The sequence below is a fragment of the Sphingomonas sp. C3-2 genome (genome assembly GCF_033025475.1).
GTDB lineage: Bacteria > Pseudomonadota > Alphaproteobacteria > Sphingomonadales > Sphingomonadaceae > Sphingobium_A.
In genome coordinates, this window is the sequence record NZ_CP130322.1 from 1,470,288 (window position 1) to 1,526,358 (window position 56,071).

Sequence of the window (56,071 nt, forward strand, 5' to 3'; positions counted from 1 at the left end):
GTTTCGATGCCACGCATGTCGTTCCACTGGACACTGCTTGCCGGGCTGGCGCTGGCCACCACGCTTAGCGCCCAATCGTTACCGCAAGGCGCCGCTGCGCCCGCCCCTGCAGCTGACAGCGCCGATACGGGCCACAGCCTCCAATATGGCGAGGATAATTACGAACGGATGACCGTGCCCGTCGAGATCGGCGGCCAGGGCCCCTATCCCTTCGTCGTCGATACCGGGGCCGAACGTACCGTCATCTCACGCGAACTCGCGCGCGAATTACGTCTGGCACCGAGCGGCCAGGCGCAACTCCACAGCATGACGGGCACCAGCGCGGTTGATACCGTGATGATCCCGGTGTTGGGGATCAGCGCAGGTTCGGTCCACAACATCCGCGCACCCGCGCTCGCCCGCAGCGACCTGGGGGCCACCGGGCTCCTCGGGATAGACAGCCTGCGCAACAACCAGCTCCTGCTCGATTTCCGGCAGCAGACGATGACGATCCGCCCGGCCTCGGCGAAAAGAGAGCGGCTCGATCCCGACGAGATCGTGGTGACTGCCAAGAGCAAGTTCGGCCAGCTGATCCTTGCAGATGCCGAGGCAAACGGCCACCGGATCGCGGTGATCATCGATACCGGATCGCAGATCAGCATCGGCAACAGCGCACTGCGCCGCAAGATCCTTGGCAAGAAACCCCGCACCCCGCCCCCACAGGTAGAGGTGATCAGCGTGACAGGTGGCCGCCTGATCGCGGACTATACCAGGATCGACAAGATCAAGATCGGCGGCGTGACGATGACCGACATGCCCATCGCCTTTGTCGATGCGCACCCCTTCGCCAAGTTCGGGCTCACCAACAAGCCCGCGCTGATGCTCGGGATGAACGGGCTCAAGGCGTTCGACCGGGTGGCGGTGGATTTCGCCAACCGTAAGGTACGCTTCCTGTTGCCAACGGGCGCCGACCGCGATCACGACATGATGCTGGCGGCGCTGCGCAAGTCCGGGCACTAAGCCCCCGCGTCAGTCCTTGGGCCAGAAACGCCGCACCGTCATCGCCTGTGCCGCCGCCCGGACAGCCGCGTCGAGCAGCTTCTTCTCCGACTTGCGCTGCCCGGCGAGCAGTTGCTGCAAGAGATCGTGCATCGGCGGGGAATCGAGCCCCGGCAGATGCGCGCCATAATCGACATTCATGTCGTTGAGCGCGCCGAGTTTGTCCTGCAGGGTCGACAGGGCATCCGAAAACGCCGTGCGGCGTAGCGCCTTGCCATCCGAACGCGCGATGTCGACCAGAAAATCGGTGGCATAGCGCAGCTTTTTCACCTGGATCCGCAGCCGGTGCCGTTCGGCGACCTCCATGTCCGCCAGATGCCGCGCGGCCTTGCGCAATTTGCGGCGACGGCGGCGGAGAATGTCGGCACCGAAGCGTTCGACCGGCATGGTCCGCAGCTCTGCCGGCGCGGCTTCACGCCACGCCCCCGCCTCGATCCAATGCGCGGTTGCAAAGAGCAATTGCTGGAAATCGGCGCCGGAAAGCAGCTGCGCGGCCTTGTCATAGGCGCGGACACGCGCCTTTTCGATCGCCTCCGCCAAAGCCTGAAGCCGATCCACCGGCAGGTCGTCCTCCCCATGCCGCTCCACTGCGGCCGCCAGCACATCAAGCTCGCGCGCGGGGCCCAGAACCGACGCCGTGTCGCGCAACGCGCGACGCAGCGCCTCGAACCGGTCATCGGCCACCAGCAGGCGAAAAAGCGATAGCGCCGCACGCAGGCGCCGTAGCGCCACGCGGCATTGATGCAGCGCCTCGGCATCACCCGCATCGGCAACCAGCCGGTAATTGGCGATCAGATGCGCAAGGCAGCTCCACGCGATCCTTTGGAAACCCTGCTCGGCGGTCGTCCCCGGCGGCAACGAAACGGGCGGCGCCTTGAGCGCCTTGGTCCGCAGCCCCGATGCCAGCGACACCGCGCGCTGCGCCTTGGTAACGAGCGACCATTGCAGTTCAGGGCCCAACGGCAGCACCTGCACCAGCGCGATCAGATCGGCGAGCGTGCCGCGCTTCAGTTCCAGTTCCATCTCGGCAAAGGCGCCGCTCCGGCTCCCCGCCTCGATCAGTACATTGTCGAACGCCAATTCGATCTCGGCATCCTGCCAACTGACTTGGCGCACGGTGCGGTCGGTTTTGACGGTCGCGAACTGGACCAACGCGCCGTCTTCCAGAAGTGCCGCCAGCCGCGCCTGCGCATCTTTCGGAAAGGCACCGGGCGTGGGTGCCTCGCCTGCCGCTGTCACATTCCATTCGCTGCGCACCACCGCGCCCGGGGCATCCGCGGCCTTCAGCGTCTGCTCGAATCGGCCACCCGTCGCGCGGATGCGCAGCGAGGCGCCCGAACCGCTCAGCCGCCAGTCCGCCGTATCGAAATAGCGCGCCTCAAGCCGCCGACATGTGTCCTTTCCGGCCAGCAGCGGATGGCGCAGCAAAGGCTCGATCGCGCCCACGAGCTTGATCTCGATTTCCTGCGCCAGATCGCTTGTCGAATCGTTCGCCTCAACCGCGAGCGAATCGCTCATCGCACTCTCCGATTTCCGTACCGATGCGCAACAATGCGGCAAAAGCGGCGATCGGGAAACCGGGCTATCCTGCCGGACGCTTTGCCCTCTGCCAACGCAGCACCGCCCGCTGCCCCGCCCTACCGGTGTCGGCCGAGAGGATCAGCACATCATCGCCCTCAAACGCATATTGGCGGACGACTGTGGTTCCTGCCCAACCCGGCATCAGCGCGCCTACGAGGTGATGGCTCACCGTATGCGCTTCGGTATCGACGTCATAAGGGCCGAAATAGCTGGTGTACCGGTCGTAGGAGATGCGCGCCTCATAGCTCGCGCCGTCGCCCACCTCGGGCCGTGCGGGTGGATCGGGGTTGAGCAGATGCGCCGACATGTTGCCGACGCCGTCATAGATGATCTGCCCCACCGGCCTTTCGCTCAGTGGATGGAGCAGCGTTCCATCACCATCCTCCAGCGCATAGGACAGGAGGTGCCAGGTACCTACCAGACGCGTTTCGTCCGCTGCCGTCATCACGCTGTCCTTTCGCATCATTCGGCCGGAACAGGCTGCTGCGCCGCCGCAGCGGTTTGGCCATTGGCGTTCGCCATTTCGGGGGTGCGCATGTCATAGGCGTCGAACCGCGGGGTCGCCATTTCCGAGGCGAAATGGCGGTAGCTCCACGGCCAAGCCGAGGGCACGCCCTCGCTGTCGAGATACCAGCTCTGGCAGCCCGATCCCCAGATGGTGTTGCGCGCGGCGGCGATGCGATCGGCCTCGTAGCGATCGAACGCCCCGGGCTTGGCGCTCACCTCGGTCACCCGACCGCTCGCGATCAGGTCGATGAAATGCGCGATATAGGCCCATTGCCGCTCGGCCACGTCGATGAGCGCGAAATTGCCCACCGGCGCGGTCGGGCCGTTCAGCATGAAAAGATTGGGGAATTCGGGGATCGAGATCGCCATATAGGCGCTTGGCCGCTTCGCCCAGGCATCGTCCAGCGCAACCCCGTCCCGGCCCGTCACGTTCATCGGGCGCAGGAACTGATCGGTGCGAAACCCCGTCGCCAGAACCAGCAGATCGAGTTCGTGGAGCACGCCGTCCGCCGTCCGCACGCCGGTCGGCTCAACCCGTTCGATCGGCGCGTCGACCAGCGCGGCATTGGGATGCTGGATCGCCTGATAATATTCGCCCGACTGAACAAGCCGCTTGCATCCCGCGCGCCCCGCGGGGCGCAGCTTTTCGCGCAGCACCGGATCCTGCACCGTCTCTTCCAGATAGGCGCGGCCCGCCGCCTCGAACTGGTCGATCATAGCGGAATTCTGGTCGACCACCGCTTCGGTCCAGTTCCACGCAATCTCGAGATAACCGGGATCATTCTGCACCGCACGCAGCAGCATCGGCTGTTCGCGAAACGCCGCCTTCTGCTCGTCGGTAAAGGCCATGTTGACCGTGGGCATCACCCATTGCGGCGTGCGCTGGAAATGGCTGAGCTTGCCCGCGCGCCCCGCCAGCGCGGATACGATCTGCACCCCGGTCGATCCAGTGCCGATCACGCCGATCCGCTGCCCATCCAGCGGCACCGCATGATCCCAGCGCGCGCTGTGGAAGCAATCGCCCGCAAAGCTGTCGAGCCCGGGAATGGAGGGGTAATTGGGATGGTGCAGCACCCCCGTCGCCGCGATAACGATATCGGCGGCGTCACGCGTGCCGCTGGCGGTCTCGATATGCCAGCGTCCGCCCTCAAAGGCGCAGCGCACGATCTCTTCGTTGAACGCGAAAAAGGGCTCGACGCCGTATTTCTGCGCCACGCCCTCGAAATAGGCCTGGATTTCCGGCCCCGGCGGCAACAGGTGGCTCCAGTTCGGATTGGGTTCGAACGAATAAGTGTAGGAATGTGAAGGGACGTCGCAGGTCAGCCCGGGATAGCTATTCTCGCGCCAGGTGCCGCCAACTCGATCGGCCTTTTCATAGACGATGAAGTTGCGAAATCCGCTCTGATTCAACTTGATGGCGGCGAGTATGCCCGCCATCCCCGCACCGATCACAACAACGCGAATGTCCCGTCCCATTCCGATCCCCTGCCTGCCCGGGCAATTTGCGCCCGGTCAAATGAACTGACTGAGCATTCAGTTATGTCGGAATTATGTATGTGCGCAAGAGGATGCTATGGGCGCTCACGATTTCCTTCCGGTCCGGATGCCTGAGTTGAAAATGCCGAAAAAGCGCCTGTCCCATAGCGAGCGCAACCGCGTGATCGTGGCTGCGGCGGCGGATGTTTTCGCCGAACACGGCTTCGAACGTGCCACGACCAAGCAGATCGCCGACGCCGCCCGCGTCTCCCCCGCGCTGCTCTACGAACATTTTCCGTCGAAGGAGGCGCTGTTCCGCGCGGTGCTGCGCAAGCTGATCCGCGATCAGGACCGGATGACCGAGGCGCTTGCGGTGCGGAGCCCCGAGCTCAGCGCGGATATCGACGGTGCAACCGCGCTCGTCCTGCTGTTCCACAGCTATTTCAGCGGCTGCGTCCTCGCGCGCCATCACGGGCAGGATGTGAACGCGCACCGAATCCTGTTTTCAAGCATCGCGGGTGACGGCAGCTATGCCCGGCTGATGTATCGGCGCGGCCTGCGGGTGAATGGCCGCGCGCTCGAACAGGCGCTTGAAGAAGCGCGGGCAAGCGGCGCGCTGCGCGGTGAGCCGATTTCGGTGCAGGAGGTATATTGCTTCACCGAGCATATGGGCTCGATGATGCTGTCCTCGCACCTCGCCGACCCGCCGCTCTCCCCCTATTCCGAAACCGGCCAGACGCTGGTGCGCAAGGCGGTGTTCTTTTGCGGCCGGGGCATCGGCCTGTCCGACGATCTGATCCGGCAGGTGCTCGACCGGATCGAGGGGTGATAGGCCGATCGGCGCGCGTCAGCATTAATTCGGCAGGAAATTCTTCATTCTCGCTGCGGGCGCGTTTTCGATCAGGAAATGGTCCACCGCTTCAAAGATCGCGCGCCCCTCTTTCTCCGCCGCATTGCGGTGCCGTGTCACCTGCCATTCCCGAGTGGTTAGACGGAGAACGATTGCCGTTCCATCAACAGGGGACTCCCATGGACCTCGTGGTTCTCGCAATGGGAGGGAACCCAAGGGCGGGCGAACGAACGGCTCGATGATCGCGGCGAACCGGGCGAATTGTTCCGGGCTCAATATTCCGGTGATGCGCCCATCGTCATCATAGATATTGCAGTCCATGCGCACCGTGAGGCGCACTGCCTCCACCATGGCCGCCCCTTTGGGTGTTTCCTGCGTAATCCGCACAACCCATGCTGAAAGCCCAAGGCTTGGCTTTGCCGAAAATTCGATCATGTTGAAGGCATGGTTGACGGGCGGTGGCCCGATGGAATCGACAGCATGCGGCAAGGGCTGACGGGGGCATGGAGCAGCAGCTTTCCCTTCAGGTGCTGCCGCTAACAGCAGAAGCCCTAATAGGAGACCACCCATATTTCACATCCCTACTACGGAAACGCCTACGCAACCGTGACGTCGTACCCATTGCATACACGCAAACACCATCGCCCCCTTGCGGGAGGCGATTGATTATCCAATGATTTCCGCATGATAAATTAAAGTGGTCGGGGAGAGAGGATTCGAACCTCCGGCCCCTGCCTCCCGAAGACAGTGCTCTACCAGGCTGAGCTACTCCCCGACCGATCCGTTCACGCCTGCGACGTGAGCGGTAAGGCAGGCGCGGCTTATAACAGCGAAAATCGAGTGCACAACCCCAGTCTTCATCTATTTAATGCGGCGATCATTTCATCGATGTGCGTGAACTTCTTTCTGGGGCTTTCGCCCTGCGCACGGGCGATTTCAGCGGCCTCGATCTTCTGCCAGTCGCGGAAGGTGACGATCTCCACCCCGCGTTCGGCGAGCAGCGAATCGAGCGCGGGACGCCCCTGTTTGCCCGAATCACCGGCGATGTCGGCGGCGATCGTTTCAGCGATCATGTAACCATCGGGGCGGTTGGTACCGATCGTGCCCGTCGGCCCGCGCCGCGCCCAGCCGACCGCGTAGAGGCCGGGTGCGATGCGTCCGTCGACATTGGCAAAGCGACCAAGCGCATCGTCATAGGGCACGCCCTCGATCGGCGGCGTCGTATAGCCGATGCAACTGACGATCAGCCCGCAATCGATCGCATAGGTTTCGCCGGTGCCATGCGCGACCTGATTCGAATCGAGCACGGTGCGCTCGACGATCAGCCGTTCGACCTTGTCCTTCCCCTCGATCGCCACGGGCTTGGAGAAAAAGTCGAATTCCACGGTCACGGGCCGCTTGGTGGTCATCGCGGCGAACTGGCGCAGATGGCCGACCGACTTGCGCAAGCCGGCCTCCAGCGCGGCGTCGCCCGCCACGGGCGGCAGATCGTCGGGATCGACATAGGGCGCGGCATGTTCGAGATGGCCGAGCTCGCCCAGTTCCTTGGGCGTCATCGCGATCTGATAGGGGCCGCGACGCCCGACCAGCGCGATGCGGCGCACCTGCGATGCCGACAGCACACGCAACGCATGATCGGCAATGTCCGATCCCTCGAATTCGTGCGGTGTCTTGGACAGGATGCGCGCGACGTCGAGCGCGACGTTGCCATGCCCGATCACCACCGCCCCCGTATGCGAGAGCGGCGGCGCAAGATCGGCGAATTCGGGATGGCCGTTATACCACCCGACAAAGGCCGCCGAGCCAATCACGCCCGGAAGCGCGGCGCCGGGAATATCGAGCGCGCGGTCGCGCGGGGCGCCAGTGGCGATCACCACCGCGTCGTAAAGCGATTGAAGTTCGGCGATGGAGATATCGCGCCCCACCGCGACATTGCCGACAAAGCGGACATTATCCGACAGCGCGACCATTTCGTAGCGCTTGGATACCGCCTTGATCGATTGATGGTCGGGCGCAACGCCGAACCGGATGAGACCATAGGGAACGGGCAGGCGATCGATGATGTCGACACGGACGTCGTCGTGAAATGCCTTTTGGCACGCCTCGGCGGTGTAATATCCCGCCGGCCCGGAACCGATAACCGCGATATGCCGCATACGGTATCCTCTCCATCGTTATACCGCGATGGTAGCGCGCCCATTTGCCCATGCAAGGGGGCGTGGTGAGGGAAGTGCCTGACGCAAAAGGGGCGGACACCTCTCGGTGCCCACCCCTTCGTTTTTATGCCGTGGGGCGCTGCCCCCGGCGCGTTACTTCGCCTTGGGTGCCGCTGCCGCCGCATTGGCGGGCAGACCGCCCATCTGCGTCACCAGCTTGGTATAGGCGTCGAGATAGGCAAGCACGATCACCTGACCGATTTCGGTGTTCTGATAGCCGCCACCGCCGGCCGCGCCGAAGCCGCTCCACCAGCCGCCGCCGGCACCGCCGCCAAAGCTGAGGTCGGACTTGCGCGAATAACCTTCGACCAGCGCCTCTTCCTCGGTGGTGCGGGCGTTGACGACGGAAAGCGTGACGTTCGCTTCCTTCTTCTTGATGCTGATACCGCCGGCAACCGCACCCAGGAACGAACGGCCGAGCAGTCCGCCCGCGATGCCGCCAAGCGAATTGCCGCCCGAATTGCGGTTCGACGAAACGATGTCGGGCTCAAGGAAATAATCCGCAGCCTTCACCTGGCCCTTGCCGAGGTTCGAACCGGCCTGAAGCTCGCCCGAATCCGCCATGGCGCGTTCCATGTTGCGGCTCATCATCGAACGACCGCGATTGACGATCGTGAAGCAGCCCGATTGCTGGACGAACACCTTGAGGATCGCTTCGGGGCTGCCGAGGTTGAACTCGCGCCACCACTGATTGTCGGGTTCGACGATCGCGACGGTGCCGAGCTTACGCGTGCAGCGGGGAATTTCGGTCGTGCCCTTGGTCTGTGCCTGGCGCGCGGACGAATCCTTCTTGCTCTGTGCCATCGCGGGCGTCGCCATGGTCAGGCAGACGGACGCGGCAAGCGCGGCTGAAGTGAGTTTCCGGAACACGTATTTACTCCTCCCAATGAGCTGGGAAGACGCAATGCGGGCGTTCCCAGCGATAACAACCAGAATACGACCTTATTTCGTTCCGACTTGCACTGTACGCCGGAATATGCAAGCCCCGTTAAGCACTTTCGAACTAATCAAAATTAGTTAAAAGCCCCATAAACTATGGTCATGCGCTCTTGATGCTGACATCGGGCGACGGCGATGCTATCGGGCGCTGAAATTCCAGAAAGCCCGAAAACGTGACCGACCTGTCCCATATCCGTAATTTCTCGATCATCGCGCATATCGATCACGGCAAGTCGACGCTTGCCGATCGGCTGATCCAGCGCACCGGGGGCCTCACCGACCGCGAAATGAGCGCGCAGGTGCTCGACAATATGGATATCGAGAAGGAACGCGGCATCACGATCAAGGCGCAGACCGTGCGCCTCGATTACACCGCGCGCAACGGCGAAACCTATGAGCTTAACCTCATGGACACGCCGGGGCATGTCGACTTCGCCTATGAAGTGTCACGCAGCCTCGCCGCCTGCGAGGGCGCCCTGCTCGTCGTCGACGCCGCACAGGGCGTTGAAGCGCAGACGCTGGCGAACGTCTACCAGTCGATCGAGCATGATCACGAGATCGTGCCCGTGCTCAACAAGATCGATCTGCCCGCCGCCGAGCCGGAAAAGGTCCGTGCCGAGATCGAGGAGGTGATCGGCCTCGACGCCTCCGAAGCGGTGCTCGCCAGCGCCAAATCGGGCATCGGCATCGACGACATTCTCGAAGCCATCGTCGCCAAGATCCCGCCGCCCAAGGGCGATCGCAATGCCCCGCTGGAAGCGATGCTGGTCGACAGCTGGTACGACCCCTATCTGGGCGTCGTCATCCTGGTGCGCGTCGTCAACGGCGTGATCAAGAAGGGCCAGGCGATCAAGTTCATGATCGGCGGCACCGAGCATCTGATCGACCGCGTCGGCTGCATGCGCCCCAAGATCGAAGCGCTGCCCGAACTCGCCGCCGGCGAGATCGGCTTCATCACCGCGCAGATCAAGGAAATCGCGCAGACCCGTGTCGGCGACACGATCACCACGGTCAAGAACGGCGCCACCAAGCCGCTGCCGGGCTTCAAGGAAGTCCAGCCCGTGGTGTTCTGCGGCCTCTTCCCGGTCGATGCGAACGACTTTGAAAAGCTGCGCGAATCGATCAGCAAGCTGCGCCTCAACGACGCCAGCTTCTCGTTCGAGATGGAAACCTCGGCGGCGCTCGGCTTCGGCTTCCGCTGCGGCTTTCTCGGCCTGCTCCACCTGGAGATCATCCAGGAACGGCTGACGCGCGAATATGATCTCGATCTCATCACCACCGCGCCGTCGGTGGTTTACGAGATGCACATGAAGGACGGGACCGTGAGGCATCTTCACAACCCGGCCGACATGCCCGACCCCAACCATATCGAACTGATCGAGGAACCCTGGATCGAGGCGGTGATCTACTGCCCCGACGAATATCTCGGCTCGATCCTCAAGCTCTGCCAGGATCGCCGCGGTATCCAGAAGAACCTGACTTATGTCGGTGGCCGCGCGCAGGTGACCTACGAACTGCCGCTCAACGAAGTGGTGTTCGACTTTTACGATCGCCTGAAATCGATTTCGCGCGGTTATGCGAGCTTCGACTATCACCAGATCGGCACGCGCGAGGGCGACCTCGTCAAGATGAGCATCCTGGTGAACAGCGAGCCGGTCGATGCGCTGAGCATGATCGTCCACCGTTCGGCCGCCGAAGCGCGCGGCCGCCATATGTGCGAGCGGCTGAAGGACCTGATCCCCCGCCACCTGTTCAAGATTCCGATCCAGGCCGCGATCGGCGGCAAGGTGATCGCGCGCGAAACGATCGCCGCGATGCGCAAGGACGTGACCGCGAAATGCTATGGCGGCGACATCAGCCGCAAGAAGAAGCTTCTCGAAAAGCAGAAGGAAGGCAAGAAGCGCATGCGCGAATATGGCTCGGTCCAGATTCCGCAGGAAGCCTTCATCGCCGCGCTGCGCATGGGCGACGAAGGCTGATTTCAGCCTTATCGCAAGGATAAAAAAGGGCGGCCATTGGCCGCCCTTTTCTTATGCCGCACCAATCGCTCGCGCAGTTCCCGGCTCAGAGCCGCTCAATTTTGCGGGCGGCTTCGTCGATCAGTTCGACGGCTGCGTGCAGACGCTCCCGGTCCAGTCCCTCGCCCAAACGGTGCTGCAACACCGAACGCAGGTTCTGCATCGCGCGGCGGACGGGCACTGAATCGGTGCGCTCACGCATCTCGCCCAATGCGCGCAGTCGCGCGAACAGATGCACCACCGCATCGGCGTGCTCGGCCAGATGGGCACTGCCCTCAGCCGTAATCGAAAAGCGTTTGCGAGCCCCATCGGCCTGTTCGCAAATCAGGTCCATTTCCCCGAGCAAGGTGAGCGTCGGATAAACAACCCCGGGGCTTGGCGCATAGGCCCCGCCCGTCAGTTCCTCGATTGCACGGATCAGATCATAGCCATGGCGAGGATTCTCCTCGATCAGCTTGAGGAGCACCAAGCGTAGTTCCCCGCCATCGAACACACGCTGACGACGGCCACCGCCGCGCCCCCGGCCCGGGCTGGTCCCGAACTCCTCGCCAAAGCCCCCAAAGCCTCGGGGACCGAAACGGTGCGCATGGCGGCCATGATGCCCACCACCCGAACCGCGCTTCATATATGCACGATCAAACATTCTCATCTCTTCCGACTCATTCATGATGCAACTAAGATATATCTTAATTACATCAGCGCAAGATCGATTGAGATATATCTTAGTACCGTCGAAAATAGACGTCTCCGAAAGCTCAGCCCGTCAGGTGCTGCACGGCGCGGTAGGCGAACACCATGCTCGACCCGATGGGATTGCCGCCACCGGGATAGGTTTTACCGCTCACCGCCGCCATCGTGTTGCCGGCCGCGTAGAGCCCCAGGATCGGATCGCCGGTGCGGTTCAGCACCTGCCCCCAGACATTGGTGACGAGCCCCCCCTTGGTCCCCAGATCAGACAGGCCAAGCGCAACCGCGTGATAGGGCGCTTTTTCGACCGGAGGCAGAACCGATGCCGGATCGGCGCTCTGCGCGAAGAACCGGTCATAGGGCTCCTCGCCGCGCGCAAAATCGGCGTCATGCCCTTGCGCTGCAAACTGGTTGAACCGCGCAACCGAGGCCTCAAGCGCGTCTGCAGGCACGTCGATGGTCGCGGCCAGCGTCGCCAGATCGGGCGCGCTGTGCCAGAGGCCCGCCGCACGATATGCCTCCGGGTCGGCGAGCGGAATGGTGACGGCGGCGATCGGAAGCGTACCGCCCTGACGATCGTCAAAGACTAACCAGAAACGCGGCAGGCCGGTCTCGCCCTCCACATTCGCCAGCATCTCGCGACCGAGCCGGTCATAGGGCAGCACCTCGTTGGTGAAACGGTTGCCCAGTCGATCGACGATCAGCCCTTCCATGATCCCTACGAAAAAGGACGAACTGCCATCGGGGTTGAGCAGCCCGGGGGACCACCAGCATTCGCCCATCAGCGCGCTATCCGCGCCGATCGCCATCGCGGCGCGGTGCGCCTGGCCCTGGCTGCCGGGCGCGCCCATGCTCCACCGCGCGGGTGTGCGGATTCCGGCATCCGCGCGCATCGCGTCATTGCGTTCGAACCCACCCGCCGCAAGCAACACCCCCTGCCGTGCCATGACCGTGCGCTGCACGCCGCCGCTTTCGACCACCGCGCCGAGCACGCGGCCATCCTCCTCGATCAGCGAGACGAGCGCGGTATCCGCCAGCAGCCGAACATTGTCCTTCTTGTCGAGCGCGATCAGCAGGCGCCCGATCAGCGCCTGTCCGCCGTTCAGTTCGGCATCCTCGGCAACCACCGCCTCCGCGTCTTCATATTCGAGCGGAAACGGCGCGCGCAGCCGGTGACGCAGATCATCGCCCAGCGCCGCCGCACCGATTTCGAGCGGAATGATATGCCGCCCCTCGGCAGACGCGCCGGGAATCGTGCCGTAATAATCGGGCCAGGGGAAAACCTGGAACTTCAGGTCGGGATCGGTCTCCAAATAGTCGATCAGGTCGCGCCCGGTTTCGACATAGGCATTCTGGAGCGCGCGCGGCGTCTCGTCGCCCACCACCGCGTGATAATAGCCGCGCGCGGTTTCCAGATCATCGGGACAGCCGGCGCGGCGCAGCACCGCATTGCCCGGAAACCACATCCCGCCGCCCGAATAGGCGGTGGTGCCGCCGAACCGGCCGGTCGATTCAATCACGAGAACGTCGAGCCCTTCGCGCGCAGCGGCATAGGCGCCGGTCAGCGCCCCGCCGCCCGATCCCACCACCAGCAGATCGCACTTGTCCCCGCCCAGCCCGTTCGTCATCGTTCAAATCCCCTTCGCTTCATCCCCCGTTGAAGCGGGAAAGCACCACAGGGCCAAGACGGGGATTGTTGCGAACTTCGCCCATTTTTGAGCGGATATGCGTGTGTTGGGGAAAGCCCTATTCGGCCGGGGCGAAATGATCCGGATGCGCCGCGTTGAACGCATCGAGCGCGCAGCAATTGGCGTCGATCCGCGCTAGATTGGGAAAATCGTCGAGCCGCAGTTCGAACCGGCGGGCATTGTACATTTGGGGGACAAGGAAGATATCCGCCGCATTGGGCGCGTCCCCGCCCAGAAAGCGCCCCGCGCCCTGCGCCATGCGTTCCAGCGCGGCAAAACCCTCGGCAATCCAGTGCTGGATCCAGCCGATCCGCTTTTCCTGGTCGATCGCGAGATTGTCACGCAGCCAGTTGAGCACGCGCAGATTGCCGAGCGGATGGATATCGGCGCCGATCACCAGCGCCTGCGCCATCACCGCGGCACGCTCAGCAGGGTCCTTCGGGAAGAACGGGGGCTCGGGATGACGCGCGTCGAGATAGTCGATGATGGCGAGCGACTGGGTGAGCTTATGGCCATCGATCTCAAGCGTCGGCACAAAGCCCTGCGGATTGCGGGCAAGATTGTCGATGCTCTTCTGCTCGCCCTTCAAAAGCGAGATATCGTGCCGCTCAAAGGCCAATCCCTTGAGGTTGAGCGCAATGCGCACGCGGTAGCTGGCGGAGGAGCGGTAATAATCGTGCAGTCGGATCATGTGCCGTCTCCATGCCCGGTGAGTGCGAGCAGCGCGAAGCTCGCCAGCCAATGCTCGCCCATATAATCGCCCGCGACATGCGGCAGGCTCGCCGCAAGATGCGCCTCGGCGGTGCGTTCGCCAAGCGCGGCAAAGGAGGGATCGCCATCCGCCGCGATCGCGCGCCAGCACCAGGCGCGGCTGAGGTTGAACCCGTCGAGATGCGCGATCTTGCCATCGCTGCGATCGGAAACCATGGCGGGGGTGAACAGGCTTTGCGGCTGGCCTTCGTCAAGCCCCGGCAAAAAGCCTGCAAACCATTCGGCAAACGCGGCACCGTCCAGCACGCGCTTCATGCACAACGCCTCGATCATCGCAGAAGACAGGAATTCATCACCCCCCGGTTCCCAGCCGGGGCAGCCGCGATCGCCGCCATAATAGCTTTGCGCGCGTTCACGGATCAGCGCGGCCAGTGGTGCATCGTGCGCCTCTGCCCATTCCAGCGCGAGGACAAGCGCAAAGGCCGTGCTGTAATGCGTGCCGGTACGGATCGGATAGGTCTGGCGTGGCAGGAAATGGCGGAAGCGATCGGCAAAGGCGCGCGCCAGCGGCTCCAGCGCCTCGGCCCATTCGCCGTCCGCGTGACGCGCCGCTTCGCCGTGGAGCGCGAGCAGCCATGCCCAGCCATAGGGGCGCTCGAACCCGCCGGTATAGGCGCGGTCGAGATAGGCGAGCTCGCCCGCCACCTTGTACGGGACGAGCATCTCGTCGGCGAGTGCGCGGATCTGCGCGGCCTCGGCAATCTCGGGGAAAAGCCGGCGCAGCCGCAGCAGCATCCAGTACCCATGGACGCAACTATGCCAGTCAAAGCTGCCGTAAAATATCGGGTGCAGCGCCTTGGGGCCGAGCACATCCTCCGGCCCGTCCATGACATGATCCAGCTTGTGCGGATATTCGCGGCGCACATGGCCAAGCGCGATTGACGCGAAGCGGGAAGCGATTTCGGGGGTAAGGCTGTAGGTCATCAGAACGCCAGAAAATAGATGATGAGAAGATTGCACAGGAGCAACGGCAACGCCGTGCCCAGTTGCGCGCGGATCACGCCGTTGCGGTCCTTCAGCTCAAGGAGCGCGGCGGGAACGATGTTGAAATTGGCCGCCATCGGGGTCATCAGCGTCCCGCAGAAGCCGGCAAGCATGCCGACCGCGCCGATCACGGCCGGGTTGCCGCCAAAACCCTGGATCAACACGGGCACCCCGATCGCCGCCGCCATCACCGGAAAGGCGGCAAAGGCATTGCCCATCACCATGGTAAACAGCGCCATGCCAAGCGCATACACACTAACGGCGGCGAACAAATTGCCCGCAGGCAGGGTCTGTTCGGCCAGTTCGCCGATGATCTGCCCCACCCCACCCAGCGCGAAGACGACGCCGAGCGATGCCAGCATCTGCGGCAGGATTGCCGCCCAGCCGACCGAATCGATGAGGCGGCGCCCTTCCTCAAGCGGGGCAAGCGCGGGCGGCCGCAACCACGCTATGGCAAAGATCAGCGCGCCGAGCGCGCCGAGGCCCAGAAGTATCAGCGTCACCCATTTGGCCTCGAATATCCCCGAATTGCCGAAGGGCGTGTAATTGTAGAGGAGCGTCCCGACCAGCGCCACGACCGGGATGATGAGCGCGGGCACGAACAGCCCGTTGCCGAGATGACGGGCCATCGCGTTGCGCTCCGCGAGCGAGGTCGTTTCCGGTGCCCCCCGCCCGATCAGCCCGAAACCGGCAAGGCCGACAAGGCAAAGCACCAGCACGCCATTGCCGAAATCGCCCAGCCGGTCACCGGCGAAAAAGCTGATCGCAAGCAGCCCCCAGAACGCGGCATTGCCCAGCCGTTTCGCATTGCCGCGATCCCGCGCGCTGAGCACAGCAAAGGCCGCAAACATCGCGCCGGCCAGCGCATAGAGCCAGGTGAGCGTGATCATCGACGCACCAGCCTTTTGGACGCCGCCCCCTTTTTCGACAGCCGCCGATCGAGCCAGAACAGCCGCGCACCGTGGATCAGGAAGGCGAGGATCGCGGTCGGGATCGCCCAAACCGAAAGCTGGAGCGGCGCCAGTTCGATCCCATAGGTTTCCAGCGTGCCCTTGATCAGCAGGATCGAGGCGATGGCGATGAAGATATCCTCGCCAAAGAACAGCCCGATATTGTCGGCGGCGGCGGCATGCGCCTTCACCTTTTCGCGGGTCTCATCGTCCAGTGCCCCAGTCTGCGCCTCGGCCGCAGCCTCCGCCATCGGGGCAACGAACGGCCGCACCGTCTGCGCATGCCCGGCGACCGAGGTGAGCCCCAGCGCGGCGAGCCCCTGCCGGATCGCGAAATAGAAGAAGAGCAGCCGCCCGGTCGTCGCCCCCTTCAGCCCGGCGATGAGCGCACGCGCACGCTGCTGCAGGCCGTAACGCTCGAGCAACCCGATCACCGGCAACACGATCCAGATGATCGAGACATAGCGATTGTCGTTGAACGCGCGCCCCAGCGCCTCGATCACGCTGGGCAGGTCGAGCCCGGCGGCAAGCCCGGTGGCCAGCGCCGCCACGGTCACAACAAGCAGCGGATTGAACCGCAGCACAAAGCCGATGACGACGATCAATATCCCGATAAGCGGCAGATAATGCATCATGCGCCGTAGCCCCCGCCGCCCGGTGTTTCGATGATGAAGCTATCGCCCGGCGCCATCTCGGCCGAGGCGGTTGCCGGCAGGAATTCCTCGCGCCCATCGGCCCGCACCACGCGGTTGATGCCGGGGTGGCCATCGCCGCCGCCGTTCAGCCCTTTTGGGGCGGTGCTGCGCCGGTTGGAGAGGATGCCCGCGCGCATCGCGTCGCGGAAACGGATCGCCCGTACCACGCCGTCGCCGCCCTTCGCGGCCCCCGCCCCACCCGAACCGCGCCGGATCGCAAACCGATCGACCAGCACCGGAAAGCGCGTTTCGAGGATTTCGGCGTCGGTCAGCCGGCTATTGGTCATGTGCGTCTGCACCGCGCTGGCGCCATCAAAACCGGGGCCGGCGCCAGCGCCCCCCGCGATGGTCTCATAATATTGATATGCCTCGTTGCCGAAGGTGAAGTTGTTCATCGTCCCCTGCGATCCGGCGAGCGCGCCCGTCGCGGCAAAGAGCGCGTCGGTGATCGCCTGGCTCGTCTCGACATTGCCCGCGACCACCGCTGCCGGGTAGCGCGGGTTGAGCATCGATCCTTCGGGCACGACCAGTTCGATGGGGCGCAGGCAGCCGTCGTTCATCGGGATCGGATCGTCGATCAGCGTGCGGAACACATACAGCGTCGCCGCGCGGCAGATCGAATAGGGCGCATTGAAATTGTCGGGGAGCTGCGCGCTCGTCCCCGTGAAGTCGATCCGGGCGGAGCGCGCTTCGCGGTCGACCGTGATCTGCGTCGCGATCACCGCGCCATTATCCATCTCGATCCGCGCCGCGCCGTCGGACAGCCCCGCGATCAGACGGCGCACCGCTTCCTCTGCACTGGCGATGACATGGCGCATATAGGCGTGGATCACCCCCGCCCCATAGTCACCCGCGATCCGCGCCAGTTCGGCGCTGCCGCGTGCGCAGGCGGCCACCTGCGCCTTCAGATCCTCGATATTGCGATCCGGGTTGCGCGCTGGCCACGCCCCCGTCGCCAGCAACGCGCGCATCTCGGTTTCCAGAAAGGCGCCGCGATCGACGAGCAGCATATTGTCGATCAGCACACCTTCCTCGTCGACGCTGCGACTGTTCGGCGGCATCGATCCGGGCGCGATCCCGCCGATATCGGCATGATGGCCGCGCGCAGCAACAAAGGCATCGGGCTCGCCCGCCCCGGTCAGGAACACCGGCATGATGACGGTGATATCGGGCAGGTGCGTGCCGCCGCGATAGGGCGCGTTCAGCACATAAGCGTCGCCGGGATGCATCCCGCGCCCGTCGCGCGCATCGCCCCGCGCCGCGATAATTGTGCGGATGCTGTCCCCCATCGATCCCAGATGCACCGGGATATGCGGCGCATTGGCGATGAGCGCGCCGTCCCGATCGAACAGTGCGCACGAGAAATCGAGCCGCTCCTTGATGTTGACCGAACTTGCCGTGTTCTGAAGCGCGATCCCCATTTCCTCGGCGATCGCCATGAACAGGTTATTGAAGATCTCGAGCATCACCGGATCGACGCTGGTGCCGATAGCGGGCGCGCTTTCGCGCGGCACCGCGCGGGTGAGGATGAGGTTGCCGATCGGATCGACCATCGCCTGCCAGCCAGGCTCGACCATCGTCGTCGCCGACGGATCGATGATGAGCGCGGGGCCCGTGATCACCTGTCCCTTCGCCAGCGCGGCGCGGTCGTACACGCCCGGTTCGATCTCGGCCTTTGCCCCCTGCTCGGGCGCCCGCAGCGCAGCCCCGGCATCGGCAGGGCGCCCCACGGCCTCGGCGATCAGCTTGTCGACGACGATCCCGGTTTCGGGCAACGCAAAGCCGAAACGCTGGCGGTGCCGAGCCTCGAAATCGGCGCGCATCAAGGGTGCCGTATCCAGCGCCACTTCGATCACCGTGTCGCTCCCCGCATAGCGCAGGCCCGCGCGCGCGATCATCTCGACCTCGGCAAAGGGCAGTTGCTGCGCGTCGAGCGCGGCGCGGGCATCATCCGCCAGCGCCTCGATGCGCGACAGATCGCCCGCCAGCGCCACCCCGGCGCTTTCCTCGCGCAGCACGCGCACATCGGCCAGCCCCATGCCATAGGCGGAAAGCACCCCCGCCAGCGGATGGATCATCACCCGCTCCATGCCCAGCGCATCGGCGACGAGACAGGCATGCTGCCCGCCCGCCCCACCGAAACAGGCAAGCGTGTAACGCGACACATCATGTCCGCGCGCCACCGATATCTGCTTGATCGCATTGGCCATACTCTCGACCGCAATGCGCAGGAAGCCGCGCGCCACTTCCTCGGGCGTCATCGGCATGCCCGTCGCGGCGGAGATCTCGCCCGCCAGCGCTTCGAACTGGACGCGCACGCGCTCCACATCGATCGGCTGATCACCATCGGGTCCGAACACCGCTGGGAAATGCGCGGCGCGGATCTTGCCGAGCAGCACATTGCAATCGGTTACCGTCAGCGGCCCGCCGCGCCGGTAACAGGCCGGTCCCGGCACCGCGCCCGCCGATTCCGGGCCTACGCGCAGGCGCTGGCCATCGAACGCGCAGATCGATCCGCCGCCCGCCGCAACCGTATGGATCTCTAGCATCGGCGCACGCACGCGCACCCCGGCCACCATGGTTTCGCCGGTCCGCTCATATTCGCCCGCATAATGCGACACATCGGTGGAGGTGCCGCCCATGTCGAACCCGATGATCCGGTCGCACCCCGCCTCGGCCGCCGTCTTCACCATGCCGACAATCCCACCCGCCGGGCCCGACAGGATCGCATCCTTGCCCTGGAAGCGCGCGGCGTCGATCAGCCCGCCGTTCGACTGCATGAAGAGCAGCCTTGTGTCCTGCCCCAGCGCGGCCACCACCTTGTCGACATAACGGCGCAGCACCGGGGAAAGATAGGCGTCGACCACGCTGGTATCGCCGCGTCCGACCAGCTTGATCAGCGGGCCGACCTCATGGCTCACCGAAATCTGGGTGAACCCCACTGCGCGCGCGATTTCCGCCAGCCGCGCCTCATGCGCACTCCAGCGCCAGCCATGGATCAGCACGATCGCGATCGCGCGAAACCCGTCGGCAAAGGCTTCGACAAAAGCGGCGCGGGCACCCTCCGCGTCGAGCGGGGCCAGCGTCTTGCCCTCGGCGGTCACGCGCTCGTCAATCTCGACCACGCGTTCATACAGCGGTTCAGGCAGGATGATGTTGCGCGCAAAGATATTGGGCCGCGCCTGATGGCCGATGCGCAGCGCATCGCCAAAGCCGCGCGTGATCGCCAGCAGCACGCGTTCGCCCTTGCGCTCGAGCAGCGCGTTGGTGGCTACGGTGGTGCCCATCTTGACGCTTTCAATGGCTCCGTCGCCATGCGTCGCCATCAGCCGGCGGATGCCCGCCACCGCCGCATCGTCATAGCTTTCGGGATTGTCCGAAAGCAGCTTGGCGGTGACGAGCGCGCCGTCGGAGCGACGCGCGACAATATCGGTGAACGTACCGCCGCGATCGATCGAGAAGGCCCAGTTGCTCACGGACGCGCCAGCACGCGCGCGGTGATCGCGTCCAGCTTGGCAAGCAGCGCCGGATCGCGCTTTTCGGGCGCGGTCATCAGCGCAACGTCGAGCACGGTATCGATCGGCGAGGCCGCACGCGTGGCGGGCAGGCTCTGCGCGAATTCGCGCACAAGGCGCTTGGCGGCATCGCCGTTTGCGCGCAGCTGCGCGATCACCGCGTCCACCTCGACATGATCCTCCCCGTCACGCCAGCAATCATAATCGGTGACCATGCCAACGAGCGCGAACGGCATTTCGGCCTCGCGGGCGAGCTTTGCCTCGGGCATCGCGGTCATGCCGATCACGTCGCAGCCCCAGCTGCGGTACATCAGGCTTTCGGCGCGGGTCGAAAATTGCGGCCCTTCCATCGCCAGATAGGTGCCGCCGTCATGGATATCAGCCCCCGCCTTGCGTCCGGCGTCGGACAGCATCGTCGACAGGCGCGGGCAGACCGGATCGGCCACCGAGACATGCGCGACCAGCCCGGTGCCGAAAAAGCTCTTGCGCCGTGCAAAGGTGCGGTCGATGAACTGGTCGACGACGACGAACTTGCCCGGCGGCAGATGTTCCTGAAGCGATCCGATGGCAGACAGCGAGATGATGTCGGTGCAGCCCGCGCGTTTCAGCGCATCGATATTGGCGCGCGCGTTGAGGTCGCTCGGCGCCAGCCTGTGGCCGCGTCCGTGGCGCGGCAGGAAAACGAATTTCACACCCGCGATCCGGCCGATGCGCAGCGCGTCCGAGGGCTGACCCCATGGGCTGTCGACGTTCACCCATTCGGCGTCCTCGAACCCGTCGATATCGTAAAGTCCCGACCCGCCGATTACGCCGATCACCCACTCGCTCATACTGACGCTACCCCCTGAAAAGTTCGGCAGCACATCAACACCTCAGGCGCGGTCTCGGCAAGGGCCTTCGTTCAGGGGCAGGTGCTCAGGAAGCGGGCATCGTGGCGATCCACTCACGCATCAGCGCAACCGCCTCGTCATGCACCGTCGCACGCCCCACTTCGGGCATGGCGATCCCCGGTTCGGCCGTGTTCATCCGGTAAAGAAGGATCGACTGGTCGGGATGCCCCGGCGCAATGTCGAGATCGAGCCCGCCCGATCCGCGTCCGGCCGCCACCGGCCGCTTGCCCACGCCAATAGCCACGCGGTCCTGTTCGTCATAGCCGAGGAACAGCCCCGAATTGCTTGCCGCGCCTGCGCGGCTATGGCAATGCGCGCAATTGACGTCGAGATAGGCGCGCGCGCGCTTGTCCACGCTGCCCGATGCCGGGTCGTCCCAACGCGGCAGGCGGGGGGCATCGGCAGGCACGGCATCGAGCAGGCCGCGTGCATAGAGCCGCTCGAGCCGCCGCCCGTCATTCAGGTTGCGCGCCCGGGGGCCGATGGGAATGATCGCCCCCGCCGCGCCGTGGCATTCCTTGCACTGGTTCTGGTTGGGCACCGCATAGCTGATCGCGCGCCGTGCGCCCTTCAGATCGGTCCACTGCACATCGATGCGCGTGCCGCCCCGGCGCAGCACCGCCTCAGTCCGCTCGGCATTCCAGACATAGGGGAGCGCAATCCATCCGTTCGCCCGGCGCAGCAGCACGCGCGTCTCCAATATCCGCACATCACGGTCGGGCGCGCGCATATCGGCGGGGTAGCCAAAGCTCTTGATCAGCGCGCTGCCCACGGGGAAATCGAGCACGCCGTCCGCCCGGTAGCCGATCTTCTGCCCCGGTGGGACATAGATGAACCGGAACTTCTCCGCATAATCCGAAAACAACGGGGTATTGAGCGTATAGGGCTCAACCCGCGCATTGGGCTGCGTCGCCGCCGCGTCGAGAAAGAACCGATATTCGGACAGGCGCTGCGGCAGCGCATCGCCCGTGATCACCGCATCGGCCACGCCCAGCGACGGGCTGGCGCTCACCAGTGCCAGCCACAGAAAGAGCGGCGCAAGCGGGCGGATCACCGGATCGCGGCCTCCATCGCCGCCGGCAGCACGACCGCGATCGGTTCGGCCAACGGAGCGCCGGCGGACAGGTCGACCCGCGCGGGCTGTGCCTCGGTCATCGGGGAATCGGGGCGCTTCAGGTTGAGCGAGAGCACGGGCACGTCCTCACGCACCTGGAGCACCGCCTTGCCCGCGCCCGTGCCATCCCACAGGATTGGCGGCAGGCTGCCGCCGAATGCCGCTGCCAGTTGCGCCCCGCCATCGAACCCCGGTGCCCACCCGGCCCGGCCATGATGGTTGTTGCGCACCACGATATCGCGGGCGAGCGGATCGTAATTCTTGTCGTCGAACGCCTGCTTGTACGCAATTACCATCACATTGGCGGTGGCATTGCCGCGAAAGCGGTTCTCGAACACATGGACGTTGCGATTGGCCATCACCATCACGCCCGTGCCCATCGGAACGCTCGCCACGATATTGCCCTTGGGGGCGAAATTGGGCGTGTCGTTTTCCGCCACGTCATTGTTGAACACGCGCACGCTGTGCCCGCCCATCTGCGGCAGGTTGGGCAGGTCGAAAACAAGGATCCCGCCGGTATTGCGCGTCGCCCGGTTGTTGTGGACGTCGGCGTTGTAGCTGTTCTCGATCTCGATCCCGGCGACGTTGAACATCGCGTTCGAATTGCGCACGACGATGTTCTTCGACTGGCCGACATAGATGCCCGCATCCGACGCGCCCTTCACGGTCACCGCGTCAACAAGCACATCGGTCGATTCCACCGGATAGACGCCGTAGGCGCCATTGGTGGCCTTGGGCCCGCCGGTCCACTCGACACGGACATTGTGATAGACGATCCGGTCGGCGCCCTTGGACTTGATCCCGTCGCCCTTCGAATCCTCGACCGCGAAATCGCGCAGCACGACATCGTCCGAGGTGACGAGCAGCCCCTCGCCCGCAGCCTTTTGTCCCTTGAAACTGAGCACCGTGGCATCCGGCCCCGCGCCGCGCACGGTGACCTTGCCCACATCGAGCGAGAGCCCATCGGTCAGGTCGAAGCGCCCCGCACCGATCTGGACGACATCGCCCGGTTCCGCCTCGATAAGGGCGGTCTGCAGGCGCTCCTGCGCATCCGCGCCCGCCTCCACCGAGATGATCTTTGCCTGAGCCGGGCCCGCGATCGTCGCGCAGCCAAGCGCCATCAGCGCCACCGTGCCGTTCAGCTTCATCCTCAGCACCCCTTGTTTCTGCCAGGGCTTGTCCTCGCCTAGGGATGAAGCGCGCTTACATGAATGTCAACGACGAGCACGCGCTTACAATTCGCGACAATTTTCCGGGGGTTCTGACAAAGTTGTGCGACAGTTGGCGCGCACTTTCTCCTCAACGCCACGTGGCGGAGTAAAGGAGTAAGTCACCATGAAAAAGTTCATCATCGCCAGCCTCGCCGCCACGCTACTCGCAACCCCGGTACTGGCAGCCCCCTATCAGAGCGGTGACCGCCACGATCGCACCGAACAGCGCCACGACCGCGTCGAACAGCGCCACGATCACCGCGCGCCCAACAAGAAGGTCGATTTCCGCAACTGGAAGAAAGGCGACCGGTTCGATCAGCGGCATGCGCACAACTACCGCGTGATCAAGAACCCCCGCGCCTACCGGCTGAATGCAGCACCGCGCGGCCATCAATGGGTCCGCTCGGGCAATGATGCGGTACTGGTCGCCTATAAGGGCAACCATGTCGCCAATGTGAAATACGGCGTGTTCCGCTGATCTCTTGACGAAGGGCCCCGGATCGCTCCGGGGCCCTCGGTTTTACGGGGTCAGGCCTGTTTGCCGACCAGGCTGCGCTTCATGCCATAAAGCAGATAGACGGCCAGTCCGGCCAGGTTCCAATAAACGAACCAGAGCTGCGTCTTCGTCGGCAGGCTGAAGAACAGATAGAGGCAGCCGAGAATGGCAACGCCGCCGACGAACCATGCCGCTGGCGTGCGGAACGGGCGATGCGCCCCCGGATCGCGCCGACGCAGCACCAGCATGCACACCGATACCGCGATGAACGCGACCAGCGTTCCCGAGTTGGCAAGCGCCGCGATCTCGTCGAGCGGCACCAGCCCGGCGATGATCGACACGAAAAGCGCGGTAATCAGCGTGATCCGCACCGGCGTGCCGCGCTTGGCCGAAATCCGCGCGAGCGCGGGCGGCAGGAAACCATCGCGCGCCATGACAAGGAAGATGCGGCTCTGCCCGTACAGGAACGCAAGCAGCACTGTCGGCAAGGCGATCACCGCCGCCGCCGCGACAACGGTCGCAACCCCCGCCTGATCGATCTGGCGCAGGATCAGCGCCAGCGGTTCGGGGCTGTTGGCGAACTGCAGGAAGGGCAGCGCCCCCACCGCTGCTGCCGCCACCACCATGTAGATGATCGTGCAAAGGAACATCGACCCGACGATGCCGATCGGCAGATCGCGTTCGGGCTTCTTGGTCTCCTCCGCCGCGGTCGAGATCGCGTCGAAACCGTAAAAGGCGAAGAAGATGATCGCCGCCGCCGCCATCACGCCGCGTTCGACGCCATCGGGGTTCATATGCTTGGCAAAGCCAAAGGGCATGAAGGGTTCAAGATTGGCCGCGTTGAAATGCGGCAGCGCCACCGCGACGAACAGCGCGAGCGTCGCGATCTTCACGATGACGAGCACCGCGTTCAGCGTCGCGCTTTCCTTGGTGCCCAGCATCAGGAGGCCAGCCACCACCGCGATGATGAAGATCGCGGGCAGGTTGACGATACCGCCCAGTTCGGGCCCCTGCGCCAGCGCCATCGGAAAACCGATCCACGCCTCCAGAAGCGGCGCGGCATAGCCCGACCAGCCCACCGCCACGGTCGACACCACCAGCGAATATTCGAGAATGAGGCTCCAGCCGACCACCCAGGCGAATACTTCGCCCAACACGCCGTAACTATAGGTATAGGCGCTGCCCGCCGCGGGCATCATCGTCGACATTTCGGCATAAGCGAGCGCGGCGCAGGCGCAGATGACGCCTGCGATCGCAAAGGAAACAAGCACGGCGGGCCCGGCGCGGTCCGCTCCCACACCGATCAGCGTGAGGATACCGGTACCGACGATCGCGCCCACGCCCAGTGCCACGAGATGCGGCCAAGAGAGCGAGCGCGTCATGCGGTGCTCGTGCGGCTGATCCTCCCCCGTCAAGATCGCCTTGCGGCGTAATAATTTGTTCATGCGACCCCTCTGATTCAAACGACGAGGATAAACGCGCGCTCCCACACACGTCGAGAGGGGGCATCAATAGTCCGGATCGTCCATCCAGGGCGCGAAATGCGGCATGTCCGCCGAGACGCGATCGGGATAAGCGGACGCACGTTTTTCCAGAAAGGCGGTTATTCCCTCCTTCGCGTCATTGCTGCGACCACGCGAATACATGGCGCGACTTTCCAGCCGGTGCGCCTCCATTGGGTGGCTCGCGCCCATCATCCGCCACAACATCTGACGCGCCAACGCCACCGAAACCGGTGCGGTGTCATTGGTCAGCGACCGGGCAAAGGCGCGCGCGGCGGGCAACAGATCGTCGGGCCCATGCACCGCGCGAACCAGCCCCCCGCGTTCGGCTTCGGCAGCGTCGAACACCCGGCCCGAATACACCCATTCCAGCGCCTGCCCGATGCCGACGATGCGCGGCAGGAACCAGCTCGACGCGGCTTCGGGGACGATCCCGCGCCGCGAAAAGACGAAGCCAATGCGAGCGGCCTCGCTCGCCAGCCGGAAATCCATCGCCAACGTCATCGTCGCGCCGATGCCCACCGCCGGGCCATTGATCGCGGCGATCACGGGCTTTCGGCAGTTGAAGATGCGCAGTGTCAACATGCCGCCGCCATCACGATATGCGCTGTTACCCACAGCCTCGGGATTCCACCCGGCACGCTTTTCATAATCGAACGTCGAGGCGCCGGCCGACAGGTCTGCGCCCGCACAAAAGGCACGCCCCGCGCCGGTCACGATCACCGCGCGCACCGCGTCGTCCGCATCGGCCAGGTCGAATGCCGCGATCAGTTCGTGCATCATCTCGCGGGTAAAGGCGTTCAGCTTGTCGGGCCGGTTGAGCGTGATCGTCAGGATCGCGTCTTCAATATCGGTGCTGATGGTCGAGAATTCGGGCATTTGCACATCCCTCCCCTGTCGGGGCGGTCTGCCTGCCGCCCGCCGGTGCATCCTATGCCCGGCGCGGCGGCGCGCAACCCGGTCAACGCGGCAGCGATGCTCCCGCCATCGCGCGCAACTGCTGGCAGGCCTGCGTCTTTTTCGCGGGCGTAACCGCCAAGAGCTGCGCTTTCGCCTTGTCGTGTGCAGCCTTGAAATGGGTCTCGAACTCCGCCGCCGAAATTCCCTGCGCCGCCGCGGCGGCCTTTTGCTGCTGCTTGCGCTTCAGCAGATCGGCATCGCTATAATCGCCGCACAGCCGCCCGGCAGCGTCCAGCGTACCCGCAAGTTTCACCACCGGCAGCATCGTTTCGCGCTGGGCGACCGCGCTTGCCGGGGCGATCAACGCCGCCGCCATCATGCTGACCGTCACACCCCACGTAATCTTCCGGCCCATCGTCATCTGTTCATCTCCGCTAGTGCTACACAGCCCCTCTCTCCCAGCAATTTTGATCTTGAACAATGGCTTAGGCCACATCTCGTCGATTTCGGCGCTGGAAGCGCCCGGCAAAGTTGACGAATGCCGCGCGCTTGCCGACAAGTCGGCGCATGACCGACACGATCCGACTGCACGAAAGCTGGAAAACGCCGCTCAAGGGGGAGTTCGACAGCCCCTATATGCACACGCTCAAGCAGTTTCTGGTCGATGAGAAGGCTGCCGGAAAGCAGGTCTTCCCGCGCGGCAGCGAATATTTCCGCGCGCTCGATCTCACCCCGCTCGATCAGGTAAAGGTCGTGATCCTCGGGCAAGACCCCTATCATGGCGAAGGACAGGCGCATGGGCTGTGCTTCAGCGTGCGGCCGGGGGTGAAGACGCCGCCGTCGCTGGTCAACATCTACAAGGAAATGGAGGCCGATCTCGGCCTGCCGCGCGCGCGGCACGGCTTTCTCGAACATTGGGCGCAGCAGGGTGTGCTCCTGCTCAACAGCGTGCTGACCGTCGAGATGGCACGCGCCGCCTCGCATCAGGGCAAGGGCTGGGAAAAATTCACCGATGCGATCATCCAACAGGTGAACGCGCTCGACCGACCTGTCGTGTTCCTGCTCTGGGGGGCCTATGCGCAGCGCAAGGCCGCCTTTGTCGATCCGACGCGCCATCTGGTGCTGAAGGCGGCGCACCCGTCGCCGCTCTCGGCGCATAACGGTTTTTTCGGCTGCCGCCATTTTTCGAAGGCCAATGCCTTTCTGGCCGAACATGGGCAGACGCCGATCGATTGGGCGCTTCCGGACACTCCCGAAAGCGCCTGATCGACCGGGCGTCACGCCTCCCCGGCAAGATCAGTCGCTGATCTCGCCGCTTACAATCGCATCCTCGGGCTTCAGGCCGGCGAGCCCGTTCGCCTTCAGGTCGGCGAGCTTCACGCGGTGCAGATGCACCGGCGGCGGATCGCCCGCGGGCTTGATCATGCGCAGGCTCATCCCGCCATGGACAAGTCCGTAGGGGTCAACCCAGTTGCCGCCCAGACCCGGGTCTTCGGGCGCGATCACGATCAGGATCGAACCATCGTCGAGCGGCTTGGCCGTCGCGATCGTCACATGTCCCTGGCCCTCTTCGTAGTTGTCGAGATTTTCCTGCCAGATGTTGCACAGCTGGAAGATCCAGAAATCGCTCTGCGGCGGGGTGAAGCGCAGCACCAGCGCCTCGTCCTCGGCGCGGTCCCAGGTGCCGAAGCCGTGATGGCGATCCGGCACGCCGCCATTGCTCAGATACACCGCGCGCGAAAAGCGGATGCGGTTCGGCCGCTTCGATAGATTGTCCTGCCACCAGCTGCGCACCAGTTCGGCATAGCCCAGCGCCACCTGACCCGATTTGGCCAGCGCCTCGCTCATATGGCGGCCGTCGATCGGCTGCGGTGCCGCGCCGTCAAGGCGTTCGAGCGTCATGGTCGGCGGAATGGTGTTGGCGCGGTCGTCATAGACGGTGCGCACCAGCAGGCCGACGCAATCGGGCGTGATCGGCAGCCATGCCGTGCCGTCCGCGGGCTTGTTCTGCGAAACGATCACCTCGAAATTGCCGTCGGCGTCGAAAGTGATCGAGTCGCTCTGGATCATGCCGGTGGTGTTGAGCAGCGCGGGATCGAATTCCTTCAGCCCTTCCACGCCGCGGGCAGCCCAGTCACGTTCGCCGATATCCGCCGGCTGGTTCGCGCGCCAGGCGCAGATGACGAAATAGGGCAGCGTGCCGCGGTTGCCGGTGATCCGGTATTCGAGCGATCCGTCGACGAATTCGGCGAGCAGATGGTCCTGATTGGGCGACTGGAAGTTGATGCTCTGGCGCCACGGCGTGTCGCGCAGGCGCGGCCGGGTCACTTCGCCATTTTCGACGAAACGCTCAAAGCCGTTGCGCACGAGGCGCGTCATGAAGCGATACCATTCCACGCGGTCGCGGTCGTTCACATCGTCGCCGAACGCGTCGATCATGTGCCCGGCATTGCGCAGCATATCGCAGAAATCGTCCCATGCACGGCCGGAAAGCAGGCGTTCGGATGCAGCGTCGGTCATTCGGCGTCTCCAAATCGGATAAGAATCTTGGCGGCCTTTTCGGTGTCGGCGGCCAGGGCGAAGGCAGTGTCGAATTCGGCAAAGTCGAAACGGTGGCTGACCAGCGGCGCGGTATCGATCTCGCCGCGCGAAAGAATGCCCAGCACCTCCCCAAATTCGGTGGGATAGGCCATCGCCATGGTGATCTGCATTTCCTTGCCCAGCAGCCAGGCGAAGTTCACCGGCACATCGGCGTGATGGACGGCGACCACGGTCAGATGCGCGTGGAAACGCGCATTGGCGATGATCTGGGGAATGACCGGCCCGGCACCTGAAACCTCGATAAACTCGTCGGTGTCCACCACCGGCGCGCCGTACAGATTGGACCTGCCATGGGCGTTGCCGATCGCTTCCCAGATATCACCGTGATCGGGGTTGAGCGTCAGCGTGGCGCCCAGCGCCTTGGCGCGTTCCAGCCGCGCGTCCGAACGGTCGACCGCGATGACGTCGGTCACGCCGCGCAACCGCAGCATCGCGACGACGCCCAGCCCAATCGGCCCCGCGCCGAAGACGACGACCTTAGATCCCGCCTTGGCGCCCGACCGGTTCACGCCGTGCAGCGCCACCGACAACGGCTCGACGAGCGCGCCGCTTTCGAAATCGAGGCTGTCGGGCATCGGATAGACCATCGGATGCGAGGCGATGTCGCGGACGAGGATATAGGGCGCGAACGCCCCCTCGCCGCCGCCGCCGATCATATTGGCGTCGTTGGTGGGGTCGATCACGACGCGGTCGCCCACCTTGTGCCCGGCCACATCGGCGCCGGCCGCAACGATGGTGCCCGCAAATTCATGGCCCAGCGGCAAAGGCCCGTCATTGCCCACGGGCAGCCCACCCGCCTTGGCATAGCCGAGGTCGCTGCCGCAGATGCCGCATACCGCCACCTTGACGACGATGTCGCCCGGTCCTGGTACGGGCATCGGCACGCTGTCGCGACGCACATCGTTCACGCCGTGGACCGAGATGCGCTCGATCGTGCTGGCCATATTCATCCGATCTTCTCCTGCCGTACGGGGAAGGCATCGTAATAAAAGGCGAAGCGTTCACGCATCGCGGCCACGTCGACGCCGAAATGACCCGGTAGGTCATATTGCACGCTGCCATGCTTGCCGCGCGGATTGGCGGTCAGATAATCCTGAATGCGCGCGGCCGCCGCGTCGGTCATGTCCAGCCCGGCGCGGTCATAGACACGGTCGATCACCGCCTGCTGATCCGACATATATTCGTGGAACATCACGTCGATCACCTGCCCTTCGGGCAGCTTGGCGCGGTCGCGCACGCAGGCGCGCAGCATGCGCTCGATCCGCGCCGTCCAATATTCGGCGAGCGCGGGCAGATCGAAATCCTTGCGGCGGATGCGGTCGCCATAAGCGATCATCGTGATCGCCGACTGGATCACCGCCACCGGATCGCGGTGGGTGATGATCACGGTCGCATCGGGATAGGTCGCCAGCACCGCAGGCAAGTTTTCCATATGCGGCGGCGATTTCATCACCCAGCGATTGGGGCCCTTCAGCCAGGTCATCGCCTGCAGCACGCGGCGGGCATAGCGATAATGCGGGGTCTGATCGTGGTTGTAATAATGTTCGCGCCATTCGTCCGGGCGCGACAGCCATTCGGGAAGGTAGGACGAGAAATCGATGCCCTGCAGATCGATATCCTCATGGACGTGATCGGGCGCCATTTCGTGCATCGCCGGCATCAGCGGCACCATCATCTCGAACCCGCCCCACATCGTGGCGGTGCGCTGGAAGCGGGGATCATTCTCGTCCCAGGTCACCGTCTCGGTCGCGGCCGGGATCGGCTCCATCGATTCCCACAGCTGCATCGAACGCAGGCGCGGGTCGGCGGCAAGGATGTTCACCAGATGCGTCGTGCCCGAACGCGGCAGGCCCGCGATGATGATCGGGCGGTCGATCTCGACATCGGCGATTTCGGGGTTCTTGGCGACGAGGTCTTCAAAGCGCAGGCGGGTGACGGCATAGCGCAGCGCTTCGCCGAACACGGTGGCCTGGCCCAGCGCATGCAGCCCGCTATCGGCGGCAAAGCTGCGCATCCAGATGTCGAGCCGCTCGCGGAAATCGGGCGCACCGAAATTGCTGAGCCCTGTCTGCGCGGTGGCGGCGGCAAGCACCGCCTCGCTGGTCAGGCTCACCGCGGGCGCGCCCGCAATGGCCTGTGCCTGCATCTCGCTTAACCGGGGCGCGCCGAGATCGTCGAGGATGATCGTCTTGGACATTGCGTTCACGTCCCCGTTCCTCAGCCCGAAACCGTGTAGCCGCCGTCGACGGGCAGCGTCTGGCCGACGATCCAGCTGGCCGCGTCGCTGGTCAGGAACAGCGCCGCGCCGGCGATATCCTCGGGGAAGCCCGCACGGCCAAGCGGGGTACGCATCAGCGTCGGTTCGGACCATTCGGGATTGGCGAGCGTGCCAGCGGTCATGCGGCTGTGGGTCAGCCCCGCGGCAACCGCGTTCACACGTACGTTGCGCTTTGCCCAGGACACGCCGAGCACGCGGGTCAGGCCGACAAGGCCGGTCTTGGCCGCGCCGTATCCGGGCACGATCTCGATCCCGAAGAACGAGCTCATCGACGCGATGCCGATCACCGATGCGCCGCCGGGCAGGGTCGACTTTTCAAGCTTTTCAAGGTTGCGGCGCGCCATGCGATAGCCGCCGGTGAGGTGCATGTTCACCGCACGCTCGAAAATCTCGGGTTCATATTCATCAAACCCCTGCGAGGGGAGCGCGAAGCCCGCATTGTTGATGAGGATGTCGAGCGCGTCGATCTGCCCCGCCACCGCGTCGATCGATTCCGCGCTTTCGATATCGAGCTGCAGATAGCGGTAGCCAGCAAGGTCCTCGCCATATTCGCTGGCCGAACCGCGCGTACCGGTGATCGTCACATTGGCGCCCGCATCGCGGTACGCCGCCGCAATTCCGGCACCGATCCCGCTGGTACCGCCGGTCACCAGAACATTGGCACCCGCGAAATCATAGGACACGTTCTTCCAGCCTGACGCCATCTTACATCCTCTCTACCGAGCATATTGATTTAATGACCATACACTATGTATAGGCACATGCATCTGTCAAGCAGCGTTGACGCAGGCACGACAACAACCGAAGGGAGTGGCGTGACAAACGAAACCGCACCGCAACTCGAAAAGCCGCGTCGCAAGGCGCCGGGGCGCAACGCGCTCCAGGAACGCCAGCGCGAGGAAACGCGCCGTCGTCTCGTCGAGGCGGCGGGCCGGGTGTTCGAGCGCAAAAGCTATGTCGATACCCGGGTCGAGGATGTTCTGGCCGAAGCCGGGGTCAGCCGCGCTACCTTCTATGCGCATTTCGACGGCAAGCTCGCACTCGTCTCGGCGATCGCGGCCGAGTTCATGCCGCAGTGGCGCAAGCTGTTCGATCGGCTGGTCGCAATGCCCGCCTTCACGCCCGAGGCGCTCGACGCATGGACCCGCGCCTATGTGGATATCTATCGGCGCAACGAGGCGACCTGTATCCTGCTCACCCAGGTCTCGGCGCTCGAAACCGATTTCTACTGGCAGCTTGCCGATGCGCAGGCCGCGCTGATCGACCAGCTGGCCGATCATATCCCCGCCTTCGCCCGCGCCCAGCAGGACGACGCGGTCGGCCGCAGCATGCGCGTGCGCGCGGCTCTCCTCCTCTCCCAGCTCGATCAGGTCAGCTATTTCCTCGCCGTTCGCCGCTGGAAGGCCGATCCCGAAGAAGGCATCCGGATCATGGCGGACCAGATCGGTTCTTTCCTGAACATGCGGGACTGACGCGACGGACCACGCGGGGCCCGTCGCAGGCAGCGCATTGCAAGTCCTAAATTAATTCGGTGCAAAACATTGTCATTTGCACCCGCATGCTCCTCGACACCGGGCGGGCTGGCGCATAGACGGGCTGCACACCACGTTTTCCGGCGTTCCCCGGTTCACCGAGAGCGTGGTACCCTTCCCCGGACTAGCCTCGCGGCGCGACATGCGCCCGATCTCTCCCCACTCGGGGAAGCGGATTGCATCGCGATCGCAGGATGACCGGCCTTTGGACCGATCATCCGCGCATCGTCAGCCTCAGCCCGTCGGCCCCGGCCCCAGCACCTCGATCTTGCCGATATGCGCATGGTTGCGCTTGAGGCGGTGAATCAGCCACCATTTGCCATCGACCCGGCGCCAGGTGTCGCTGTAATCGCCGACCGACGCAAAGCTCATGCCCTTCTTGTCGCCCGCGCCGGCATGGCGGTCGTCGACATAGGCGAAGCTCTTGGCATTATCCCCGTCGATCTCGATCACGATATTGCCAAGCATATGCTGGGTCGGCCCGCAATCGTCGAGGAAGGTGCGAATAAAGGCGACGATATTGGCGCGCCCGGTGATCAGGCCAAGGCCGAGATCGGCGGTCGCGTCCTCGACCATCACCTGATCGAGCAGCCCCCAGTCGCGGTCGTCCATCGCGCGGGCGACGGCAAAAAGCTGATGCTGGATCGCGCGTTCGTCGAGCAGCGTCTGGATATCCATGGCGATAACTCCTCAGGCCTTGTCGAGCGTGAAGTTGGACTCACCCCAATAGGCGGTCATCGAGGTGATGAGACCATCATCGTCAAAGGTCATCACGTCGAGCGTTTCGGTCCGAAATACCGTGTCATGGTTGATCGTGCGCGCGATATAGGCGGCGGCGCCGTTCGACCCCGCGATGCGCACCGCACCGTCCAGCTTCATCTCGATCCCGCCGCCCATCGCGTCGAAACCCGACTGGTAAAAGGCACGGATCGCGTCATGGCCAACATGCGCGGGCGAAGTGATGGGATCGAGCACGCGCGCATCGGCCGCGAACAGTGCAACGATGCCCGCGGTGTCGCCTGCGGTCAGCAGATCGCCATAGACCTCGAACACGCGGCGGATATGATCGGCGCTCACGCCCCCTGCGCCCTGCTCGGCAAGCATGGCCTTGGTAGCTTCAGGCAAATCGATCGTATCGGTCATGGCATCCTCTCCTGCGCGGCGCTTCTGCACCTCAAATTCTCGCAGGTTTAGACACCAAACATCGTGTATGGTCAACGCTCCGATCGCTCGTGCCGCGGCAATGGGCGCGACACGACATAAAAGGCGCTTCCGAGCAGAGAGAGCGCCACCAGCGCGATCAGCCAGGGCGTGGGGTGCGCGGTGAGAAGGAACAGCCCGAAGCCGAAGACCATGCCGGTGCACGCCGCGATCTTCGACCGGCGGCTGATCGCCCCCTCCTCCTGCCAGGCCAGGATCGGCGGGCCGAAACGCGGATGCTCGTGCAGCCATTTCTCCAGCCGGACCGAGGATCGGCTGAAACAGAAGGCGGCAAGGATCAGGAAGATGGTCGTGGGCAGAAGCGGCAGAAAGGCACCGATGACGCCAAGCGCCACCAGCAACAGCCCGAGGACCAGGTAGAAAGGCCTCACCACCGCATCATGGCCGGGTGCAGCGCCGGGCGAAGCCGTGCCTCGCCCGGCCGCACGCTCAGCGCTTCCCGCCGAACAGGCGCTGGAGGAATACCGTCTCCACCTCACGGCGCAGGTCATTGTTCGGCTTTTTCAGGAAGCCATGCCCTTCGTCGGCGAACAGCACATACCAGGCCTCGGTCCCGTTCTCGCGGATCTTGGCGACCACCTGATCGGATTCGGATTGCGGCACGCGCGGATCGTTCGCGCCCTGCATCACCAGCATCGGCTTGGTGATCCGGGCGATGTTCGCCATGGGCGAGATCTTTGCAAACACCGCGCGCATCGCGGGATCGCGCTCGTCGCCATATTCGGCGCGGCGGTTATCGCGGCGATAGGCTTCGGTGTTGTTGAGGAAGGTTACGAAATCGCTGATGCCATAGCGCTCGACACCGCCCACCAGCCGGTCGGCATAATGGGTCATCACCGCCAGCGACATATAGCCGCCATAGGACTGGCCATAGACCGCGACCCGATCGGCATCGAGGCCAGGCTGCGTCGCCACCCAGTCGAGGAGCGCGCCGATATCCTTCACCGCATCCTCGCGCTTGGGGCCATTGTCGAGGTTGAGATATGCCTTGCCATAACCCTCGCTGCCGCGAACATTGGGCAGGATCACGGTCGCACCCAGCACATCGGCGAAATATTGCGCGCCGTAATTCCAGATCGGGCGGGTCTGCGCCTCGGGGCCGCCATGGATATCAATGATCACCGGCGTCTTCACGCCTGCGGCCACGCCCTTGGGGCGATAGACGAACGCGGGTACCGACAGCCCGTCGAACGAGGTGAAGCGGATAAGATCGGGCTCGGCCAGCTTTGCAGCGTCAAGGTCGCCAAGTTCGGACTGGGTCCAGCGGACAAGCTGGCCCTCGTTCACATCCCAGCTCCAGATATCGCCTGCGGAAACCGGGGTGGAGAGGCTGAGGCCGATCCTGGAGCCATCGGGCGCGAATTTCAGCCCCGAGAGCACGCCGCGCGGCAGTTCGGGTTGCGGCAGCGCGCGGCGCGTCACCAGATCCTGCACCACCAGCCGCGAATAGCCGTCCTCGTTGATCGCATAGGCGAGCACCCGGCCATCGGCGCTCACGTCATACTCCTCGACCTCCCATTTCAGCCCCGGTGTCAGCACGCGCTCGGCACCGCTCTTGGGGTCGATTTCGACCAGCCGGCGCAGATCGCTGTCGCGGTCGGAAATCGCAAGGATTCCGCCACGCGCCCCGTACTGCACCGAGTCATAGCGCGCGGGCGGTGCCTTGGGCGCAATGCGCGTCACCTTGCCCGATGCCAGATCCAGCTCGAAAATCTGGCTTTCGCGGTTGGACAGGCTGCGCATGAACAGCATCCGGCTCTTGTCCGCCGAAATCGCGGCGGGCTCGATCGCGCCGGTCGCCTGATGCACCACGCGCGGCGCCCCCGGATTGCGCGGATCGGTGGCGAGCAGCGCATAGCCGCTGGCGCCCTTGGTCGCGCGCGACCAGATCATCAGGCTGCCGTCCTTCGAGAAAACGGGCGCGCCATTGCGCGTGCCCGTCTCGGTGATTTGCGTCGATTCACCGGCCAGCCCGCGCGCGTGCAGCTGGAACCATTCATCGCCCGCCGTGTCTCGGACCAGCACGAACCGGTCGGTGCCGGGGATCACCTTGGCGCGCGAAACGGGCTCGCTGTAGAAACTGATCTGGGTGCGTGCGCCGCCGGGGGCCGCCACGCGGTGGAGCTGTTCGGTCGCGCCGAACCGCGTCGACACCAGCATCGCGCCGTCAGGCAGCCAGTCCTGGAAGGTCGCCCCGCGGCTGTTCTGAAAACGCTGCACCGCCGCGGCGACATCGGCCGGGATCGCGGGCACGTTCTGCAGCGTGGCCCCGCCCTGCTGGCGAACGGCAACCTCGGCAGCGGGCTGTGCCAGCGCCGGCGCGGCAACGGCAAGCAAAGCCACGGAACAGAGCAGGGTACGGAACATGGTGCGCGGGGTCCTTTCATCGCGGGCGCCGAACGGCGGTTGCGATCAGAGACCATCCCTTCCCGTGCCCGTCAAGCAGCGCGGATCACAGCCCCGAAAAACGCACCCCCAGCCACAAGGTGCGCGGGCTCGTCCGCTCGACCACATTGTCGCTGCTGCGCGTTGCCTCCACCCGCGCACCGGTCAGGTTCTCCGCCCGCGCCTCGATCAGCACGCCGCGCATCACCGGCACCGCCGCGCGCGCGTCAAGCGTCAGCGCATCGCCGAGCATCAGCGTGCCAAGGTCGTTTTCATACTGGTCGGAAACATAGCGCAGCGTCAGCGCGGCGCCGAGCCCGTCCTTGCGTTCCCAGCCCGCGGTCGCCGAGGCCATGTGCGCGGGCGTCTGCGCGGGGCGCAAGCCATCGAGCGCGGCCGCCAGCCCGTCGGCGCGCACGCGGCTATGCGTATAGGCATAGGATGCCGAAAGCCGGAACGCGGCCAGCGTCAGCGCGCCGTCTACCTCAACCCCGCGGGCACGCACCCGGTCGAGGTTGCGGCGCTGGCGATAGCTGCCCGCCGCCGAGACGAAGCCCACACCCGGGAAGGTTCCCGGGCCGCGCGCCACGGTGACGTTGGCGATCGCATCGTGCAGCCGGTTGTCGAATGCGGTGACGCTGATCCGCCCGCTTTCGGCGGGGCGCCAGTCGAACCCGGCCTCATAACCCCAGAGCGTCTCGGGCTTCAGCGCGGCGTTGGCGCCGGTCGCGTCCGCCCCCGCACGAAACGGGCGATAAAGCTCATTGAGCGTCGGCAGCCGCCAGCCGCGATAGATCGCACCGCGCAGCGTCAGGCTGTCATCCGCCGCATAGGCCAGCCCCAGCCGCCCGGTCGGCTCCCAGCCCGCGCGATCGGCATAATTCGTCCGCGTGAAGATGCCGGTACCGATCGCGCCTTCTTCCAGCGCGCCGCCCGTAATCCACCAGCGGTCGATCCGCCCGCCGCCGGTCAGCGTCAGCCCCCCGCCCAGCACGGCGGACAGTTCGGCAAAGCCGCCCAGCGTGTCGGACTGGCCACCCGCATCGCGCATCCGCGCCGGCACGCCGTTTGCAAACTGGTAGAATTCCTTGGTGCGCCCGTCGACGCGGCGCCAGTCACTCCCCAACCGCAATTCGATATCCTCGCCCAGTGGCGGGCGCAGCTCGACGCGTGCGCCCAGCCCGGTGGAGGGGACATTATACTGGTCCAGCACCGGGTTTGCGGTCACCCGCCCGGCATTGACGCTCGCGGTCATGCTCGTGAAGCGGCGGAACTGGACATAGCCCAGCGCAGACCATCCCCATGCACCGCGCCCCACCAGCCGCATGCTCGCATCGGCGCCGTCATTGCCATTGTCGCTAAAGGCCAGCCCGCGTTCGCGCCGGTCGGTAAAGCCCGTCATGTTCGCCTGCAGCTCGGTCGTCTCGCCCACCGGCACCACCGCGCGCAGCGCAACGCTCGCCTGCTCATAGGGGGCCGCGCGGTCTGCCGGCCCGCGGCTGTCGCGCGTCACGGGAATATAGCCATCGCCGCGCGCATAATCGGCGCCAAGAGTCACAAAGCCACCGCCCAGCCGCGCCGCTAGCGTCGCGTCGGCCGCCAGGGAATCGCGGCTGCCATAGGCGATGCCCGCATTCACCCGCCCCAGCGTATCGGGCCCCGCGCTGAACAGTTCGATCACGCCCGCCAGCGCGCCGGGCCCGGCCGCGCCGCTGCCGCCCCCGCGCGTCACCTGCGCGCGCTCGAGCCGGCCGGGAGCAAAGGCGGGCCAGCTTACCCAACCGCCAAAGGGATCGCTCTGCGGCACCCCGTCGAGGATAACGAGTGCGCGGCTCGACGCATTGCCTCCCAGCCCGCGGAGCGTCACGCCCTGGCTGGTGGGATGCGCGCCGCGGCTGTCCGATCGGCGGAACTGCTGCAGCCCGGCCACGTCGCGCAGCACATCCTCGATCCGCCCGCTCGCGCTGCCGGTCAGCCGCGCCCGATCGATCCCGATAATGTCATAGGCGGCATCGCCGATCGGGCTCTCCAGCCCGGCGCCGGTCACAATGATATCGCCGCCCTCGTCGGCATGGGCCTGAACGGGCAGCAGCGCGGCGGCAAGGGCCAGGAGGGAGACCGAAACCCGGCGGGTCACAACAGGGTACATCCAACAAACTCATCGACAGAATTGAGCGGGCAATCGCGGGGCGCGGACTGTCGTGCAGCGCCCGCCATATGTAAAGCCGTCGAAACCATCGCGTCGTGCTCAAAAAAGCTGGGCGCCCCGCGCCGCTGAGTAATTTTTCCCAAAACTTTTGCCAAAACCGCTATACACGGGGTTGCAGTCGTCGAATTTTACGTAAATTGTGATTTCGCGGCACCTGGCGATCCGGGAAGACCAGCCCGGCAAGGGGATGCCAGGGTGCCAGACCAGTTCTAGGGGGATATGAATGGGGATTGATGTCATCGAAGACGAGATGGAATCCGGTCTGATCGATAGCGAAGCGAATATAGGTCCGCTGCGCAACTATATTGGCTTCCATTTGCGCCGCGCCCAGGATGTTTCCTTCCAGGCTTTTTCGCGCCGCGTCGACAGCAGCGACCTGAATGCGGGCCATTTCACGATTCTCGCGATCATTCAGGAGAATCCGGGGCTCAACCAGACCGCGCTCAGCCTCGCCACCGGCCGCGACAAATCGACGCTCACGCCCGCGCTCAAAGGGCTCGAGGCGCAGGGCTATGTCGCGCGCACCCGGTCCACCACCGATCGCCGCGCCTATCATCTCGGCCTCACGCCCGAGGGCGAATCCTATCTCGCCCGGCTCAAGGTCCATGCCCTCGCGCACGACAAGCTGCTCGACGAGATCGTCGGTGATTTCCACAAGCCGCTGCTCATCCACCTGCTCGAACGCATCGTTGAAGGGCTGGGCAAGCCCGAAATCAACGGCGACGACGACTAAGGCTCGCACGGCCACCGTCATCCAAAAGGGGCGCGCACAGCGCCCCTTTTTTCATGCCTGCCTAATCCGGCGCGACATAAACAAAGGCCGTCCGCCGCGCGGACAACCAATTGCCAAGCCTTTTCTTTTTTCGCATGCACTGAACCGGAATGCGCAAAGCATCTTGGGGAAATGAAATGGCAATGCGGGGGATCGGCGCGGCACTGGGTGTGCTCGCGATGTTGTCGGGCTGTGGCGGCGGGGGAAGCGACAGCGCCGGCGGCGGCAGCATCATCACCGGCCCCGGCACGCCGCCGACCTCGCCCTCCGCCACCTGTTCGCTCAAGGCCCGACAGGATTGGGTCGCCGGGCAACTCCGCGAATGGTATCTGTTCGCCGACACGCTGCCCGCCTCGCTCGACCCCGCCCCCTATCGCACGGTCGACGACTATATCGACGCGCTCACCGCCACCGCGCGCTCGCAGGGGCGCGATCGCTATTTCACCTATCTCACCTCAATCGCCGAGGAAGACGCCTATTACCAGTCCGGGTCGAGCGCGGGCTTCGGCTTCCGCCTGCTTTACGACACGTCCGCAGGGCGGGTGTACGTTGCCGAAAGCTATGAGGGCACGCCCGCGCTGAACGGCGGTGTCGATCGCGGCGCTGAAATCGTCGCGATCGGGGCGAGCACGGCCAATCTACGCACCGTATCGGATATCATGGCAAGCGGCGGCGCGCAGGGCGTGGTCGATGCGCTCGGCCCGTCGTCCGTCGGCACCGCGCGCGTGCTCCGGGTCGCCGATGCCTCGGGCACGCGGACGGTGACGCTCACCAAGACGGACTATAGCCTAACCCCGGTGTCCAGCCGCTACGGCGCGCGCATCCTCGACGATGGCGGGCGCAAGGTCGGCTATGTCAATCTGCGCACCTTTATCGACACCGCCGATCCCGCGCTGCGTGAAGCGTTTCAGGGGTTCCGCACCGCCGGCGTCACCGAGATCATCGTCGACCTGCGCTACAATGGCGGCGGACTTGTCTCGATCGGCGAACTGCTGGGCGATCTGATGGGGGGCAACCGCTTCGCCTCCGATATCTTCTCGTACACCAGCTTCCGCCCCGAAAAATCGGCCTATAACGAAACGCGCAATTTCCAGCCGCAGGCACAGTCGATCGCGCCGACGCGCGTCGCCTTTATCGGCACCGGCGGCACCGCCTCGGCCAGCGAGATGGTGATCAACGCCTTCATCCCCTATCTGCGCGCCAATGCCGCGCTGATCGGCACCAACACCTATGGCAAGCCCGTGGGGCAGATCGCGCTCGATCTCAGCGCCTGTGACGATCGGCTGCGCGTCATCGCCTTCGCGGTCGAGAATGCCGCGCGCAACGCCGATTATTTTGGCGGCCTGGCCGGGTCGATGGATGTCAGCTGCCGCGCGCCCGATGATCTGACCCACCCGCTCGGCGACCCGCAGGAAGCCTCGATCCGCCAGGCGCTCGATTTCCTCGCCGGGCGCAGCTGCACGCCGGTCACCACCGGGAGAAGCGCGCGTGCCGTCGCCACCACCGCGCCGCGCGAACTGCTCAGCCCGTTGCGGCCCGACACTACCCAGCGCGAAACGCCGGGGACGTTCTGATCAGAGCATCCCCGTCGTCCGCGCAAAGGCCAGCGAGTCGAACATCTCGAGCAACTGCACCGCCTTGCCGTTGCTGAAGCGCCAGATATCGACCTTGAGAGTCTCTACCTCGATGCCCCTCGGCCGATATAGATCACGCGAATGCGTTCAGCGGGAGAAGCTTGGGTGTCCATCACGTCGTTCCTCCGGACAGGCCACGTGGATAATAGCATCGCCGCCCACGGCGCCGCACGACGCACAAGGGGTAGCGGTCAGCGGAGCGGGGCCAACCGCCGCATTCAGAACAGCTCATATTGCGGCGAGCGGGCCGCCATCAGCGGCCAGCGCCGCAGGATGAGATGCCGGGTCTGCCCGATCAGGCTACGCACCAGAACGAACTCGCATGCCTGCCAGCCAAAGGCACTTATCGGGCGCGGCGGTGGGGCAGCCCTCCCAGCCGTCTCCCGCGCAGCAAAGCCAAGCGTCAGGTGCGGCGCAAAGCGCCAGCCCGCACGCATCGGCGCGCCCATCGCCGCCATCGCCTCCGCGATCGCACGCTGCAACGCCTTGAGCGGAGCGTTTACATGCCGCGGGCGGAGCATTGCCCGCTCCCCGCCCACCGCCAGTTGATCGAGTTCCACCGCCACCGGCGACGCCGCCACCATATCACCCGCGCGGAACAGCTTTTCATGAAGCTCGAAGGGCGGGCGCTCATAATCATTGGTGATGCCCAGCGTCATATGCTGCCGATCGGCACGCACGAAATTCCAGCCTGAGCCGAGCCCAGCTTCCGCCCAAGCCGAAATGCGGAAGGCCTCGCGCTGGTCAGGCATCAACGCAAAGAAAAGGCGCTCCCGCGGAGCGGGCTCCTCGTTCATCCACATACCGGACAAATCCGAATCGCGCGCCATTTGTTCATGGTATGTTCTGAATGATCCCATGTCGAGTCTACGTATGCGGGAACATGGCCCCGCCACCGCGCATTGTGTCCGGAGACGGGAGGATGCGCCTCCCCCATGAGAAAGGACGCCAGGCATGACGACCAACAGTGCATCCGCCCGCTATGAAGGGCTCGGCAAGGCGGGCAAGGGCAGCATCACGACGAAATCGGGGGTTTTGTCCGAACAGCCTTATGGCTTCGGCACCCGGTTCGAGGGGCAGCCCGGCACCAACCCCGAGGAACTGATCGCCGCCGCCCATGCCAGTTGCTTCACCATGGCCACCAGCTTCGCGCTTGCGGCGGCAGGCCATGCCGACGGCACGCTCGACACGCGCTGCACCGTCACGCTCGACAAGGACGGCGCGGGCTTCAAGGTCACCAAATCCGAGCTGGCGCTCACCGCCCAGATACCGGGCATCTCGGAAGGCGATTTCAACCGCATCGCTGACGAAGCCAAGGCGAACTGCCCGATCTCCAAGCTGCTCAACTGCGACATCACGCTCGAAAAAACACTCACGGGCTAACGCCCGACAAAGCGGGGTAACCAGCGCCGTTGGCAGCGCTGGCGGGTGACACATGGCTCAAACACCGCGCTGCCACCCTACCCCTCTATAAAGAGACTATGTCCGCGACCTGTAACCTGTCCTACGCCGTCCAAATACCGCCTCAGCGACCGGGTGCGGTCTGACGTGAAGCTGTTTTTCTATCTTCCGGCGATCACACCGTGGTGGTTCGACCATATTGCACCGATGATTCGTGCCGCCGCGCGCGATTGCGAGACCCATGTGCTCGTCCCGCCGCTGTGGCACGGCATGGGCATCAACCCCGAGCAGCTTGAAGCCTTCGCCGACTGCCCGGACATCCGCTGGTACATCCCCGATGCGGAATCGATCGAGATGTTGCACGGCCGCAGTGCGGACAACCCGGATCTGCTCGCCCTTGCCGCCGCCATCGATGCGGATCTCACGCTCTGCCGCGCGGCCGATGTCGAGTTGCCCAGCCTTTTTCCGGGAACGGTGCGCTACGTCATGGAAGCGGGCAATCCGCCGATGAAGAACCATTCGGTGGCAATCGAGCCCGGGCTTTTGGCCTTTGGCGAGCGCCCGGACATGACCATAGAAACCGAACGCGCGATGGATGCCGCGTTCGCACCGCTATGGAACAGGATTTGCGCCGCGGAGGAACGGGCACACCGCCCCAATTGGCGGCTTGCTTACGGCGTTGCGCGCGATCGCAAGGTCGTGGTGCTTCCACTCGAATATGCACATGCGGAAAACGCCTTTTCGCGGCTGCGTCACTGGCCGGACAATGCCGGGATGATTTCCGAGGTGGCAGAGCGGCTGCCTGATGACATCTTCCTCGCGGTGACCGAACATCCGCTCAATCGGCTATACTGCGATACCAGCGCCACCGACGACGCCATCATGGCGCTGGGCAGCGAACGCGCCGCGCTGATCGAACAGCTTGAACCCGATATTCTGCCGACCGACATGCTCGCGCGGGATTGCGACGGCGCGGTGCTCGATTTTTCCAAATCCTGGTCGATCTTCGCCTTTCACGGCCGTCCCATCTTCCGCAAATCGCGCCAGTCCACCGCCGCCTGGCTAAACGCCACCGACTGTTTCGAGCGCTTCGCACGCCAGGTGCGGAACGGCACCCCCGCGCCCGATGCCGATCAGTTACGGCTCTGGTTTGCGCATCGATCGGCCAACTGCGTCTTCGATCCGGTCGTAATGCAAAGCGGTGCCGATATCGTGACACGCACACGGCAGCCGGTGAACCCGGCAATCTGGGCCGACAATCTTGCCCGTTGCCAGGCCGAATGGGATCGGCGGCATGGAGCCCCATCGCATGTTTGATCTCGGTATCGTCGTCCCCGTCCGTCGGGGCAGTTCGCGCATCCGCGAAAAGACGCTTCTTCCCTTTGGCGAGGAAGCGACGCTTTTGGAATGGAAGCTGTCGCAACTCGTCACCGTCATCGATCCCGCGCGCATCTATCTCAGCACCGAGGACGACGCGTTCCTTGCCATGGGTGACCGCTTCGGCGTTCGGCGGCACAAGCGCGATCTGCATCTGGCGCAGGATCACATCGCCCCGTTCCGCGATGTCATCACCGGCATCGTGCGCGACATCCCGCACGACCATATCGCCTGGTGCACCGTGGTCTGCCCGCTGATGCCGCCCAGCGAATATCTGGAGGCGTTTCGCGCCTATCGCGATCAGGTGCTCGATGGCGCAAAGGATTCGCTCGTGGGCGTCAACCTGACCAAGGAATATTTCTGGGAGGAAGGCCGCTCGCTCAATTACGAAGCGACGCGCAACCACACGATTTCGCAGGACCTTCCCGACTGGTTCAAGGTCACCAACAGCATCTATATGCGCGACAAGGCGTCGATCCTGCGCGATGAATATTTCATCGGCCCCGCGCCCGTCCTGCACCAACTTTCCAAATTGTCCGGAATCGACATCGATTACATGGAGGATTACCGCATGGCGCAGGCGCTTTATGCCATCTACCAGGCCGACGGGCTCGGCACGCTGCCGTCCGATGCCGCCATTGCATGGCCCGCAGCATGATCGCGCTGTCGGGCATCCGCTCGGTCTTCTTCGATTTTGACGGCGTCATCGTCGATTCGGTCGATACCAAGATCGACGCTTTCGGCGCGCTGTACCGCCCCTTCGGCGCGCATGTCGAAAATGCCGTGCGCGATTATCAGCGCGCGGTGCCCGGCGAAACGCGCTTCGACAAGATCCCGCGCTTTCACCGCGAACTGCTGGGGATCGAGCTTTCGCCGGCCGAGGTAACACAGTGGTGCGACCGGCTTTCCGATCTGGTCTGCGCACAGGTGATCGCCGCGCCGCTGCTCCCCGATGTGCCGGACGTTCTGCGTTGTCTTCAGGCCCGCGGCATCGCGATGCACATCGTCTCGGGCACGCCGGAAAACGAGCTTCGCCATATCGTCGATGCCAAGGGGCTTGCCCCCTGGTTCCGCACGGTGCGCGGATCGCCCGCGAAAAAGGCGCGCATCGTGCGCGAGATCTGCGCGGCCGATGGCCTGTCGCCCGACGAATGCCTGTTCATCGGCGACGCGATGACCGATCATGACTGCGCCCGCGAGTGCGCCACCGCGTTTCTGGGCGTGGCAACCGATGGAACGCACCCCTTCCCGCCCGGCACGGTTGTGGTCGACCGGCTGGGCGAAGCGCTGCCGACCCGGCATCTTGTCGGCAACACGGCCCCCCACCCCATGGCGGCCCGCTACGCCTGAGCGGCTGCCGGGGGCGCGTTGGAAAGAAGGTCAGGAAAGGTCAGGCCAAGACCGCGGTTCCGCAGCCGCGACCGCCCCGGTTTCGCCCGACAGAGCAGGCGCCGGATCGCGCGGGAGATCGCCCGCAGCATCGCGTAGGGGATCGCGCAGCGGCGGGAGCGCGGCGACCGGATCGGGATCGACGGGCGGATCACGGTACCAGTGGGGCAGCGTGCCATCGCCGATATCGGCGACCATAAGCGCGTCGGCGAGGTCTTCGGGCGGCATCAGCAGGTGCGGATCGGGCGGCGTGACGGGTTCGAGCGTCGCGATCGCCGCCGCCACGGGCGCAGGAGATGGCGCTGGCAGTTCATTTGGATGGCGGGCGCCCTGATGCGCGTGGCGATAGCGTTCGGGCTGGTGCGCGCGCAGCAGGAACATCAGCAGCCGATCATTATAGCGCGTGCGGCACGCGATGCGTTGGCCGTCGCGGTCGAACACGGGCTCCTCGACACCGTTGATCGCGCGCTCAAGCGCGATATCGGCGAGCCGCTTCGACGCCTGCGCAATCGCCGCCTCCCACGCGGCCGCGAAAGGCTCTGCCCCCGGCGCGCGGCGCAGGCGATAGCAGGAGGTGATCGACATGCCGACCGCGCGCGCTGCCTCGGTCACCGACCCGCAATCGGCGAGCGCCTCGATAAAGCCGCGCTGCCTGTCATTGCTCCAGCCATCGGGCCGCCGCTGCCGCCGCACGGGCACCCAGCTATATTCGGATGGATCGAAACCATGCGCATCAAAGGCGGGCGGCGGGGGATCGTCCTCAAGGTCATCGGGCGCGACGAGCGCGCCCAGCGGCGCGGGTGCGGTGGTGAGATCGGGCGCGCGCGACATGTCGGGCGCGGCGGGCGAAACGGGCGCGGGGCCCGGCGAACGGGATTTGCGGCTCATCCGCAAGGGTAGATCATAAGGCGGGGGCTGTAGGACAGCGAAATCTGGGTGGCGGCAGCGCTTGATATTTGTACAAATTATCGTACATTTATCTCATGCAAACGCTGAGCGTCTCCGAAACCCGCGCCAATCTCAAGGCAGTGATCGACAAAGTGGTCGCCGATAAGGCGCCGGTCGCGATTACGCGCCAAAAAGGTGAAGGCGTAGTGATGGTTTCGCAGAGCGAATGGGAGGCGATCGAAGAAACGCTCTATCTTCTGCGCTCCCCCGCCAATGCGCGTGAACTGCTTGCGAGCATTGCAGAACTCGACGCTGGGAAGGGCAAAGAACACGAGCTGATCAAGCCTTGAAGATCGTATTTTCGTCGCGCGCGTGGGAGCAATATCTGCGCTGGCAGGCGGAAGATGGGAAACTTCTGGAACGCTTGAACGCGCTGATCGAGGAATGTCGCCGCCATCCCTTTCGCGGCACGGGCAAGCCCGAACCGCTGGGCGGCAACCTTTCAGGCTGGTGGTCTCGCCGGATCAACAGCGAGCACCGGCTGGTATATCGGGTGAGCGGCAAAGGTGAAGCGCAGGCGCTGGAAGTGGCGCAGTGCCGGTATCATTATTGAGCACAGGAATTCGGCGCGCCCAAAACGTAATCCGTAAACCAGAACTCCCAGTCATTGGCTCATTCCCGATCTGGCAGTTCCCGCTCCAACCAGTATTTTTTATTGCCTAGCACCCGGTTCAGCAATGCCGGATCGGCCATCGCATCCGCATGCGGCAGCCGGTCCAACGTGTGCGAAGCATAATAGCCGTCAAACGCGATATCGGTTGAGTCGACGGTCCAGTAGGAGCCATCGAGATAGACGACGATATCGCCGACCTCGAAGGCATCGAGCGTCTCGGCCATACCCTCGGCCCACTCCGCTATTTCCTGCTCGGTAACATGGGCGAGACCGCGCGCTGCAACCTCGCGACGACCGAGCTCGATGAGCGGGATCTCGGTTTCACGCACCTGCGCGAAGACGAACGACTTGGTGCATTTCGTGCACGCGATCATCCAGCCGCAGCCGCACCATGGACAGTCCAGTTGCCCGCTCGACATCGCCGGCTCACCTTCACACCGGCAAAAGGAGAGGACGTTGTCATTCGCCTTGAAGAAAAATTTTTGCATCTTCTTCCTGCGCCAAAACATCGTCCCCTCCCCTTTTTCGCCTCAGTCGTGCTCGCGCCCGCCCGCGCCCATATAGAGCTCGCTTCCGGTTTCGCGGAAGAGGTCGCTCATCTGCTTCATGCCCGCCTCGGCGTCTTCGGCCGCGATGAAGTTTTCGGCGCTCTGGTTCTTGGTCGCCGCGAAGTCGCGGACTTCCTGCGTGATCTTCATCGAGCAGAATTTGGGGCCGCACATCGAGCAGAAATGCGCGGTCTTGGCGCCTTCGGCGGGGAGCGTCTGGTCGTGATACTGCTCCGCCGTGTCGGGATCGAGCGACAGGTTGAACTGATCGCGCCAGCGGAACTCGAAACGCGCGCGGCTCAAGGCATCGTCGCGCAGCTTGGCGGCGGGGTGCCCCTTGGCAAGGTCGGCGGCGTGCGCGGCGAGCTTGTAGGTCACCACGCCGACTTTCACGTCGTTGCGATCGGGCAGCCCCAGATGCTCCTTGGGGGTGACGTAGCAAAGCATCGCGGTGCCGTACCAGCCGATCTGCGCGGCGCCGATCGCCGAGGTGATATGGTCGTAACCCGGCGCGATATCGGTGGTGAGCGGCCCCAATGTGTAGAAGGGTGCTTCGCCGCACGCCTCCAATTGCTTGTCCATATTTTCCTTGATCTTGTGCATGGGCACATGGCCCGGGCCCTCGATCATCACCTGGACATCCTGTTCCCAGGCGCGCTTGGTGAGTTCGCCGAGCGTGTAGAGCTCGCTGAACTGCGCTTCGTCATTGGCGTCGGCGATTGAGCCGGGGCGCAGACCATCGCCCAGCGAATAGGCGATGTCATACGCCTTCATGATCTCGGTGATCTCGTCGAAATGCTCGTAAAGGAAGCTTTCCTTATGGTGCGTGAGGCACCATTTCGCCATGATCGAGCCGCCGCGCGAGACGATGCCAGTGACGCGCTTGGCGGTCATCGGGATATAGGGCAGGCGCACGCCCGCATGGATGGTGAAATAGTCGACGCCCTGCTCGGCCTGTTCGATGAGGGTATCGCGGAAGATTTCCCAGGTCAGGTCCTCGGCGATGCCGCCGACCTTTTCGAGCGCCTGATAGATGGGCACGGTGCCGATCGGCACCGGCGAGTTGCGCAGGATCCATTCGCGCGTGTCGTGGATGTTGCGGCCCGTCGAGAGATCCATCACGGTATCCGCGCCCCAGCGGATCGACCAGACCATCTTGTCGACTTCGGAGGCGACGTCCGACGCGACCGCCGAGTTGCCGATATTGGCGTTGATCTTGACCAGGAAGTTGCGGCCGATCGCCATCGGCTCGGATTCGGGGTGGTTGATGTTGTTGGGGATGATCGCCCGGCCGCGCGCGATTTCGTCGCGGACGAATTCGGGGGTGACATAATCGGGGATCGCTGCGCCGAAATCCTGCCCGTCGCGGATATATTCGCGCAGCATCTCGCGGCCGAGATTTTCGCGGACCGCGACATATTCCATCTCGGGGGTGATGATGCCCTTTTTGGCATAGTGCATCTGCGAGACGTTCATGCCCGGCTTGGCGCGCAGCACCTTCTTGCGGACATTGGGGAACGGCGCGACGCCGCCCGAACGATCGGGGCCAAGCTGGCCGTTATCCTCGGGGCGCACCTCGCGCTGCACGACTTCCTCGACATCGCCGCGCGCGCGGATCCAGTCGCGGCGCAGTTCGGGCAGGCCCGCCATGATGTCGATATTAGCGTTGGGATCGGTGTACGGCCCCGAACAGTCATAGACGCGCAGCGGCGGCTCGCCCGAGGAGGGTTCAAGGTCGATCTCGCGCATCGCGACCTTGAGCGGGCCGACATGGATCTTGCGGCTGCCACGGATGGGCCCGGTGGTGACCTTCAGTTCGGTACGTGCAGGAATATCGGCCATTCTCAAACTCTCCATCATCGGAGGGAGAGCGGCTGTGCAGGCCGGTTTTTGCATTGCGGCCGCGCATCCACTCCCTCCGCCGGTGTCAACCGGATCAGGTTCAGCGGGTCGCGGCCGTCTCAGCCACATCTCAACCCTGTACGCAGGGTCCCCCGGGGATGGATGCGTTGTAGGCGGTTAAACCGGCGGCGTCCATCCCGCCCCGGATCGGGCTCAGGCCGCCTTGCCCTGCAGCGCCTTTTGCCGGCGGCGCTGGACCGATGAACCGATCCCCATCGCCTCGCGATATTTGGCGACGGTGCGGCGTGCGATGTCGAACCCCTTGTCGCGCAGCAGATCGACAAGCGTATCATCGGACAGGATCTTTTTGGGGTGCTCGGCGGCGATCAGCGCCTTGATCTGGCTCTTCACCGCCTCGGCCGACACCGCATCACCGCCGTCGGCCGCCTGGATCGCCGAGGTGAAGAAATATTTGAGCTCATAGAGCCCGCGCCCGCAACTCAGATATTTGTTGCTGGTGACGCGGCTGACGGTCGATTCGTGCATGCCGATCGCATCGGCGACGGCCTTCAGGGTCAGCGGCCGCAAATGCGCCACCCCATGGGTGAAAAAGGCCTGTTGCTGCTTCACCAGCTCGGCCGCCACCTTCATGATCGTGCGCTGGCGCTGATCGAGTGCCTTGACCAGCCAGTTGGCGCTGGCGAGGCATTCGGACAGCCAGGCGCGGCTGCCCCGATCGCGGCGGTTGCCCGACAGTTCGAGATAATAGCGTCGGTTGACGAGCAGGCGCGGCAGCGTCGCGCCGTTGATCTCGATCGCCCAGCTTTCGCCGCGCGGGGCGACGAACAGGTCGGGCACCACCGCCGCCAGCCGCTCACCACCGAATTTGAGGCCGGGCTTGGGATCATAGCCGCGCAGCTCGTGGATCATGTCGGCCAGATCCTCGTCATCGACGCCGCACATCCGCTTGAGCTGGACCAGCTTGCCCGCCGCGAGCAGATCGAGATGGGCGAGCAGCACCGCCATGCACGGATCGTAGCGATCGGCCTCGCGCGCCTGCAGCGCGAGGCATTCGCCGAGGCTGCGCGCACCCACGCCGGTCGGCTCGAAGCTCTGGATCACCGCCAGCACGCGTTCGACATGCGCCTGGTCGGTGCCCAGCCGCGCTGCGATCTCGGTTATATCGCCTTCGAGATAGCCCGCGGCATCGATCTGATCGATCAGATAGGTGGCGACCAGATGGTCGATACCCGACAGCACCTCGCCCGCCTGCGCGAGCAGATGATCCTGCAGCGACAGATCCGCCGCGGCCATCGCATCGAAATCGGGGCCACCCTCGGGGCCCGCGCCCGCGATCCCCGACAGCCCGAGGCCGCCATCGAGCCCGCCGCCGCCATCGCCCGGGCCCGGCATGTCGACCGCGCTGTCATGGTGAAAGGTTTCGGCGTCATAATCGACGTCGAGCGGCGAATCCGCCCCGGCATCGCCGCTAGCCATCAGCTGGTCGGCGGTCACCGGCTCGAGATCAAAATCCTCGGCGTCGAAATCGCTGGCTGTAGCCCCGTCATCGGGGAAATCATCGGCCGCGCCGCCCCGCTCATCACCGCCATTATCGCTGCCCTCGGAGCCCGATTCGAGCAGGGGATTCTTCTCCACCTCCTCGGCAATGAACGCCTCAACCTCGAGATTGGACAGCGCAAGCAGACGAATCGCCTGTTGCAGCTGGGGCGTCATCACCAGCGACTGGCTTTGCCGCAGATCGAGGCGGGGCGTTAACGCCATGTCCCAAGGCCCTGGACTAGATCACAGTTCGAAGCCCTCGCCGAGATAGAGCCGACGGACATTCTCGTCGGCGACCAGCGCGGCGGGGCTGCCGGAAAACAGAACGCGCCCATCATAGATGATGCAGGCGCGATCGACGATATCCAGCGTCTCGCGAACATTGTGATCGGTGATCAGAACCCCGATGTCGCGGCTCTTCAGATCCTTCACCAGATCGCGGATATCGGCGATCGAGATCGGATCGATCCCGGCAAAGGGTTCGTCGAGCAGCATGATCGAGGGGTTGGCGGCCAGCGCGCGTGCAATCTCGCAGCGGCGGCGTTCGCCGCCCGAAAGCGCCATCGCCGCCGAATCGCGCAGCCGCGTCAGCCCGAATTCGTCGAGCAGCTGATCGAGCCGCTGGGCGCGCACCGCCTTGTCGGGTTCGGCCAGTTCGAGCACGGCCATGATGTTCTGTTCGACAGTCATCCCGCGAAAGATCGAGGTTTCCTGCGGCAGATAGCCAAGCCCCAGGATCGCGCGGCGATACATGGGCAGGCTGGTGATGTCGGCGCCGTCCAGAAGGATGCGGCCATTATCGGGCTTCACCAGCCCCATCACCGAATAGAAACAGGTCGTCTTGCCCGCGCCATTGGGGCCGAGCAGGCCGACCACCTCACCGCGCGCCACCGACAGCGAGACATCGGACAGCACGGCGCGCTTGTCATAGGCCTTGGCGATCGAAACCACCGCCAGGCCATTGCCTTCGGCGATCCGTGCAGGCTCGTCCGCCGCCGGTGTCTCGAGGGTCGCTACGTCGTTCATTCCGGTTCCTTGCTCGCTGGCAGGGCGCCTGCCCCTGCCACATGGTTACCGAAAGGCCGCCCCTAAGCCAATTGGCAAGATTCGTGCATATCCAAATGGCGGCACCCGCGAAAGCGGGCACCGGGAGCCTTCACAAAACGGCCACCCGCGTGTGCGCGATCAGTTGTCCTGTTTGCGCTGCGGAACGGTGAAGCGCCCGGACACCCGGCCGCCGCTGCCCGATCCCGCGGTGCTGCCGCCAACCGCGCTGCCATCCATCACCGAACGGCCACTGTTGAGGTCGATCACCAGCCGGCCGCCGCGCAGTTCATTGCCCTGTTGCTGCAGCGTCACGCCGCCCACCATGGTGATGAGCCGGCGATTGAGGTCATAGATGGCGACGTTGCCGCGCGCGGTTTCGCTCGCGCTGCGCACCGTCACCCCGCCCGAGGCGTCGAGCCGCTGGATATCGAGCCCGTCGCCCGATCCGCCCTTGGCATAGGCCACCGTCAGCCGCGCGGCATCGAGCGCAAGCCCGCCCTGGCGCACCTGGACATTGCCCGAGAAAACCGCCCGGTCGGCGCGGTCCTGCACCTCGATACGGTCCGCCTCGACATCGACCGGGGCGTTGGAATTATGGTTGCGGAGCGCCTGAGCGAGCACCGGCGCGGAAACCGCCGCCAGCGCCAGCGCGCCGATCCCGAGTCCGGATAGAAGAAGCCGCGTTTTCATGGCCATGCTATTTGGCGCCTCCCTGTTCGATCCGCAAGCGGGCGCGGCCTTCCAGCGTGACGACCCGGCCCGACAGATCGGCGCGCATCGTGCCCGCGCTGAACGTGCCGAGCGGCATCTTGCCTTCCACCGCACCCGTGCTCGTAATCTGCCGGCTCTTCAGATCGAGCGCGGCATTGGTTGTTTCCAGCCGATACCCGTCGGCCGCGGTGAACAGGATCGGGCCGTCAACGGCCACGGTTTCCGCGCTCATGTCGTACCGCCCCTGATCGGCGTGCAGCTTGGCGGGACCGTCCTTCAATTGGATCTGTGCGTTGAGATCGTTCAGCCGCACCACCGGCTCGCGCGAGGTGGCCTGCACCGCCGATCCCGCGCTCAGCACAAAGGGCTGGCCCCGGCTGTCCTCGCCGCGATAGCTGGCCGCCATCACGCGCATCCGTTCCTTGGCGACGTCGACCTTGTCCTTGGCGAGCATGAAGCTGATTTCATTCTGCACGGCGAGCGGCGCGATCGCGAGGAACGCGACCAGAACGCCGATCCCGCCGGGCAGAATCCAGCCCAGAAATCCGACCAGACGATCGTGCGCGCCGTTGGGCGCAGCCCAACGCCGGCGCTGATCGCGCGTCCGGTCGGCAATTTCAGACATGCGCGAAGATGTCGATCTCTGGCCAGCCGGCGAGATCAAGCATCGCCCTGTGGGGAAGGAAGTCGAAACAGGCCTGCGCCAGTTCCATCCGGCCTTCGCGTTCAAGGCGCGGGTCGAGTTCGGCCTTCAGCCGATGCAGATAGCGCACGTCCGAGGCGGCATATTCCTTCTGCGCGTCGCTCAGCACCGGATTACCCCAGTCCGACGATTGCTGCTGCTTCGAGATTTCGGCGCTCAGCAATTCGCGCACCAGTTCCTTCAGACCGTGGCGGTCGGTATAGGTGCGCACCAGGCGCGATGCGGTCTTGGTGCAATAAACGGGTTCGGCCATCACGCCGAGATAATGCTTGATCGCCGCGAGGTCGAAGCGCGCGAAATGATAGAGCTTCAGGCGCGCCGGATCGGCGAGCACGCCGCGCAGATTGGGCGCGGCATAATCGCTGCCGGGGCCGAAGCGGACGAGATGCTCGTCACCCCGCCCATCCGAAATCTGGACGACGCACAGCCGATCGCGCGGGGTGATGAGCCCCATGGTTTCGGTGTCGACCGCAACCGGCCCGGGCGCCAGCACGTCGGCGGGCAGATCTTCTTCGTGGAAATAAACGCTCATGCGCGCGCCTTACGCCTTTCGGGGTTCGGGCTCAATCTCCTGCATCCGTTTTCGCGACGACGCCCTTGCGCCGCTCCTGCGCGCGCCGCGAAAAGATGTTGAGCGCCTCGACCAGCGCCGAAAACGCCATCGCCGCATAGATATAGCCCTTGGGCACATGCACGCCGAAACCGTCCATGATCAGCACCGCGCCGATCATCAGCAGGAAGCCGAGCGCGAGCATCACCACCGTGGGGTTGCGGTTGATGAAGTTCGCCAGCGGATCGGCCGCCAGCAGCATCACCAGCACCGCGGTCACCACCGCCACCACCATCACCGGCAGGTGATCGGTCATCCCCACCGCGGTCAGGATCGAATCGATCGAGAACACCATGTCGAGCAGCAGGATCTGGAAGATCGCCGCGCCAAAGGTGAGCGAGGCGACGGCCTTCTTGTCGAGCACATCGTCATCGCTCGGCACCGGATCCATCGAATGGTGGATTTCCTTGGTCGCCTTCCAGACAAGGAACAGGCCGCCCGCGATCAGGATGATGTCGCGCCACGAAAATACCGTTTCGAAGCTGGGCGCGCCGCGCGCATCGAGCGGCCCGGTAATGCCGAGATCGATCACCGGCGCGGTCAGCCCGACGATCCACGAGATCATCGACAACAGGCCAAGGCGCATGATCAGCGCCAGCCCGATCCCCATCCGCCGCGCCTTTTGGCGCTGCTCCTCGGGCAGCTTGTTCGACAGAATCGAGATGAAGATCAGGTTGTCGATGCCAAGCACGACCTCCATCACCACAAGTGTAATGAGCGCAGCCAGCACGGCCGGATCGGTGAATAATGCCATCAAATCGGTCATTTCGGCGCAATGCCTCCCGGTTCTTCGCTGCGCAAGTTGTTGCCGATGCGAAACCTCGCGAAAATTAAACGGTTCCCCGCGCAAGTTGCCAGCATGTCACTATTTTGCATCTGGAATTAGCTTTTTTGCAGCCGCTATTGAAATTGCTCGCAGAGGCTAGCAAACTCCGCTATGACGACTCACTGGCGGATAGTGTCTTTCCGCCAAAGGTATCTGTGCCCTTCGCCCGGCGTGCAGGTTCTGAAGCGAATTTGGGCGACCGGGAAAGATTAACAGGGCATGAGTTTCGACAGAGGACGCCGCGGCGAGCGCGGTGGGCGTGGCAGGGATAAGCGCGACGGCTTCGGCGACGACAGCTTTGGTGGCGGCTTTGACGGCGGCTTCGGCGGCGGCTTTGGCGGCGACCGTTTCGGCGGTGGCGGCGATCGCTTCGGCGGTGGCGGCGACCGTTTCGGCGGCGGCGGCGGCGGCGATCGCTTCGGCGGTGGCGGCTCGCGCGGCGGCGGCTTCGGCGGCGGTCGTGGCGGCGGCTTCGGCGGTGGCGGCGGCGGTGGCGGCTTCGGCGGCGGCGGCGGTCGTGGCGGCATGCCCGCACAGGTCGTTGGCGAAGGCAAAGGCGTCGTCAAATTCTTCAACGGACAAAAGGGCTTCGGCTTCATCGTTCGTGATGATGGCGGCGAAGATGTGTTCGTGCACATCTCGGCGGTCGAACAGGCCGGCCTGACCGGTCTGGCGGAAGGCCAGCCGCTCGCATTCACGCTGGTGGATCGCGGCGGCCGGGTTTCGGCGACCGACATCAAGATCGAAGGCGAACCGCTTCCGATCGAAGATAATGGCGGCGGCGCTCCGCGCGAACGCCCCGCGGGCGGCCCGCAGCGTCAGCTGACCGGCGAAAAGGCCACCGGCACCGTCAAGTTCTTCAACAGCATGAAGGGCTTCGGCTTCATCCAGCGCGATGACGGCCAGCCCGACGCATTCGTGCACATCTCGGCGGTCGAACGCGCGGGCATGATCAACCTCAACGAGGGTGATCGTCTCGAATTCGACATCGAGGTCGATCGTCGCGGCAAATATGCTGCGGTGAACCTCGTGCCGAAGCACGACTGAGGCTTAGCCACAGTTTTAAAAAAGGCCCGGCTGCAGCGATGCGGCCGGGCTTTTTTATTGGGGTTCGCCGGAAAGCGCCGGACGGTTCCTGAAAACCGCCAGTTGCGCCGCAAAGGCCCGCTGGAAAGCAGGCCGCGCTTCACCGCGCGCGACATAGGCGGCGAGGTTCGAATAATCCTCCAGCACGTCCCAGCCCGCCAGCCGGCGCAGCACGCTCACCATCAGCAGATCGCCCGCGCTGAACGCGCCGTCGAGCCATTCGCCGTCCCCCAGCCGGTGGGACAGCGCATCGAGCCGTGCACGCACGCGCCCTTCCAGCATCGGCAGCCGCGCCGCATACCAGGCCGTGTCATATTCGACGATGATCGCCATTTCCTGCTCGACGATCACCGGCTCTACCGTGTTGAGCGCGGCGAACATCCAGGCGAGCGCGCGGGCGCGCGCATTCACCTCTTCGGGAAGCAGCCCGGCATGGCGCCCGGCGAGATGGGCGATGATCGCGCCCGATTCGAAGAGCGCAAGCCCGTCTTCCTCATAGGTCGGGATCTGGCCGAACGGATGCAGCGCGCGGTGCGCGGGCGCCTTCATCGCGGCGAAGGAAAGCAGCCGCACCGCATAGGGCAGCCCCAGTTCCTCGAGCGCCCAGCGCACGCGCATGTCGCGCGCCTGGCCCGTCCCGCGATCGGGCGAATCGGCAAAGGCGGTGATCGTGATGGCCATCGCTAGGCTCCACCGGGGGCCCACCCTGTTGGCGGGCACCCCAGCATAAGCGCCCCGGTGCGATTGGCC

The 56,071-nt window shown here is 64.6% G+C and carries 54 protein-coding genes, 1 tRNA gene and 1 riboswitch; of the genes, 15 read left to right on the plus strand and 40 right to left on the minus strand.

All coding sequences use genetic code 11. From position 1 onward, the window contains the following. Positions 1–6 precede the first annotated feature (6 nt). Entirely contained in the window at positions 7–999 is a 993-nt protein-coding gene (locus tag QYC26_RS07155; protein ID WP_317514704.1) for a retroviral-like aspartic protease family protein, read from the plus strand. A gap of 9 nt (positions 1,000–1,008) precedes the next feature. On the opposite strand, the gene QYC26_RS07160 is transcribed toward QYC26_RS07155, so the two are convergent. The 3 genes from QYC26_RS07160 to QYC26_RS07170 form a co-directional block, all read right to left on the minus strand. Continuing rightward, positions 1,009–2,556, minus strand: coding sequence for a CHAD domain-containing protein (locus QYC26_RS07160; RefSeq protein WP_317514705.1), 1,548 nt, complete (start codon positions 2,554–2,556; stop codon positions 1,009–1,011). A gap of 64 nt (positions 2,557–2,620) precedes the next feature. Beyond that, on the minus strand, positions 2,621–3,064 hold the full coding sequence (locus QYC26_RS07165; RefSeq protein ID WP_317514706.1) for a lipocalin-like domain-containing protein: 444 nt from the start codon (positions 3,062–3,064) through the stop codon (positions 2,621–2,623). A 17-nt stretch (positions 3,065–3,081) separates the two neighbouring features. Beyond that, positions 3,082–4,602, minus strand: a complete 1,521-nt coding sequence (locus tag QYC26_RS07170) for an NAD(P)/FAD-dependent oxidoreductase (RefSeq protein WP_317514707.1) — start codon at positions 4,600–4,602, stop codon at positions 3,082–3,084. A 97-nt stretch (positions 4,603–4,699) separates the two neighbouring features. Here QYC26_RS07170 and QYC26_RS07175 point away from each other — a divergent pair, with 97 nt between their 5' ends. After that, on the plus strand, positions 4,700–5,431 hold the full coding sequence (locus QYC26_RS07175) for a TetR/AcrR family transcriptional regulator (RefSeq protein ID WP_317514708.1): 732 nt from the start codon (positions 4,700–4,702) through the stop codon (positions 5,429–5,431). A gap of 24 nt (positions 5,432–5,455) precedes the next feature. Here the strand turns inward: QYC26_RS07175 and QYC26_RS07180 are convergent, their stop codons facing one another. The 4 genes from QYC26_RS07180 to QYC26_RS07195 all read right to left on the minus strand — a co-directional run bounded on the left by QYC26_RS07180 (position 5,456) and on the right by QYC26_RS07195 (position 8,487). Then, positions 5,456–6,022 (minus strand): hypothetical protein, encoded by a 567-nt coding sequence (locus QYC26_RS07180; protein WP_317514709.1) that lies wholly within the window; start codon positions 6,020–6,022, stop codon positions 5,456–5,458. A 128-nt stretch (positions 6,023–6,150) separates the two neighbouring features. Then, a tRNA-Pro gene (locus tag QYC26_RS07185) sits at positions 6,151–6,227 on the minus strand. 82 nt (positions 6,228–6,309) lie between these two features. Beyond that, on the minus strand, positions 6,310–7,608 hold the full coding sequence (locus QYC26_RS07190; protein ID WP_317514710.1) for an FAD-dependent oxidoreductase: 1,299 nt from the start codon (positions 7,606–7,608) through the stop codon (positions 6,310–6,312). Between the two features lie 153 nt (positions 7,609–7,761). After that, entirely contained in the window at positions 7,762–8,487 is a 726-nt protein-coding gene (locus QYC26_RS07195; RefSeq protein ID WP_317515020.1) for a CsgG/HfaB family protein, read from the minus strand. A 293-nt stretch (positions 8,488–8,780) separates the two neighbouring features. Here QYC26_RS07195 and lepA point away from each other — a divergent pair, with 293 nt between their 5' ends. Next, positions 8,781–10,586 (plus strand): translation elongation factor 4, encoded by a 1,806-nt coding sequence (gene lepA, locus QYC26_RS07200; RefSeq protein WP_317514711.1) that lies wholly within the window; start codon positions 8,781–8,783, stop codon positions 10,584–10,586. A gap of 85 nt (positions 10,587–10,671) precedes the next feature. Here lepA and QYC26_RS07205 read toward each other — a convergent pair whose 3' ends face one another. The 10 genes from QYC26_RS07205 to QYC26_RS07250 all read right to left on the minus strand — a co-directional run bounded on the left by QYC26_RS07205 (position 10,672) and on the right by QYC26_RS07250 (position 23,067). Continuing rightward, entirely contained in the window at positions 10,672–11,268 is a 597-nt protein-coding gene (locus tag QYC26_RS07205; RefSeq protein WP_317514712.1) for a PadR family transcriptional regulator, read from the minus strand. Positions 11,269–11,380: 112 nt separating this feature from the next. Continuing rightward, positions 11,381–12,940: an FAD-dependent oxidoreductase gene (locus QYC26_RS07210; protein ID WP_317514713.1), complete on the minus strand. Its 1,560-nt coding sequence runs from the start codon at positions 12,938–12,940 to the stop codon at positions 11,381–11,383. A gap of 118 nt (positions 12,941–13,058) precedes the next feature. After that, on the minus strand, positions 13,059–13,691 hold the full coding sequence (gene maiA / locus QYC26_RS07215) for a maleylacetoacetate isomerase (protein ID WP_317514714.1): 633 nt from the start codon (positions 13,689–13,691) through the stop codon (positions 13,059–13,061). Beyond that, positions 13,688–14,695 (minus strand): DUF2891 domain-containing protein, encoded by a 1,008-nt coding sequence (locus tag QYC26_RS07220; RefSeq protein ID WP_317514715.1) that lies wholly within the window; start codon positions 14,693–14,695, stop codon positions 13,688–13,690. Before QYC26_RS07220 ends, maiA begins: the two co-directional genes overlap by 4 nt. Then, positions 14,695–15,645: a DUF979 domain-containing protein gene (locus QYC26_RS07225; protein WP_317514716.1), complete on the minus strand. Its 951-nt coding sequence runs from the start codon at positions 15,643–15,645 to the stop codon at positions 14,695–14,697. The genes QYC26_RS07220 and QYC26_RS07225 overlap by 1 nt, the downstream gene beginning before the upstream one ends. After that, a complete protein-coding gene (locus QYC26_RS07230; protein ID WP_317515021.1) occupies positions 15,642–16,337 on the minus strand; it encodes a DUF969 domain-containing protein in 696 nt (231 codons plus the stop codon). The genes QYC26_RS07225 and QYC26_RS07230 overlap by 4 nt, the downstream gene beginning before the upstream one ends. After that, positions 16,337–19,876, minus strand: coding sequence for a hydantoinase B/oxoprolinase family protein (locus tag QYC26_RS07235; RefSeq protein ID WP_317514717.1), 3,540 nt, complete (start codon positions 19,874–19,876; stop codon positions 16,337–16,339). The genes QYC26_RS07230 and QYC26_RS07235 overlap by 1 nt, the downstream gene beginning before the upstream one ends. Next, positions 19,873–20,745: an S-methyl-5'-thioadenosine phosphorylase gene (locus QYC26_RS07240; protein WP_317514718.1), complete on the minus strand. Its 873-nt coding sequence runs from the start codon at positions 20,743–20,745 to the stop codon at positions 19,873–19,875. The genes QYC26_RS07235 and QYC26_RS07240 overlap by 4 nt, the downstream gene beginning before the upstream one ends. An 85-nt stretch (positions 20,746–20,830) precedes the next feature. Beyond that, entirely contained in the window at positions 20,831–21,859 is a 1,029-nt protein-coding gene (locus QYC26_RS07245) for an SO2930 family diheme c-type cytochrome (RefSeq protein WP_317514719.1), read from the minus strand. After that, on the minus strand, positions 21,856–23,067 hold the full coding sequence (locus QYC26_RS07250) for a parallel beta-helix domain-containing protein (RefSeq protein ID WP_317514720.1): 1,212 nt from the start codon (positions 23,065–23,067) through the stop codon (positions 21,856–21,858). Before QYC26_RS07250 ends, QYC26_RS07245 begins: the two co-directional genes overlap by 4 nt. 187 nt (positions 23,068–23,254) lie before the next feature. Here QYC26_RS07250 and QYC26_RS07255 point away from each other — a divergent pair, with 187 nt between their 5' ends. Then, positions 23,255–23,608: an RcnB family protein gene (locus tag QYC26_RS07255; RefSeq protein ID WP_317514721.1), complete on the plus strand. Its 354-nt coding sequence runs from the start codon at positions 23,255–23,257 to the stop codon at positions 23,606–23,608. Positions 23,609–23,658: 50 nt separating this feature from the next. On the opposite strand, the gene QYC26_RS07260 is transcribed toward QYC26_RS07255, so the two are convergent. From QYC26_RS07260 to QYC26_RS07270, 3 genes are all read right to left on the minus strand, one after another. After that, a complete protein-coding gene (locus tag QYC26_RS07260) occupies positions 23,659–25,071 on the minus strand; it encodes an amino acid permease (RefSeq protein WP_317514722.1) in 1,413 nt (470 codons plus the stop codon). A gap of 63 nt (positions 25,072–25,134) precedes the next feature. Continuing rightward, positions 25,135–26,007, minus strand: coding sequence for a crotonase/enoyl-CoA hydratase family protein (locus QYC26_RS07265; protein WP_317514723.1), 873 nt, complete (start codon positions 26,005–26,007; stop codon positions 25,135–25,137). 82 nt (positions 26,008–26,089) lie between these two features. Continuing rightward, positions 26,090–26,449, minus strand: coding sequence for a hypothetical protein (locus QYC26_RS07270; RefSeq protein WP_317514724.1), 360 nt, complete (start codon positions 26,447–26,449; stop codon positions 26,090–26,092). Positions 26,450–26,595: 146 nt separating this feature from the next. Here QYC26_RS07270 and ung point away from each other — a divergent pair, with 146 nt between their 5' ends. Continuing rightward, on the plus strand, positions 26,596–27,294 hold the full coding sequence (ung, locus tag QYC26_RS07275; protein ID WP_317514725.1) for a uracil-DNA glycosylase: 699 nt from the start codon (positions 26,596–26,598) through the stop codon (positions 27,292–27,294). Between the two features lie 30 nt (positions 27,295–27,324). On the opposite strand, the gene QYC26_RS07280 is transcribed toward ung, so the two are convergent. From QYC26_RS07280 to QYC26_RS07295, 4 genes are read right to left on the minus strand one after another with little or no spacing between them, the layout of a single operon-like run. After that, positions 27,325–28,548, minus strand: coding sequence for a DUF1214 domain-containing protein (locus QYC26_RS07280; protein WP_317514726.1), 1,224 nt, complete (start codon positions 28,546–28,548; stop codon positions 27,325–27,327). Next, positions 28,545–29,579, minus strand: a complete 1,035-nt coding sequence (locus tag QYC26_RS07285) for a zinc-dependent alcohol dehydrogenase (RefSeq protein ID WP_317514727.1) — start codon at positions 29,577–29,579, stop codon at positions 28,545–28,547. Before QYC26_RS07285 ends, QYC26_RS07280 begins: the two co-directional genes overlap by 4 nt. Continuing rightward, positions 29,576–30,826 carry a sulfotransferase gene (locus QYC26_RS07290; RefSeq protein ID WP_317515022.1) on the minus strand — a complete coding sequence of 417 codons (1,251 nt, stop codon included), beginning with the start codon at positions 30,824–30,826 and terminating at the stop codon, positions 29,576–29,578. The genes QYC26_RS07285 and QYC26_RS07290 overlap by 4 nt, the downstream gene beginning before the upstream one ends. A gap of 20 nt (positions 30,827–30,846) precedes the next feature. Further along, complete coding sequence (locus QYC26_RS07295; protein WP_317514728.1) at positions 30,847–31,611, minus strand: SDR family oxidoreductase; 765 nt, start codon at positions 31,609–31,611, stop codon at positions 30,847–30,849. Between the two features lie 111 nt (positions 31,612–31,722). Between QYC26_RS07295 and QYC26_RS07300 the strand changes: the two genes are divergently transcribed. After that, positions 31,723–32,379 (plus strand): TetR/AcrR family transcriptional regulator, encoded by a 657-nt coding sequence (locus QYC26_RS07300; RefSeq protein ID WP_317514729.1) that lies wholly within the window; start codon positions 31,723–31,725, stop codon positions 32,377–32,379. 294 nt (positions 32,380–32,673) lie between these two features. Here QYC26_RS07300 and QYC26_RS07305 read toward each other — a convergent pair whose 3' ends face one another. The 5 genes from QYC26_RS07305 to QYC26_RS07325 form a co-directional block, all read right to left on the minus strand. Continuing rightward, complete coding sequence (locus QYC26_RS07305; RefSeq protein WP_317514730.1) at positions 32,674–33,117, minus strand: nuclear transport factor 2 family protein; 444 nt, start codon at positions 33,115–33,117, stop codon at positions 32,674–32,676. Positions 33,118–33,129: 12 nt separating this feature from the next. Beyond that, on the minus strand, positions 33,130–33,582 hold the full coding sequence (locus QYC26_RS07310) for a nuclear transport factor 2 family protein (protein WP_317514731.1): 453 nt from the start codon (positions 33,580–33,582) through the stop codon (positions 33,130–33,132). Between the two features lie 71 nt (positions 33,583–33,653). Further along, positions 33,654–34,031 carry a YbaN family protein gene (locus QYC26_RS07315; RefSeq protein WP_317514732.1) on the minus strand — a complete coding sequence of 126 codons (378 nt, stop codon included), beginning with the start codon at positions 34,029–34,031 and terminating at the stop codon, positions 33,654–33,656. Between the two features lie 58 nt (positions 34,032–34,089). Next, positions 34,090–36,027 carry a prolyl oligopeptidase family serine peptidase gene (locus QYC26_RS07320; RefSeq protein ID WP_317514733.1) on the minus strand — a complete coding sequence of 646 codons (1,938 nt, stop codon included), beginning with the start codon at positions 36,025–36,027 and terminating at the stop codon, positions 34,090–34,092. An 85-nt stretch (positions 36,028–36,112) separates the two neighbouring features. After that, complete coding sequence (locus QYC26_RS07325) at positions 36,113–38,194, minus strand: TonB-dependent receptor plug domain-containing protein (RefSeq protein ID WP_317514734.1); 2,082 nt, start codon at positions 38,192–38,194, stop codon at positions 36,113–36,115. Between the two features lie 283 nt (positions 38,195–38,477). Here QYC26_RS07325 and QYC26_RS07330 point away from each other — a divergent pair, with 283 nt between their 5' ends. Then, entirely contained in the window at positions 38,478–38,987 is a 510-nt protein-coding gene (locus QYC26_RS07330; protein WP_317514736.1) for a MarR family transcriptional regulator, read from the plus strand. Positions 38,988–39,163: 176 nt separating this feature from the next. Next, positions 39,164–40,600, plus strand: coding sequence for a S41 family peptidase (locus QYC26_RS07335; RefSeq protein ID WP_317514737.1), 1,437 nt, complete (start codon positions 39,164–39,166; stop codon positions 40,598–40,600). 278 nt (positions 40,601–40,878) lie between these two features. On the opposite strand, the gene QYC26_RS07340 is transcribed toward QYC26_RS07335, so the two are convergent. Beyond that, complete coding sequence (locus tag QYC26_RS07340) at positions 40,879–41,412, minus strand: 2'-5' RNA ligase family protein (RefSeq protein WP_317515023.1); 534 nt, start codon at positions 41,410–41,412, stop codon at positions 40,879–40,881. Positions 41,413–41,614: 202 nt separating this feature from the next. On the opposite strand from QYC26_RS07340, the gene QYC26_RS07345 reads away from it, so the two are divergent. The 4 genes from QYC26_RS07345 to QYC26_RS07360 all read left to right on the plus strand — a co-directional run bounded on the left by QYC26_RS07345 (position 41,615) and on the right by QYC26_RS07360 (position 44,788). After that, on the plus strand, positions 41,615–42,043 hold the full coding sequence (locus QYC26_RS07345; RefSeq protein WP_317514738.1) for an OsmC family protein: 429 nt from the start codon (positions 41,615–41,617) through the stop codon (positions 42,041–42,043). Positions 42,044–42,208: 165 nt separating this feature from the next. Then, entirely contained in the window at positions 42,209–43,378 is a 1,170-nt protein-coding gene (locus QYC26_RS07350) for a hypothetical protein (RefSeq protein WP_317514739.1), read from the plus strand. Continuing rightward, positions 43,371–44,096 carry a hypothetical protein gene (locus tag QYC26_RS07355; RefSeq protein ID WP_317514740.1) on the plus strand — a complete coding sequence of 242 codons (726 nt, stop codon included), beginning with the start codon at positions 43,371–43,373 and terminating at the stop codon, positions 44,094–44,096. The genes QYC26_RS07350 and QYC26_RS07355 overlap by 8 nt, the downstream gene beginning before the upstream one ends. Continuing rightward, positions 44,081–44,788 carry an HAD family hydrolase gene (locus QYC26_RS07360; protein WP_317514741.1) on the plus strand — a complete coding sequence of 236 codons (708 nt, stop codon included), beginning with the start codon at positions 44,081–44,083 and terminating at the stop codon, positions 44,786–44,788. The genes QYC26_RS07355 and QYC26_RS07360 overlap by 16 nt, the downstream gene beginning before the upstream one ends. 30 nt (positions 44,789–44,818) lie before the next feature. Here the strand turns inward: QYC26_RS07360 and QYC26_RS07365 are convergent, their stop codons facing one another. Beyond that, the gene (locus tag QYC26_RS07365; protein ID WP_317514742.1) at positions 44,819–45,715 is read right to left on the minus strand and encodes a hypothetical protein; all 897 of its coding nucleotides are present in this window, start codon (positions 45,713–45,715) and stop codon (positions 44,819–44,821) included. Positions 45,716–45,810: 95 nt separating this feature from the next. On the opposite strand from QYC26_RS07365, the gene QYC26_RS07370 reads away from it, so the two are divergent. Beyond that, a complete protein-coding gene (locus QYC26_RS07370) occupies positions 45,811–46,065 on the plus strand; it encodes a type II toxin-antitoxin system prevent-host-death family antitoxin (RefSeq protein WP_317514743.1) in 255 nt (84 codons plus the stop codon). Then, on the plus strand, positions 46,062–46,328 hold the full coding sequence (locus QYC26_RS07375) for a Txe/YoeB family addiction module toxin (RefSeq protein ID WP_317514744.1): 267 nt from the start codon (positions 46,062–46,064) through the stop codon (positions 46,326–46,328). Before QYC26_RS07370 ends, QYC26_RS07375 begins: the two co-directional genes overlap by 4 nt. 59 nt (positions 46,329–46,387) lie before the next feature. Here QYC26_RS07375 and QYC26_RS07380 read toward each other — a convergent pair whose 3' ends face one another. The 8 genes from QYC26_RS07380 to QYC26_RS07415 all read right to left on the minus strand — a co-directional run bounded on the left by QYC26_RS07380 (position 46,388) and on the right by QYC26_RS07415 (position 54,175). Further along, positions 46,388–46,897, minus strand: coding sequence for a hypothetical protein (locus tag QYC26_RS07380; RefSeq protein WP_317514745.1), 510 nt, complete (start codon positions 46,895–46,897; stop codon positions 46,388–46,390). A gap of 21 nt (positions 46,898–46,918) precedes the next feature. Further along, positions 46,919–48,778: a phosphomethylpyrimidine synthase ThiC gene (thiC, locus tag QYC26_RS07385; protein WP_317514746.1), complete on the minus strand. Its 1,860-nt coding sequence runs from the start codon at positions 48,776–48,778 to the stop codon at positions 46,919–46,921. Positions 48,779–48,831: 53 nt separating this feature from the next. Next, positions 48,832–48,943, minus strand: a riboswitch (TPP riboswitch). Positions 48,944–48,991: 48 nt separating this feature from the next. After that, the gene (gene rpoN / locus QYC26_RS07390) at positions 48,992–50,560 is read right to left on the minus strand and encodes an RNA polymerase factor sigma-54 (RefSeq protein WP_317514747.1); all 1,569 of its coding nucleotides are present in this window, start codon (positions 50,558–50,560) and stop codon (positions 48,992–48,994) included. A 21-nt stretch (positions 50,561–50,581) separates the two neighbouring features. After that, a complete protein-coding gene (lptB, locus tag QYC26_RS07395; RefSeq protein ID WP_317514748.1) occupies positions 50,582–51,364 on the minus strand; it encodes an LPS export ABC transporter ATP-binding protein in 783 nt (260 codons plus the stop codon). A 159-nt stretch (positions 51,365–51,523) separates the two neighbouring features. After that, positions 51,524–52,075, minus strand: a complete 552-nt coding sequence (locus QYC26_RS07400; RefSeq protein WP_317514749.1) for an LptA/OstA family protein — start codon at positions 52,073–52,075, stop codon at positions 51,524–51,526. A 7-nt stretch (positions 52,076–52,082) separates the two neighbouring features. Next, positions 52,083–52,721 carry an LPS export ABC transporter periplasmic protein LptC gene (gene lptC / locus QYC26_RS07405; RefSeq protein ID WP_317514750.1) on the minus strand — a complete coding sequence of 213 codons (639 nt, stop codon included), beginning with the start codon at positions 52,719–52,721 and terminating at the stop codon, positions 52,083–52,085. Beyond that, positions 52,714–53,331: a ribonuclease D gene (locus QYC26_RS07410; protein ID WP_317514751.1), complete on the minus strand. Its 618-nt coding sequence runs from the start codon at positions 53,329–53,331 to the stop codon at positions 52,714–52,716. The genes lptC and QYC26_RS07410 overlap by 8 nt, the downstream gene beginning before the upstream one ends. 31 nt (positions 53,332–53,362) lie before the next feature. Beyond that, positions 53,363–54,175 (minus strand): TerC family protein, encoded by an 813-nt coding sequence (locus tag QYC26_RS07415; protein ID WP_317514752.1) that lies wholly within the window; start codon positions 54,173–54,175, stop codon positions 53,363–53,365. Positions 54,176–54,454: 279 nt separating this feature from the next. Between QYC26_RS07415 and QYC26_RS07420 the strand changes: the two genes are divergently transcribed. Next, a complete protein-coding gene (locus QYC26_RS07420) occupies positions 54,455–55,282 on the plus strand; it encodes a cold-shock protein (protein ID WP_317514753.1) in 828 nt (275 codons plus the stop codon). A 54-nt stretch (positions 55,283–55,336) separates the two neighbouring features. On the opposite strand, the gene QYC26_RS07425 is transcribed toward QYC26_RS07420, so the two are convergent. After that, positions 55,337–56,002, minus strand: a complete 666-nt coding sequence (locus QYC26_RS07425) for a glutathione S-transferase family protein (RefSeq protein WP_317514754.1) — start codon at positions 56,000–56,002, stop codon at positions 55,337–55,339. Positions 56,003–56,071 lie beyond the last annotated feature (69 nt).

Excerpts from the sequence above, each read along its gene's own strand:
- QYC26_RS07155 (WP_317514704.1), top strand. The coding sequence starts at position 7 with ATGCCACGCATGTCGTTCCACTGGACACTGCTTGCCGGGCTGGCGCTG.
- QYC26_RS07160 (WP_317514705.1), bottom strand. The coding sequence starts at position 2,556 with ATGAGCGATTCGCTCGCGGTTGAGGCGAACGATTCGACAAGCGATCTG.
- QYC26_RS07165 (WP_317514706.1), bottom strand. The coding sequence starts at position 3,064 with ATGACGGCAGCGGACGAAACGCGTCTGGTAGGTACCTGGCACCTCCTG.
- QYC26_RS07170 (WP_317514707.1), bottom strand. The coding sequence starts at position 4,602 with ATGGGACGGGACATTCGCGTTGTTGTGATCGGTGCGGGGATGGCGGGC.
- QYC26_RS07175 (WP_317514708.1), top strand. The coding sequence starts at position 4,700 with ATGGGCGCTCACGATTTCCTTCCGGTCCGGATGCCTGAGTTGAAAATG.
- QYC26_RS07180 (WP_317514709.1), bottom strand. The coding sequence starts at position 6,022 with ATGGGTGGTCTCCTATTAGGGCTTCTGCTGTTAGCGGCAGCACCTGAA.
- QYC26_RS07190 (WP_317514710.1), bottom strand. The coding sequence starts at position 7,608 with ATGCGGCATATCGCGGTTATCGGTTCCGGGCCGGCGGGATATTACACC.
- QYC26_RS07195 (WP_317515020.1), bottom strand. The coding sequence starts at position 8,487 with ATGGCGACGCCCGCGATGGCACAGAGCAAGAAGGATTCGTCCGCGCGC.
- QYC26_RS07205 (WP_317514712.1), bottom strand. The coding sequence starts at position 11,268 with ATGTTTGATCGTGCATATATGAAGCGCGGTTCGGGTGGTGGGCATCAT.
- QYC26_RS07210 (WP_317514713.1), bottom strand. The coding sequence starts at position 12,940 with ATGACGAACGGGCTGGGCGGGGACAAGTGCGATCTGCTGGTGGTGGGA.
- maiA (WP_317514714.1), bottom strand. The coding sequence starts at position 13,691 with ATGATCCGACTGCACGATTATTACCGCTCCTCCGCCAGCTACCGCGTG.
- QYC26_RS07220 (WP_317514715.1), bottom strand. The coding sequence starts at position 14,695 with ATGACCTACAGCCTTACCCCCGAAATCGCTTCCCGCTTCGCGTCAATC.
- QYC26_RS07225 (WP_317514716.1), bottom strand. The coding sequence starts at position 15,645 with ATGATCACGCTCACCTGGCTCTATGCGCTGGCCGGCGCGATGTTTGCG.
- QYC26_RS07230 (WP_317515021.1), bottom strand. The coding sequence starts at position 16,337 with ATGCATTATCTGCCGCTTATCGGGATATTGATCGTCGTCATCGGCTTT.
- QYC26_RS07240 (WP_317514718.1), bottom strand. The coding sequence starts at position 20,745 with ATGAGCGAGTGGGTGATCGGCGTAATCGGCGGGTCGGGACTTTACGAT.
- QYC26_RS07250 (WP_317514720.1), bottom strand. The coding sequence starts at position 23,067 with ATGAAGCTGAACGGCACGGTGGCGCTGATGGCGCTTGGCTGCGCGACG.
- QYC26_RS07255 (WP_317514721.1), top strand. The coding sequence starts at position 23,255 with ATGAAAAAGTTCATCATCGCCAGCCTCGCCGCCACGCTACTCGCAACC.
- QYC26_RS07260 (WP_317514722.1), bottom strand. The coding sequence starts at position 25,071 with ATGAACAAATTATTACGCCGCAAGGCGATCTTGACGGGGGAGGATCAG.
- QYC26_RS07265 (WP_317514723.1), bottom strand. The coding sequence starts at position 26,007 with ATGCCCGAATTCTCGACCATCAGCACCGATATTGAAGACGCGATCCTG.
- QYC26_RS07270 (WP_317514724.1), bottom strand. The coding sequence starts at position 26,449 with ATGACGATGGGCCGGAAGATTACGTGGGGTGTGACGGTCAGCATGATG.
- ung (WP_317514725.1), top strand. The coding sequence starts at position 26,596 with ATGACCGACACGATCCGACTGCACGAAAGCTGGAAAACGCCGCTCAAG.
- QYC26_RS07280 (WP_317514726.1), bottom strand. The coding sequence starts at position 28,548 with ATGACCGACGCTGCATCCGAACGCCTGCTTTCCGGCCGTGCATGGGAC.
- QYC26_RS07285 (WP_317514727.1), bottom strand. The coding sequence starts at position 29,579 with ATGAATATGGCCAGCACGATCGAGCGCATCTCGGTCCACGGCGTGAAC.
- QYC26_RS07290 (WP_317515022.1), bottom strand. The coding sequence starts at position 30,826 with ATGTCCAAGACGATCATCCTCGACGATCTCGGCGCGCCCCGGTTAAGC.
- QYC26_RS07295 (WP_317514728.1), bottom strand. The coding sequence starts at position 31,611 with ATGGCGTCAGGCTGGAAGAACGTGTCCTATGATTTCGCGGGTGCCAAT.
- QYC26_RS07305 (WP_317514730.1), bottom strand. The coding sequence starts at position 33,117 with ATGGATATCCAGACGCTGCTCGACGAACGCGCGATCCAGCATCAGCTT.
- QYC26_RS07310 (WP_317514731.1), bottom strand. The coding sequence starts at position 33,582 with ATGACCGATACGATCGATTTGCCTGAAGCTACCAAGGCCATGCTTGCC.
- QYC26_RS07320 (WP_317514733.1), bottom strand. The coding sequence starts at position 36,027 with ATGTTCCGTACCCTGCTCTGTTCCGTGGCTTTGCTTGCCGTTGCCGCG.
- QYC26_RS07325 (WP_317514734.1), bottom strand. The coding sequence starts at position 38,194 with ATGTACCCTGTTGTGACCCGCCGGGTTTCGGTCTCCCTCCTGGCCCTT.
- QYC26_RS07330 (WP_317514736.1), top strand. The coding sequence starts at position 38,478 with ATGGGGATTGATGTCATCGAAGACGAGATGGAATCCGGTCTGATCGAT.
- QYC26_RS07335 (WP_317514737.1), top strand. The coding sequence starts at position 39,164 with ATGGCAATGCGGGGGATCGGCGCGGCACTGGGTGTGCTCGCGATGTTG.
- QYC26_RS07340 (WP_317515023.1), bottom strand. The coding sequence starts at position 41,412 with ATGCCTGACCAGCGCGAGGCCTTCCGCATTTCGGCTTGGGCGGAAGCT.
- QYC26_RS07345 (WP_317514738.1), top strand. The coding sequence starts at position 41,615 with ATGACGACCAACAGTGCATCCGCCCGCTATGAAGGGCTCGGCAAGGCG.
- QYC26_RS07355 (WP_317514740.1), top strand. The coding sequence starts at position 43,371 with ATGTTTGATCTCGGTATCGTCGTCCCCGTCCGTCGGGGCAGTTCGCGC.
- QYC26_RS07360 (WP_317514741.1), top strand. The coding sequence starts at position 44,081 with ATGGCCCGCAGCATGATCGCGCTGTCGGGCATCCGCTCGGTCTTCTTC.
- QYC26_RS07365 (WP_317514742.1), bottom strand. The coding sequence starts at position 45,715 with ATGAGCCGCAAATCCCGTTCGCCGGGCCCCGCGCCCGTTTCGCCCGCC.
- QYC26_RS07370 (WP_317514743.1), top strand. The coding sequence starts at position 45,811 with ATGCAAACGCTGAGCGTCTCCGAAACCCGCGCCAATCTCAAGGCAGTG.
- QYC26_RS07380 (WP_317514745.1), bottom strand. The coding sequence starts at position 46,897 with ATGTTTTGGCGCAGGAAGAAGATGCAAAAATTTTTCTTCAAGGCGAAT.
- thiC (WP_317514746.1), bottom strand. The coding sequence starts at position 48,778 with ATGGCCGATATTCCTGCACGTACCGAACTGAAGGTCACCACCGGGCCC.
- rpoN (WP_317514747.1), bottom strand. The coding sequence starts at position 50,560 with ATGGCGTTAACGCCCCGCCTCGATCTGCGGCAAAGCCAGTCGCTGGTG.
- lptB (WP_317514748.1), bottom strand. The coding sequence starts at position 51,364 with ATGAACGACGTAGCGACCCTCGAGACACCGGCGGCGGACGAGCCTGCA.
- QYC26_RS07400 (WP_317514749.1), bottom strand. The coding sequence starts at position 52,075 with ATGAAAACGCGGCTTCTTCTATCCGGACTCGGGATCGGCGCGCTGGCG.
- lptC (WP_317514750.1), bottom strand. The coding sequence starts at position 52,721 with ATGTCTGAAATTGCCGACCGGACGCGCGATCAGCGCCGGCGTTGGGCT.
- QYC26_RS07410 (WP_317514751.1), bottom strand. The coding sequence starts at position 53,331 with ATGAGCGTTTATTTCCACGAAGAAGATCTGCCCGCCGACGTGCTGGCG.
- QYC26_RS07415 (WP_317514752.1), bottom strand. The coding sequence starts at position 54,175 with ATGACCGATTTGATGGCATTATTCACCGATCCGGCCGTGCTGGCTGCG.
- QYC26_RS07420 (WP_317514753.1), top strand. The coding sequence starts at position 54,455 with ATGAGTTTCGACAGAGGACGCCGCGGCGAGCGCGGTGGGCGTGGCAGG.
- QYC26_RS07425 (WP_317514754.1), bottom strand. The coding sequence starts at position 56,002 with ATGGCCATCACGATCACCGCCTTTGCCGATTCGCCCGATCGCGGGACG.